Source organism: Rhizobium sp. AN5 (genome assembly GCF_900215255.1).
In the GTDB taxonomy this organism is placed as follows: Bacteria; Pseudomonadota; Alphaproteobacteria; order Rhizobiales; family Rhizobiaceae; genus Agrobacterium; species Agrobacterium tumefaciens.
In genome coordinates, this window is sequence record NZ_OCMJ01000004.1 from 399,229 (window position 1) to 455,823 (window position 56,595).

General features: G+C 59.6%; 53 protein-coding genes (1 of these 53 only partly in view). 29 read left to right on the top strand and 24 right to left on the bottom strand.

All coding sequences use genetic code 11. From position 1 onward, the window contains the following. Nucleotides 1-135: 135 nt before the first annotated feature. From CRP02_RS14225 to ubiA, 3 genes are all read left to right on the top strand, one after another. Complete coding sequence (locus tag CRP02_RS14225) at nucleotides 136-1,392, top strand: SAM-dependent methyltransferase (protein ID WP_097171535.1); 1,257 nt, start codon at nucleotides 136-138, stop codon at nucleotides 1,390-1,392. 279 nt (nucleotides 1,393-1,671) lie between these two features. Beyond that, complete coding sequence (locus CRP02_RS14230) at nucleotides 1,672-2,472, top strand: MipA/OmpV family protein (protein ID WP_097101598.1); 801 nt, start codon at nucleotides 1,672-1,674, stop codon at nucleotides 2,470-2,472. A gap of 120 nt (nucleotides 2,473-2,592) precedes the next feature. After that, nucleotides 2,593-3,546, top strand: a complete 954-nt coding sequence (ubiA, locus tag CRP02_RS14235) for a 4-hydroxybenzoate octaprenyltransferase (RefSeq protein ID WP_003515201.1) — start codon at nucleotides 2,593-2,595, stop codon at nucleotides 3,544-3,546. Between the two features lie 77 nt (nucleotides 3,547-3,623). On the opposite strand, the gene CRP02_RS14240 is transcribed toward ubiA, so the two are convergent. After that, nucleotides 3,624-4,190: a DUF6101 family protein gene (locus tag CRP02_RS14240; RefSeq protein ID WP_097101602.1), complete on the bottom strand. Its 567-nt coding sequence runs from the start codon at nucleotides 4,188-4,190 to the stop codon at nucleotides 3,624-3,626. Between the two features lie 368 nt (nucleotides 4,191-4,558). Between CRP02_RS14240 and CRP02_RS14245 the strand changes: the two genes are divergently transcribed. Next, nucleotides 4,559-6,997, top strand: a complete 2,439-nt coding sequence (locus tag CRP02_RS14245) for a DUF1217 domain-containing protein (protein WP_097172779.1) — start codon at nucleotides 4,559-4,561, stop codon at nucleotides 6,995-6,997. Between the two features lie 80 nt (nucleotides 6,998-7,077). On the opposite strand, the gene CRP02_RS14250 is transcribed toward CRP02_RS14245, so the two are convergent. Beyond that, on the bottom strand, nucleotides 7,078-8,028 hold the full coding sequence (locus CRP02_RS14250; protein ID WP_003515204.1) for a LysR substrate-binding domain-containing protein: 951 nt from the start codon (nucleotides 8,026-8,028) through the stop codon (nucleotides 7,078-7,080). A gap of 203 nt (nucleotides 8,029-8,231) precedes the next feature. Between CRP02_RS14250 and CRP02_RS14255 the strand changes: the two genes are divergently transcribed. Continuing rightward, a complete protein-coding gene (locus CRP02_RS14255) occupies nucleotides 8,232-8,525 on the top strand; it encodes a DUF1127 domain-containing protein (protein WP_097101604.1) in 294 nt (97 codons plus the stop codon). Between the two features lie 207 nt (nucleotides 8,526-8,732). Here the strand turns inward: CRP02_RS14255 and CRP02_RS14260 are convergent, their stop codons facing one another. From CRP02_RS14260 to CRP02_RS14295, 7 genes are all read right to left on the bottom strand, one after another. After that, nucleotides 8,733-10,106, bottom strand: a complete 1,374-nt coding sequence (locus tag CRP02_RS14260; protein ID WP_097171536.1) for a glutamate--cysteine ligase — start codon at nucleotides 10,104-10,106, stop codon at nucleotides 8,733-8,735. Nucleotides 10,107-10,279: 173 nt separating this feature from the next. After that, entirely contained in the window at nucleotides 10,280-11,017 is a 738-nt protein-coding gene (locus tag CRP02_RS14265) for a 16S rRNA (uracil(1498)-N(3))-methyltransferase (protein WP_179784025.1), read from the bottom strand. Between the two features lie 20 nt (nucleotides 11,018-11,037). After that, nucleotides 11,038-12,543, bottom strand: a complete 1,506-nt coding sequence (locus CRP02_RS14270; RefSeq protein WP_097171537.1) for an inorganic phosphate transporter — start codon at nucleotides 12,541-12,543, stop codon at nucleotides 11,038-11,040. A gap of 161 nt (nucleotides 12,544-12,704) precedes the next feature. Next, complete coding sequence (locus CRP02_RS14280; RefSeq protein WP_013635535.1) at nucleotides 12,705-13,145, bottom strand: NUDIX hydrolase; 441 nt, start codon at nucleotides 13,143-13,145, stop codon at nucleotides 12,705-12,707. A 274-nt stretch (nucleotides 13,146-13,419) separates the two neighbouring features. Further along, nucleotides 13,420-14,190 carry an HAD-IIB family hydrolase gene (locus CRP02_RS14285; protein WP_097171538.1) on the bottom strand — a complete coding sequence of 257 codons (771 nt, stop codon included), beginning with the start codon at nucleotides 14,188-14,190 and terminating at the stop codon, nucleotides 13,420-13,422. Then, nucleotides 14,187-15,533 (bottom strand): glycosyltransferase family 4 protein, encoded by a 1,347-nt coding sequence (locus CRP02_RS14290; protein ID WP_004432251.1) that lies wholly within the window; start codon nucleotides 15,531-15,533, stop codon nucleotides 14,187-14,189. Before CRP02_RS14290 ends, CRP02_RS14285 begins: the two co-directional genes overlap by 4 nt. A gap of 102 nt (nucleotides 15,534-15,635) precedes the next feature. Further along, a complete protein-coding gene (locus tag CRP02_RS14295) occupies nucleotides 15,636-16,409 on the bottom strand; it encodes a FadR/GntR family transcriptional regulator (RefSeq protein WP_097171539.1) in 774 nt (257 codons plus the stop codon). A gap of 294 nt (nucleotides 16,410-16,703) precedes the next feature. Here CRP02_RS14295 and CRP02_RS14300 point away from each other — a divergent pair, with 294 nt between their 5' ends. Continuing rightward, nucleotides 16,704-17,978 (top strand): DUF3422 family protein, encoded by a 1,275-nt coding sequence (locus CRP02_RS14300; protein ID WP_097171540.1) that lies wholly within the window; start codon nucleotides 16,704-16,706, stop codon nucleotides 17,976-17,978. 9 nt (nucleotides 17,979-17,987) lie between these two features. On the opposite strand, the gene CRP02_RS14305 is transcribed toward CRP02_RS14300, so the two are convergent. Continuing rightward, nucleotides 17,988-18,887, bottom strand: coding sequence for a LysR family transcriptional regulator (locus tag CRP02_RS14305; RefSeq protein ID WP_097171541.1), 900 nt, complete (start codon nucleotides 18,885-18,887; stop codon nucleotides 17,988-17,990). A gap of 113 nt (nucleotides 18,888-19,000) precedes the next feature. On the opposite strand from CRP02_RS14305, the gene CRP02_RS14310 reads away from it, so the two are divergent. From CRP02_RS14310 to glcF, 3 genes are all read left to right on the top strand, one after another. Beyond that, the gene (locus CRP02_RS14310; RefSeq protein WP_097172781.1) at nucleotides 19,001-20,434 is read left to right on the top strand and encodes an FAD-linked oxidase C-terminal domain-containing protein; all 1,434 of its coding nucleotides are present in this window, start codon (nucleotides 19,001-19,003) and stop codon (nucleotides 20,432-20,434) included. A gap of 91 nt (nucleotides 20,435-20,525) precedes the next feature. Then, nucleotides 20,526-21,728, top strand: a complete 1,203-nt coding sequence (glcE, locus tag CRP02_RS14315) for a glycolate oxidase subunit GlcE (RefSeq protein ID WP_097171542.1) — start codon at nucleotides 20,526-20,528, stop codon at nucleotides 21,726-21,728. A 3-nt stretch (nucleotides 21,729-21,731) separates the two neighbouring features. Then, entirely contained in the window at nucleotides 21,732-23,033 is a 1,302-nt protein-coding gene (glcF, locus tag CRP02_RS14320) for a glycolate oxidase subunit GlcF (protein ID WP_097171543.1), read from the top strand. Between the two features lie 236 nt (nucleotides 23,034-23,269). Here the strand turns inward: glcF and CRP02_RS14325 are convergent, their stop codons facing one another. Continuing rightward, a complete protein-coding gene (locus CRP02_RS14325; protein ID WP_097171544.1) occupies nucleotides 23,270-23,929 on the bottom strand; it encodes an outer membrane beta-barrel protein in 660 nt (219 codons plus the stop codon). A gap of 263 nt (nucleotides 23,930-24,192) precedes the next feature. Beyond that, complete coding sequence (locus CRP02_RS14330) at nucleotides 24,193-24,966, bottom strand: L,D-transpeptidase (protein ID WP_097171545.1); 774 nt, start codon at nucleotides 24,964-24,966, stop codon at nucleotides 24,193-24,195. Nucleotides 24,967-25,203: 237 nt separating this feature from the next. On the opposite strand from CRP02_RS14330, the gene CRP02_RS14335 reads away from it, so the two are divergent. After that, nucleotides 25,204-25,833, top strand: a complete 630-nt coding sequence (locus tag CRP02_RS14335) for a DNA-3-methyladenine glycosylase I (RefSeq protein WP_097171546.1) — start codon at nucleotides 25,204-25,206, stop codon at nucleotides 25,831-25,833. Continuing rightward, nucleotides 25,830-26,273, top strand: coding sequence for a hypothetical protein (locus tag CRP02_RS14340; RefSeq protein WP_097171547.1), 444 nt, complete (start codon nucleotides 25,830-25,832; stop codon nucleotides 26,271-26,273). Before CRP02_RS14335 ends, CRP02_RS14340 begins: the two co-directional genes overlap by 4 nt. Nucleotides 26,274-26,289: 16 nt before the next feature. Here the strand turns inward: CRP02_RS14340 and CRP02_RS14345 are convergent, their stop codons facing one another. Beyond that, nucleotides 26,290-27,333, bottom strand: coding sequence for a YeiH family protein (locus CRP02_RS14345; RefSeq protein ID WP_097171548.1), 1,044 nt, complete (start codon nucleotides 27,331-27,333; stop codon nucleotides 26,290-26,292). Nucleotides 27,334-27,415: 82 nt separating this feature from the next. On the opposite strand from CRP02_RS14345, the gene CRP02_RS14350 reads away from it, so the two are divergent. After that, a complete protein-coding gene (locus tag CRP02_RS14350) occupies nucleotides 27,416-28,333 on the top strand; it encodes a LysR substrate-binding domain-containing protein (RefSeq protein ID WP_004432220.1) in 918 nt (305 codons plus the stop codon). A 49-nt stretch (nucleotides 28,334-28,382) separates the two neighbouring features. Here CRP02_RS14350 and CRP02_RS14355 read toward each other — a convergent pair whose 3' ends face one another. The 3 genes from CRP02_RS14355 to CRP02_RS14365 are packed head-to-tail and all read right to left on the bottom strand — an operon-like array spanning nucleotide 28,383 to nucleotide 29,634. Then, nucleotides 28,383-29,147, bottom strand: coding sequence for a hypothetical protein (locus CRP02_RS14355; protein WP_097171549.1), 765 nt, complete (start codon nucleotides 29,145-29,147; stop codon nucleotides 28,383-28,385). 6 nt (nucleotides 29,148-29,153) lie between these two features. After that, the gene (locus CRP02_RS14360; RefSeq protein ID WP_097171550.1) at nucleotides 29,154-29,423 is read right to left on the bottom strand and encodes a type II toxin-antitoxin system RelE family toxin; all 270 of its coding nucleotides are present in this window, start codon (nucleotides 29,421-29,423) and stop codon (nucleotides 29,154-29,156) included. Beyond that, the gene (locus CRP02_RS14365; protein ID WP_013635548.1) at nucleotides 29,407-29,634 is read right to left on the bottom strand and encodes a DUF6290 family protein; all 228 of its coding nucleotides are present in this window, start codon (nucleotides 29,632-29,634) and stop codon (nucleotides 29,407-29,409) included. The genes CRP02_RS14360 and CRP02_RS14365 overlap by 17 nt, the downstream gene beginning before the upstream one ends. A gap of 156 nt (nucleotides 29,635-29,790) precedes the next feature. Here CRP02_RS14365 and hisS point away from each other — a divergent pair, with 156 nt between their 5' ends. From hisS to hisG, 4 genes are read left to right on the top strand one after another with little or no spacing between them, the layout of a single operon-like run. Then, a complete protein-coding gene (hisS, locus tag CRP02_RS14370) occupies nucleotides 29,791-31,314 on the top strand; it encodes a histidine--tRNA ligase (RefSeq protein WP_097171551.1) in 1,524 nt (507 codons plus the stop codon). Nucleotides 31,315-31,318: 4 nt separating this feature from the next. Next, entirely contained in the window at nucleotides 31,319-31,687 is a 369-nt protein-coding gene (locus CRP02_RS14375; protein WP_097172782.1) for a VOC family protein, read from the top strand. A 16-nt stretch (nucleotides 31,688-31,703) separates the two neighbouring features. Beyond that, nucleotides 31,704-32,831 (top strand): ATP phosphoribosyltransferase regulatory subunit, encoded by a 1,128-nt coding sequence (locus CRP02_RS14380; protein ID WP_097171552.1) that lies wholly within the window; start codon nucleotides 31,704-31,706, stop codon nucleotides 32,829-32,831. Continuing rightward, complete coding sequence (gene hisG / locus CRP02_RS14385; RefSeq protein WP_004432208.1) at nucleotides 32,828-33,520, top strand: ATP phosphoribosyltransferase; 693 nt, start codon at nucleotides 32,828-32,830, stop codon at nucleotides 33,518-33,520. Before CRP02_RS14380 ends, hisG begins: the two co-directional genes overlap by 4 nt. Nucleotides 33,521-33,583: 63 nt before the next feature. Here hisG and CRP02_RS14390 read toward each other — a convergent pair whose 3' ends face one another. The 4 genes from CRP02_RS14390 to groES all read right to left on the bottom strand — a co-directional run bounded on the left by CRP02_RS14390 (nucleotide 33,584) and on the right by groES (nucleotide 37,470). Next, nucleotides 33,584-34,030, bottom strand: a complete 447-nt coding sequence (locus tag CRP02_RS14390; protein WP_013635551.1) for a DoxX family protein — start codon at nucleotides 34,028-34,030, stop codon at nucleotides 33,584-33,586. 260 nt (nucleotides 34,031-34,290) lie between these two features. Beyond that, nucleotides 34,291-34,725: a hypothetical protein gene (locus tag CRP02_RS14395; protein ID WP_025592588.1), complete on the bottom strand. Its 435-nt coding sequence runs from the start codon at nucleotides 34,723-34,725 to the stop codon at nucleotides 34,291-34,293. A gap of 739 nt (nucleotides 34,726-35,464) precedes the next feature. After that, a complete protein-coding gene (gene groL / locus CRP02_RS14405; protein ID WP_004432205.1) occupies nucleotides 35,465-37,099 on the bottom strand; it encodes a chaperonin GroEL in 1,635 nt (544 codons plus the stop codon). Between the two features lie 74 nt (nucleotides 37,100-37,173). After that, nucleotides 37,174-37,470, bottom strand: coding sequence for a co-chaperone GroES (groES, locus tag CRP02_RS14410; protein ID WP_003494080.1), 297 nt, complete (start codon nucleotides 37,468-37,470; stop codon nucleotides 37,174-37,176). A gap of 369 nt (nucleotides 37,471-37,839) precedes the next feature. On the opposite strand from groES, the gene CRP02_RS14415 reads away from it, so the two are divergent. From CRP02_RS14415 to CRP02_RS14430, 4 genes are all read left to right on the top strand, one after another. After that, nucleotides 37,840-38,688 (top strand): TIGR01459 family HAD-type hydrolase, encoded by an 849-nt coding sequence (locus CRP02_RS14415; RefSeq protein WP_097101638.1) that lies wholly within the window; start codon nucleotides 37,840-37,842, stop codon nucleotides 38,686-38,688. Nucleotides 38,689-38,731: 43 nt separating this feature from the next. Then, complete coding sequence (locus tag CRP02_RS14420) at nucleotides 38,732-39,712, top strand: bifunctional riboflavin kinase/FAD synthetase (protein WP_004432194.1); 981 nt, start codon at nucleotides 38,732-38,734, stop codon at nucleotides 39,710-39,712. 268 nt (nucleotides 39,713-39,980) lie between these two features. Beyond that, nucleotides 39,981-42,884 (top strand): isoleucine--tRNA ligase, encoded by a 2,904-nt coding sequence (gene ileS / locus CRP02_RS14425; protein WP_097171553.1) that lies wholly within the window; start codon nucleotides 39,981-39,983, stop codon nucleotides 42,882-42,884. A 205-nt stretch (nucleotides 42,885-43,089) separates the two neighbouring features. Next, nucleotides 43,090-43,743: a hypothetical protein gene (locus CRP02_RS14430; RefSeq protein ID WP_097171554.1), complete on the top strand. Its 654-nt coding sequence runs from the start codon at nucleotides 43,090-43,092 to the stop codon at nucleotides 43,741-43,743. Nucleotides 43,744-43,795: 52 nt separating this feature from the next. Here CRP02_RS14430 and CRP02_RS14435 read toward each other — a convergent pair whose 3' ends face one another. Continuing rightward, entirely contained in the window at nucleotides 43,796-44,254 is a 459-nt protein-coding gene (locus CRP02_RS14435) for a nucleoside deaminase (RefSeq protein ID WP_097171555.1), read from the bottom strand. A gap of 71 nt (nucleotides 44,255-44,325) precedes the next feature. Here CRP02_RS14435 and CRP02_RS14440 point away from each other — a divergent pair, with 71 nt between their 5' ends. The 3 genes from CRP02_RS14440 (at nucleotide 44,326) to CRP02_RS14450 (ending at nucleotide 47,955) form a co-directional block, all read left to right on the top strand. Beyond that, entirely contained in the window at nucleotides 44,326-46,302 is a 1,977-nt protein-coding gene (locus tag CRP02_RS14440; protein WP_097171556.1) for a pseudouridine synthase, read from the top strand. Further along, nucleotides 46,283-46,840 carry a 16S rRNA (guanine(966)-N(2))-methyltransferase RsmD gene (gene rsmD, locus CRP02_RS14445; protein WP_004432183.1) on the top strand — a complete coding sequence of 186 codons (558 nt, stop codon included), beginning with the start codon at nucleotides 46,283-46,285 and terminating at the stop codon, nucleotides 46,838-46,840. Before CRP02_RS14440 ends, rsmD begins: the two co-directional genes overlap by 20 nt. 188 nt (nucleotides 46,841-47,028) lie before the next feature. After that, nucleotides 47,029-47,955, top strand: a complete 927-nt coding sequence (locus CRP02_RS14450; RefSeq protein WP_097171557.1) for a patatin-like phospholipase family protein — start codon at nucleotides 47,029-47,031, stop codon at nucleotides 47,953-47,955. Between the two features lie 41 nt (nucleotides 47,956-47,996). Here CRP02_RS14450 and CRP02_RS14455 read toward each other — a convergent pair whose 3' ends face one another. Continuing rightward, nucleotides 47,997-49,826, bottom strand: a complete 1,830-nt coding sequence (locus CRP02_RS14455) for a monovalent cation:proton antiporter-2 (CPA2) family protein (RefSeq protein WP_097101650.1) — start codon at nucleotides 49,824-49,826, stop codon at nucleotides 47,997-47,999. Between the two features lie 116 nt (nucleotides 49,827-49,942). On the opposite strand from CRP02_RS14455, the gene CRP02_RS14460 reads away from it, so the two are divergent. The 6 genes from CRP02_RS14460 (at nucleotide 49,943) to lpxK (ending at nucleotide 55,966) form a co-directional block, all read left to right on the top strand. Then, the gene (locus CRP02_RS14460; protein WP_097172783.1) at nucleotides 49,943-51,289 is read left to right on the top strand and encodes a TldD/PmbA family protein; all 1,347 of its coding nucleotides are present in this window, start codon (nucleotides 49,943-49,945) and stop codon (nucleotides 51,287-51,289) included. 92 nt (nucleotides 51,290-51,381) lie between these two features. Continuing rightward, a complete protein-coding gene (locus CRP02_RS14465) occupies nucleotides 51,382-52,188 on the top strand; it encodes a 3'(2'),5'-bisphosphate nucleotidase CysQ (RefSeq protein WP_004432172.1) in 807 nt (268 codons plus the stop codon). A gap of 58 nt (nucleotides 52,189-52,246) precedes the next feature. Further along, nucleotides 52,247-52,486, top strand: a complete 240-nt coding sequence (locus CRP02_RS14470; RefSeq protein WP_019564234.1) for a DUF4170 domain-containing protein — start codon at nucleotides 52,247-52,249, stop codon at nucleotides 52,484-52,486. 215 nt (nucleotides 52,487-52,701) lie between these two features. Then, entirely contained in the window at nucleotides 52,702-54,024 is a 1,323-nt protein-coding gene (gene waaA, locus CRP02_RS14475) for a lipid IV(A) 3-deoxy-D-manno-octulosonic acid transferase (protein ID WP_004432170.1), read from the top strand. Continuing rightward, a complete protein-coding gene (locus tag CRP02_RS14480; RefSeq protein WP_097101655.1) occupies nucleotides 54,018-54,755 on the top strand; it encodes an HAD family hydrolase in 738 nt (245 codons plus the stop codon). Before waaA ends, CRP02_RS14480 begins: the two co-directional genes overlap by 7 nt. Before the next feature lie 164 nt (nucleotides 54,756-54,919). Then, nucleotides 54,920-55,966: a tetraacyldisaccharide 4'-kinase gene (lpxK, locus tag CRP02_RS14485; protein WP_097171558.1), complete on the top strand. Its 1,047-nt coding sequence runs from the start codon at nucleotides 54,920-54,922 to the stop codon at nucleotides 55,964-55,966. A 230-nt stretch (nucleotides 55,967-56,196) separates the two neighbouring features. On the opposite strand, the gene CRP02_RS14495 is transcribed toward lpxK, so the two are convergent. Together CRP02_RS14495 and mutL are read right to left on the bottom strand one after the other, a co-directional pair. Beyond that, a complete protein-coding gene (locus CRP02_RS14495) occupies nucleotides 56,197-56,418 on the bottom strand; it encodes a DUF2093 domain-containing protein (protein ID WP_003519053.1) in 222 nt (73 codons plus the stop codon). Between the two features lie 149 nt (nucleotides 56,419-56,567). Next, nucleotides 56,568-56,595, bottom strand: partial view of a DNA mismatch repair endonuclease MutL gene (gene mutL, locus CRP02_RS14500; protein WP_097171560.1) — the 3' portion only. 1,793 nt of this gene lie beyond the right edge of the window; the window shows 28 of its 1,821 coding nt (coding positions 1,794-1,821); the start codon falls outside the window, past its right edge — the gene reads right to left on this strand; its stop codon occupies nucleotides 56,568-56,570.

Below are 56,595 nucleotides of genomic sequence, written 5' to 3' on the forward strand. Positions count from 1 at the left end.
CTGCCGGAAACCCCGGTGGGGCTTTTTGCTTGATGAAATCGTTCAATTTTTTTGAAATAAGACTATCTTGAAACTTGTGCCGAAAGGAATACGGTCAGAAAAATTGATAAGTGAGACTTAGCAATTGGGGGTGCCATGGCGTCGTCTCTGCATGTTCTTCTCGAAAAGATAATCAAGAACGGTAATCTTGTCGTCAATAGCCCGGGTGGTAGCCGTACATTTGGTGACGGTACCGGAACAAGGGTGGTTCTGAATTTCACCGACGAAGCTGCCATGCAGGAGATCGCTGCCGATCCTGCGCTGAAACTCGCCGAGATTTATATGGAAGGCCGTATGCAGCTCGTCGAGGGCGACATCTACGACTTTCTGGCACTGGTTAAAAGCAACACGCTTAGCGAGGCGCTGTCCTTCGGCATGGTGTGGCGTGGTATGGCCCGCATCATCGCCGCCCGCATCAGGATGCATCTGCCGGTCAACCACAACAAGAGCAACGTCGCACATCACTATGATCTGAGCGCCAAGCTGTTCGACATCTTCCTCGATGAGGACTGGCAATATTCCTGCGCCTATTTCAATCCGCCGGGCATCAGCCTTTATGAGGCGCAGGTCGCCAAGAAGCGGCACATCGCCGCCAAGCTGATGACGGAGCCGGGCCAGAGCGTACTGGAGATCGGATCCGGCTGGGGCGGTATGGCGATGTATATTGCCGAAAGTGCAGGTGCCGATGTGACCGGCATCACGCTCAGCGAGGAGCAACTGCGCGTTTCCCGCGACCGCGCAGCAAAACGTGGGCTTGCCGGCAATGTTCGTTTCGAATTGCAGGACTACCGTTACCTGCCTGCCTCGAAGAAATTCGACCGTATCGTCTCGGTCGGCATGTTCGAACATGTCGGGCCGACCCATTACCGCGATTATTTCGACAAGGTGGCGGAGGTTCTGGACGACAAGGGCGTGATGGTGCTGCATTCCATCGGCCAGCCCAGTCCGGCACTGGCGACCAATCCCTTCATCGAAAAATATATTTTCCCCGGTGGTTACATCCCCTCGCTTGCCGAGGTGCTGCCGGCCATCCAGAAGTCGGGGCTGCTGGTGAAGGATATCGAAATCCTGCCCATGCATTATGCGCATACGCTGCGGCACTGGCGCGAACGTTTCGTGGCGCGCAAGGCAGAGGCGGTAGCACTTTATGACGAACGTTTCTTCCGCATGTGGGAATTTTATCTGGCGGGGTCCGAAATGGCCTTCACCCACGAAAATTTCCATATTTTCCAGATCCAGCTCGCCAAGGATCGCGACGCCGTTCCGCATAATCGCGATTACATCAACCGCAACGAGGAGAGGCTTCTGGAGTTCGAAAAGACACGGCCGCCGCTTGAGAAGGTTATGTTCTGACGAGCGCGCGAACGGCGCTCGTACAGATTGCCGACAAATGTCTCCGCAGATTCGACGTCATCCTCGGGCTTGTCCCGAGGATCCACCCACGTTGCGTAAAATCGGGCGGTTGCAGATGCTCGGGACAAGCCCGAGCATGACGGAGGTGAGGTTTTGAGGCCTTGTCGCCACCCCCAACGCAGGAGGCGCATTTCTTCCCGCGCTGGTTAATGGAATGGAAACGGAATCCCTCTAATTCTACGCTTACCTGTTTGTATTGCGTTTCCTGGGGTTATTTTCATGTTCAAGCCATCAGCGGCCGTCGCCGCTTGTGTTTTATCGCTTTTTGCCGTCGGTAACGCCCATGCCGATGGCTGGTTCTCCGGCGACTGGTATCTGAAGCTCGGCGGTTCGGGTTTTTCTGCGCCGAAATATCAGGGTGACAACAAGAACGAATTCGGCTTTTCGCCCATCATTTCTCTCGGCCGTCAGGGTCAGGGCGCGCGTTTCACGTCGCGCAACGACAGCGCCTCGATCTCGCTGCTGGACAATGGCCCGATCAGCATGGGTCTTGCCGGAAAGCTGGTGTCTCCGCGTGACCAGAAGGATTCGGCCGATCTGAAAGGCATGACCCGCATCAAGCGCGGCGGCGAGCTTGGCGGTTTCGCCGAGGCTTATCCCACCGACTGGCTGCGTATTCGCGGCGAAGCCCGTCAGGGCATCCGCAGCCATAGCGGCGTGGTCGCCGACCTCTCGGCCGACGTCTTCACCGATATCGCCCCCGGCATCCAAATTTCTGCCGGTCCGCGCGCCACATGGGTCAGCAGCAAATACAATGAACGCTATTACGGCGTAAGCGCCGCGCAGACAGCGGCCGGCGCGCCATCGCCCTACAGCCCCGGCGGCGGCCTGCATTCCGCCGGCGTCGGCGCCGCCATCACCTGGAAGGTCACGGAAGCCGCTGAAGTCGGTTCCTTCGCCGAATATCGCCGCCTGACGGGCGACGCTGCCGACAGCTCGCTCGTGCGTGAACGCGGCTCCAAGAACCAGTTCGTCATCGGCGTTCAGGCAAGCTACAAATTCGGCTTTACGCTGCCCTGAGGCGAGGCGAATATGGCCACCCCAAGCCCCGCCGCGAAAGCGTTGCGGGGCTTTTTTGTGTCTACGGCCAAGTGCTGAAATCGATTCCGATTCGCCCGCCGATGCTGTAGAACCATCCCCATGGTTCACCACAGCGATTTGTCAGACCGCGTCTCCGACGCACCATCCAACAACTGGGTCTATCGGATTTTGCCGAGACCCCTCTGGCCCTATGCGCAGCTGGCAAGATGGGACCGCCCCATCGGCTGGCAATTGCTGATGTGGCCATGTTTCTGGTCCGCAGCACTCGCGGCCAATGCCGCGGTAGCAAGCGGCGGTTTTTCCTGGGGCACGCTGATCTGGCATCTGGCGCTGTTTTTCATCGGATCGGTGGCGATGCGCGGCGCGGGCTGCACCTATAACGATCTTGCGGACCACAAGATCGACATGGCCGTGGCGCGCACGCGCTCGCGGCCGCTGCCATCCGGTCGCGTGAGCAGGGCGCAGGCGAAGGTCTTCATCGTGTTGCAGGCGCTCGCCGGACTCGTGGTGCTGTTGCAGTTCAACGGATTTGCGATTGCCACCGGCATATTCTCGCTGGTCTTCGTGGCAATCTATCCCTTCGCCAAGCGCTTCACCAACTGGCCGCAATTTTTTCTCGGCCTTGCCTTTTCCTGGGGTGCGCTCATGGGCTGGGCCGGGCAGTTCGGGTCTATCGCCTGGCCTGCTGTCCTGCTTTATGTCGGCTCCATCGCCTGGACGATCGGTTATGATACAATCTACGCCCATCAGGACAAGGAAGACGACACGGCTGTGGGCATCGGTTCAACCGCGCTGCTGTTTGGAGACAACACACATCGCTGGCTGGTTTTTCTTTATGGCACAGCCCTCGTCATGATCGCCCTGTCCTTCTGGGGAGCGGGCGTTAACCTGATCGCCTATAGCGGCCTTGCCGCCGCCGCCATCATGCTTTTCCGGCAGGTCTGGGTGCTTGATATCGACGACGTGGCGCAATGCCTCGTGCTGTTTAAATCCAACAACCGTGTCGGCGTGCTGATTTTCGCCGGTCTCATTCTGCCGCTTCTGTTGGCGTGAGGTTGTTGAAAGGCAAGATGCAAAAAGCCCGGCCGCGATATCCGCGCCGGGCTTTTTATTGTTTTGACTGAAGATTATCAGCTGCGGGCGATGATTTCCTTGCCCTCGATCTTCATGCTCATGCCGAGAGAACCGGTGGAGCGGCGAACGAGAAAGCGCGGGCGGCGCTCCGCGAAATAGGAGTGGCGGCGGCGCGGGCGGGTGTTTTTCGTGCGCACCTTGCCGAGATGTTCTTCCAGCGGACGGGCGACGCCATCGGCCTCCACCATCAGCATCGGAATGCGGTAGGCTTCGGACCAGCTGCGCCAGTCGGCGGCGATGTCGCAAAGATCATGGGCGACGAGAAGCGGAACGCAAAGTTCCGGATCGTCGTGGTGAAGCTCCAGCGTCACCGTCACCTGTCCATCACCATGGTCGATGGCGCGGGCGGCAACGCCCTTGAAAGCGCGGGCTGGCAGGGCGAAGGACAAAGGCAGGCCGGAAGAGGACAGGACCTTTCGCAGAACGGCGCCCCGTTCATCGAGCGTGACGGCAACATCGGTTGCGCCATTGCCCCTGCCATAGGTGACCTGTTGCGGAAAACGTGCCGGGTCGAGTCTGAGTGTGGCGACGGCCCAGTCGGGCTTCAGAACGGTCTTGGTCATGTTTATTCTACCCTTGTTTTACCTGAGAGCCGGTTTCCGGTCTTCTCATCGGGACTTTTCGTCCTCTGATGTCAGGAGAATATCCGCCGCATGTTCGAGACTGCTTAAAAATCGCGGTTAAGAAAACTTTGCATTCCCAAATGGTTAGCAAAACCCACCGTGGCATGGTTTCGCTGAGGTAAAGCCGATTGAGACAATGCGATTTTTCTCAGTCCCGAAACTGTGCTCTTTCAAGCTCCGGGCAAGGCGCGTCATGCACAGTCGCGCCAAGGCCTGCCGTGCGTCCGGATGGAGGTGTGGTGGGCGAATTCAAAACCGGAGAGCGGGCCGCATCCAACGTGATGCGCGGCGCTCCAGGGGGCATTCGCATGGTATCGACTTTTCTGAGCTACGACCTCATCAACCGCGATATGAAGGCAAGCATTTCACGCGTGTCGCAGCAGGGGATCGTCGAGCGGCAGACGAAATATTACAAGGAAAACATCGGCAATGTAAAAAGCGTCGACGAGTTCCTCAATAACTACCAGCTCTATTCCTATGCCATGGATGCCTTCGGTCTCGGCGAGATGACCTATGCCAAGGCCTTCATGAAGAAGGTGCTGGAAAGCGACCTGAACGACCAGAACAGCTTTGCCAACAAGCTGACCGATGAACGTTACCGCGAATTTGCCGCATCCTTCAACTTCACGCAGTCCACCACCACGGTGCAGACGGAGGCGCAGCTCGACAAGATGATCGGGCTTTACGACACCTCGATCACCAACCTCGATGACAGCCTTTCCGAAGAAACCCGTTATTATAAGGCGATCATCGGAACGGTCACGAACGTGGACCAGCTGCTTCAGAACGATAGAACCCGCGCCTACATCTTCGAGGTCTTCAGCGTTGATGAGAAGACCTACAGCTATTCCCACATCAAGGGATTGATGACGAGCGATATCGATGACCCGAACAGCTATCTGAACCAGAAGTTCGGCGCGGCCTATTCCGCTGCCGTGGAGAAGCTTACGACCAAGGGCAATATCGAGTTGCATGGAGATGTGACGGATCGGATAACGGCCATCGATACCGCGCTGGCTGATACCACGCTGACCGCAGAGCAGCGAACCGCCCTTGAAACAGAGAAAACCACCCGGCAGGATCAGCTCACCCAGCTTGAGGGCGTACTGCCGCCGAAGGACCAGTGGGCGGCGACCCTTGCCTCCATCACGGCGGAGCAGACCCAGCTCTCGAATACCGTCTCGCAATATAATACGATGGCGCAGATGGCCCAGGCTTTCGAATTTGCCAATGACGGTACCGTTGCGGCCGGCCAGGCGCAGACCGCCGACAACGTCAAGATCCTGACCCAGGCCTATGTCGGCAGTGCCCCGCGTGTGACCCCGACCGTTGCCACCTTGAACAGGGATTATTTCGAATCGAAGATCGGTTCGATCAAGACCGTCGATGAGTTGATGGCAGACCCGCGTCTGGTAAATTACATCAAGGTCGCATTCGACCTGAATGACTTGACCATAGTCAATGCGACGATCGAGAACATTTTGACCAGCGATCTCAGCGATCCCAACAACTATATCGCCAAGTTCGGCAATGGCGATAAACGTTACATCGCATTGCGTGAAGCGTTCAATTTCAAGGCGGATGGAACGCTTCCGGACGGTACGTCTCCGCAGACGACGACCCAGACCGTTACCACGACCAATGGGTACATGAACCATTATAACGACAAGGACGAAGCCGCTGACGAAAACGCTTTGAAGCTGTTCAAGAGCGATATTGCCAACGTCAAATCCGTTGCGGACTTCCTGGAAAGCAGCGCGGTTTACACCTATGCGCTCAAGGCGGTCGGCCTCGATCCGACGAAGGTGAATATTGCGGACGTTCGTAGAGCCCTGACCAGCGACCTGCTGGACAAGAAGAGCTACGTTTATGCGCTGAAAGACGATCGTTACGTCAAACTCGCGGAACTCTTCAACTTCAAGTCTGACGGATCGCCAGGCTCTCCGGTACTTGCGCAGTCCGAACTTGAAATCCAGAGCATGTCGGTCGACTACATCAAGAAGAAATCAGCCTTCGGAACCGACCAGGAAAAGGAAGCCGCCAAGAAGGAGGCGGAGTTTTTCCGTTCGGAGCTACAGAAGGTCAAGACGCTCAAGGATTTTCTGGGGAATGATCGCCTGACGAAATTCGCGATGGAATCGCTTGGCATCGACCCGACGAAGGTCACCAAGGACCAGCTGCAAAAAATGTTCACGTCCAATCTGGATGACAAGGACAGCTATCTCAACAAGGAGATGGACCCGGCTTTTCGCCGTCTCGTCACCGCGTTCAATTTCGATACGGACGGTAATATCCTGCGCGAGGATCGCAGCTCCATCCAGACGCGTCGCGGCCTCTACGAGACGCTGGACAATTATCTGACACAGACGCTGGAGACGCAGGCGGGTGAAGAAAATGCGGGCGTGCGTCTGGCGCTCTATTTCAAGCGAATGGCGGCGGGAACAACGTCCTATTACTCCATTCTCGCCGACACCGCGATCCAGAACTTCATCACGACCACCTTCGGCATTCCCGATGAACTCGGCAATGCCGGGGTCGATACGCAGGTGGCGATGATGAAGAAATATTTCGACATCGAGGACTTTCAGGACCCCGATAAGGTCAAGAAGCTGATCGCCCGTTTTACCATCATGTACGACGACAAGCAGAACACCACCAACCCGATCATGATGCTGTTCAACGGCAGCGGCTCGGTGGGCATCAGCGGCGACACGCTGCTGGCTGTCGCATCGCTGCGTGCACGGTAGGCTGCAACGCGAAGACGGGCGATGGAAAGGCCGAGCTTACCTGGTTAAGGCGTCTCACACGCCCGCATTTGCGGACCCATTCACCAGCCCGGCAGCATGTGCCCGGCGCGCAGGCGCGGCATCTTCGGGTAGGTCTTCACATCGTTATCCAGCTCATCGGCGACGTTCATCGGAGAGATGTTGTCGAGGCAGGCGGTGATGTGGTCTGTAATGGCGTTCACCAGCGAGGGCGACAGGCCGGGCCGTTTCATCAGGCCGATCTGGACCGGCGGCAGCGGTGGGAAACCGTCCGAGGCGGTCAAAACCTTCATGCCGGTACGCAGCGCCGATTCCGGCAGCACGGAGACCGCCATGCCTGCCAGTACGGCGGCGGCAACCACGGTGGAAGACCAGCTGGTGAACAGCACCTGATAATCCCGCCCGTCGGCATCGAGCGCCGAGCAGGCAAGTTGGCGCCAGTGACAGTCGCGCCGGCCGACAGCCAGCGGCACTGGCGCATCATCCTTCAGCGGATGGTTCGCGGAGGTGACCCAGCAGAGCGGCTCGGTGCGCACGACATCGGAGGAGCGGGCGCGGGGATTGTGGGTGACGAGCGCTATATCCAGCTCGCCGCGTGCCATTTTTTCGGCAAGGCTCACCGAAGGTTCGCAGACGATGTAAAGCTCGACATTCGGATGCGTCTTGGCGAAACGCCCGATGATCTCTGGCATGTAGCGGTCGGCATAGTCATCCGGGGTGCCGATGCGCAACGTGCCCTCAAGCCTGTTGTCATCGAAGGCTGCAATCGCCTCGTTGTTGAGGCGAATGATGCGGCGGGCATAATTCATCAGTTTCTCGCCCTCGGCCGTCAGGCGGTTGCCGCGCCCGTCCTTTGCAAAGAGCTGTTTGCCGATCCGCTCCTCAAGCCGCCGCATCTGCATGGATACGGCGGATTGCGTCTTGAAAACGCGCTCAGCGGCCTTGGTAAAGCTGCCGGTATCGACAATGGCGATGAAGGTGTGCAGCTGGTCTATGTCGAGAGGTGCGGACATTGATACTCATCCATCAGAATGATTGATGTCTCACATTAGAAACATTCGTTGGACTGATCAATAGTCTTGCGACATTTTGACACCTAGCAAATCAATCTCAACCCCGGGGCGGACCATCGTCAGGCCCCCAACCCAAGGCAGCTTCCCGCGCACGGTGCGTCGGGAGCGGTGCCACATCGTGCCGTTACGGAAGGATCATTGTTATGCGCACGGCAGAACGGAAAATGGAACTGGAATTCGCAACCGGCCGGCAGAGCGACACCCTGCGTCGCATCGCTTTCGGTGTTGCTTCCACCGTGAAAACGTTTGTGCAGCGCATCTACAATCGTATCGTCGCAAATGGTCTCACGGAGCTTGACGATCGCCTGCTCGCCGATATCGGGCTGGCGCGCTCGGATGTGACCAACGCGCTCAATACCGGCTTGCTCGAAGATCCGACCGCCCATCTGACGCGCGCCGCACGCACGCGCTCAGTCACGCGGTTCAAGACGCTCTAGGCTTGTGTTCGTGCAATTCCGGTGTACCTCCAGACGCAGGGATTGCTCGCGAACCGATAAGGTTTTCCCCGCAGGGTGATTTGCCAATAACCCTGCCTTTGCCCGGTGTCAGGCCCCTCGGCCGCACCGGGTTTTTTTATGGCAACGCCTTGCCTGTCTTGCGCATTGTCCGGACATAAAGCCGCTGCGCAGTTTCAGCGAAATGCTTTAATACTGATATTCATCGAATACTGGCAGCACCGATCCACCCCAGCGACCGTTATAGAGCGCAAGCAGATCTTCGGCGAGCGTGGTCTTCTTGGCAAGAACCTCGTCCAGCGATGACAGGAACACGGTTTCGTCCTGGCCTTCGCTGTTCAGCCGGTTGCGGTTCTTGAGGCCGGTGCGGGAAATGTCGAGCACCTCGCGGGCGAAACCGAGAAGCGGCTTGCCGGCGATCTCCGCGGCCAGCCCCTTGGCTGGCACGGTATTGCGAAGGGCGATCACCTCGTCGAAACTCCAGCCGGCTGTCAGCGCATCGGCTGCGTCAAGCGCGTCCTGATTATAGAGAAGGCCGACCCAGAAAGCGGGCAGGGCGCAGATGCGTCTCCATGGGCCGCCATCGGCACCACGCATTTCCAGAAAGCGCTTCAGGCGCACATCGGGGAACAACGTGGAGAGATGGTTCGTCCAGTCACCCATGGTCGGTTCCCATTCGGCGATTTCACCCTTCAGCGCCCCATTCATGAACTGGCGGAAGGTGACATGGGTGCAATCGTGATACTTGCCGTCGCGCACGATGAAATACATCGGCACATCCAGCGCCCATTCGACATAATCCTTGAAGCCGAAATCGTCATTGAAGGTAAAGGGCAGCACGCCGGAGCGGCGATTGTCGGTATCGCGCCAGATATCGCCGCGCCAGGAAAGCAGGCCGTTCGGCTTGCCTTCGGTAAAGGGCGAGGAAGCAAACAGTGCGGTTGCCAGCGACTGGAGCTTCATGGAAACGCGCATCTTCTGGCGCATATCCGCTTCGGAAGAGAAGTCGAGGTTAACCTGAATGGTGCAGGTACGGTACATCATGTCGAGACCCTTGGTCCCGACCTTCGGCATGTAGCGCGTCATGATCGCGTAGCGCGATTTCGGCATGCGCGGTGTTTCGTCATAGCTCCACAGCGGGCTGCCGCCAATGCCGAGAAAACGGATGCCCATCGGCTCCGCCACTTCGCGCAGGGTCGCCAGATGCTGGTTGGATTCCTTGCAGGTCTGATGCAGGTTCTCGAGCGGGGCACCTGACAGTTCGAACTGGCCGCCCGGCTCGATGGAGATGGCGCCCATACCGTGCTGTTCGCCAAGTCCGATGATGTTTTCACCATCCATGATCGGCTCCCAGCCGAGCTTTTCCTGCATGCCCTTCAGCAGAGCGGAAATGCTGGCCTCGCCGAAATAGGGAACCGGCCGGTTGCCCTCGCGGAAAAAGGCGAATTTCTCGTGCTCGGTGCCGATGCGGAAGTCGGCTTCAGCTCTGCAACCGCCGGCCAGATAATCTGTAAGCTCCGTGACGGAGGAGAGGGGTGTCTGGTCGGTCGTATCGCGTGCCATGGCTTACCTTGTTATGACGTCTCTGTTGCGGCGAGGCATATGTGTGGCAAATAGAGCCGGATCGTATCCGGAGGCAAATGAATTTCTTTTAAAGATGCATGAAGCGCAATGGTTCAGCGCATGTCGCGTAAAACTGTGCAGCGGTTTTGCGATAACGACATGTGCCAGATAGGTCAATTCCAGTCGCCGATCGATGCCTGAATGACCGCAAGGGCTGCGACCGCAGCCGTGTCGGCCCTGAGGATACGCGGCCCCAGCGGGATGGGGGTGACGAAGGCAAGGCTGCGCAGCAGCTCTCTTTCCTCTTCGGAAAACCCGCCTTCCGGGCCGACCAGAAGAGCGATTTTGCGTTCCTTGATGGATTGCAGGACAGGCAGCGGATTTTGCCCCGCGTCGCCCTCGTCGCAATAGATGATCCGTCGATCCTGGGGCCAGGTCTCGAGCATGTCTTTCAGTTTCACCGGCTCGGCCACGTCAGGCAACGACAGGATGCCGCATTGCTCGGCAGCCTCGATGGCATTGGCGCGCAGCTTTTCGGTATTGTGGATCTTGCCCTGCACATGCTGCGTCATTACCGGCTGCAAAAGACCGGCCCCCATCTCGACCGCCTTCTGCACCAGATAATCCATTCGTCCGACTTTCAGCGGCGCAAACAGGTAGTGCAGATCCGATGCCGGCGGCTGGGGCCGCGTCTGTTCCAGAGGGGTGAGGGTGATCTTCTTGCGGCTCGGAAAGGAGAGTCTCGCCTTCCATTCCCCGTCGCGGCCGTTAAACAGCAGGATTTCCGCGCCGTCGGTCATGCGCAGCACATTGGCGAGATAATTGAACTGTTCGGTCGTCGCTTCCTGCGCCGCGCCCGCAACAAGCGGGGTTTCGACGAACAGGCGTTGCATCCGGAAATTTGCGCGCATGGGACTTTTCGGTTTCAGCGTCAGAGAAAGAGGAAGGACATAAGCCAATATAACAGTGCTGCAAGCGTAGCACTGGCGGGAACGGTCACCAGCCATGCGGCGATGATGGTCATGAAGTGGGATCGCCGGACGAGATAACGGCGGCGTATCTCGGAAGGATTGTCCAGATATCGATCGGCCCGGCGGATTTGACTGGTGCCGGCCTGGACGAGTTCCTGCCGCCGTCGAGACGCCTGCGTGTACCATTCGCGGAAGAAGCCGACGCCGAACACGGCGCCGATCGCCGTATGGGTGGTGCTGACCGGCAGGCCGAAGCGTGAGGCGACGAGAACCGTCAGAGCCGTAGCCACGGAAACGCAGAAAGCGCGCATCGGGTTGAGCTTGGTGATCTGTTCACCGACAAGGCGGATGAGGCGCGGGCCATAGAGAAGAATACCGCAGGAAAGCCCGAATGCGCCGACCAGCATCACCCAGAGCGGCGCGCCGGCGGACGTCTCCACCGCCTCGTCGTGCAGCGCCCGTACGATTGCCACCACCGGGCCGATGGCGTTCGAAACGTCATTTGCCCCATGTGCGAAGGACATGAGGCCAGCCGCAAGAACGAGCGGCCACTGGAACAGCGTTCGAAGCGACTGGTTGCGGTTTTCCAATCCCACCGATTGTTTGCGGATGATCGGCACGCACAGCCGCCAGGCGACGAGGCCGGTCAAAAGCCCGATGCCGCTTGCATGGCCAAGCGAGACATGGACGATCTGCCTCCGCCCCACCCAGATGAGATATGCGGTGAAGACCCCGGTCATGATGCCGATCAGAACAGGAACCCAACGCTTCGCGGCGTCGATCTTGTCCTCGCGGTAGATGATGAATTCCTTGATGAAAGCAAGGAGGGCGATGGCGATGGCCGCGCTTATAAAGGGCGCAAGAACCCAGGCAAAGGCAATGCTGCCAAGCGACAGCCAGTCGACTGCCCGGATGCCATAGGCCGCCATTCCAGCCCCCGCAACGCCGCCAACCACCGTGTGGGTGGTGGAAATCGGCGCTTTCGTCCAGGTCGAGATATTGACGAGAAAGCCGGCGGCGAGAAGGGCCGACAACATCGCCCAGGAAAACACGGTGCGGTCGGGAATGGTCTGGATGTTGACGATGCCGCTGGAAATGGTCTCGACGACGTTGCCGCCGGTGATCAAGGCACCCGCGATCTCGCAGATGGCGGCGATGATGAGTGCCGCTGCAAGCGGCATCGCCTTGGCGCCGACCGCCGGGCCGACATTGTTCGTCACGTCGTTCGCGCCGATGTTGATTGCCATATAGGCGCCGATGGCAACGGCTGCGATGATGATGACGGCGCCCGCCGTGCCCGTGACGAAGGCGCCGGCAAATATCGCTGCCAGAACAACGAACATCACCCCCGCACCAAGGCCGGCAAGCTGCTGCGTGACGTGCAGCGTCGCCTCTTCGACACGGGTGATCTTTTCGAGATCCTTGTCGAGCGTCGGCTTCATGTTCGGTGGCGGCTTTATTGCCATTCAGACCTCGTTCGCCAGCATTCCCATTCGTCCGGCAATGTCGCGGGCTGAAGGCAATTTACAGAAAGACTGTTACATCTCGCACATCTTTCCAAAATGAAAGACAGTAAAAGCCATGTTGGAAAAACAAACTGCAGATTGCCACTATTCAGGCGTGGACGCTATTTCGAAAGCGCCATCCGCTTGTCGAAAGTGAGCATGAGCGCTTTCAGTTCCGGCTCGTTGACCCGTTTGGCGGCCTCTTCGGGAGTGACCCATTCAAGCCGTCTGGAATCCTTTTCGGGAAAGCTGTCCTGCAGCTCCGCCACTTCGAGCAGATGTACCTGAACCTTGCACAGCACATTGATGCCGCTGTTCAGCTTTTTCTCATACTCATAAAAGCCGAAGGGGGCCTTATCCACCCTGCCTTTGACACCGGCTTCCTCGTAGGCTTCCTGTTCGGCAACGGCATGCGCCTTCTTGTTGGCCATGGGCCAGCCTTTGGGAATGACCCAGCGCCCTGTATCCCTGCTTGTCAGCAAAAGGACTTCCGGCTCATGATGTTTTTTGGACGATCGATAGCACAGCGCTGCATATTGCTGTCGCGGCGGTCTGCGCAACATCAAGCCTACATCTGTCGCCAATCGATTCAAAATCTTCAATCCGTGTGGATCCTTCTTCGCCTGTTAGTCGTAACTGCTAATATAGATATCCTTTATGTCCCGCCAATCCCCTCTCACGCATACCCCACGATTGTCTTCATGCCGTTGAAGATCGTAGGCAGCAGGGGATGTGGCAGGGGTGCGAACGAAGGCTTTGCCCGGTACGTAACCGTCAGCGACCGATCGCGGGAATACTGCATTTTTTCTGTTTTACGCTATTCAGAACGCAAAACCGCTATGAATTATTGCCGGAACTGCGTTGGCCAGTGTGCAATCCCCAATTCTGGAGACCTTCGATCACACCGTCAGCTTCGGTCGCGCGCGAGAGGAAAAAACGGCTGTCATGGTTCGCCAGCGAAAGAAGCTCCGGCAAGGCATTGCCAACGATCACACCGCGAATACCGTTCAACTCGAACATCGCCCGATCATTGCCAGTATCGCCTGCAACCACTGATTCGTCGAGACCAATGTGCAGTTGTCCACATAACCACGCCAATGCCGCACCCTTGTCTGCGGCCTTGGGCAATATGTCGAGGTCGCGGTTGCTGGAATAGACGATCCGGGCATCGATATCCGCCGCAACGAGCGTGGCTTCGATATCACTGAGCGTCTTCTCATCCGCACCATGCAGGAACCAGCTGGATTTGAGGCCATGCTGATAGCGTTCCGCCTGCATGGTCACACCCGGCAGGCCGGCCATGACATCGGCGATCTTTTGCCGGTCGAAACCCGTACCGAGCGAATGCGTATAGGCGCTTTCAAGCTCGCCCCGCTCTCTTGCGTGCAGCATGGTGCCGACCCCGCCGATAATGTAGTCGGGCCTCGGCAAGGGAACGCCTTCCAAGAGGGCGAGCTGGTCATCGACCAGCCTGCCGCTGTTGAAGACCAGAACCGGGCGAAGATCGTCCGGCAGCGAATGCCAGAAATCGCGGAACCGGCGCGTAGCGGCGTTATCGCCGACGACGGTTCCGTCGAGATCGGTGGAAAACAGGCGAAGCGGTTTCAATCGCCGTCGTTCCATGGTTCTGCCCAATCGGATTCTTCCAGAACAGGCATCAGCGGCCTGCCTTCCACCAGCGCCAGCAATTGCTGCGCGATTCCCGTCCAGGTGAAAAGGCTGCGCGCCTTGTGCGCCCCCATGCGGGAAAGCCGCCCATACAGCCGCTCGTGCTTGAACGGCTTCATCATGGTGATGCCAAGGTCTTCCTTATCGAAAGGATCGGCAAACAGCGCGTGGCGGCCGTAGCTGACGGCGCGGAACAGCCCGCCGTGGATGGTTACCACGGTCGGAGTTCCGCTCGCCATCGCCTCGATTGCGGTCATGCCGAAGGGCTCGTAACGGCTCGACAGAACGAAGAGATCGGCTGCCCGGTAGATATCAGGCAAATCCTCGTCCTCGACATAGCCGGAAAAGGCCACCTTGTCCTCCAGCCCGAGCGATTTGACCCGCTCTTTCAGCTGATTGAGAATGGTGGTTTCCTGCTCGTCCATATTCTCGCCACCGACGGCCAGATGAAGGCGGGCTTCCGGTTCGCGCGCCGCAAGGACCGAGAAGCCGTCGATCAAAAGGTCGTAACCCTTGTTGGTGGCAAGGCGTCCAAGCGCCAGCACCACCTTGCCCTCGAAACCGAAACGCTGCCGGATCATCTGCCTCGTCGCATCCGAGACGGGGAAGAAGCGGTTGTCGTCATAACCCGGCGGGATCATGTGGATGTGCTTGCGCTTCAGACCGTAATCTTCGATCAGGACGTCGAGCTGCACCGGCGTCGTTGCAATCACCATGTCGCAACTGCGATAGATGATGAGTTCGTGCTGGATACGTTCCTTGAAATTGAACTCCAGTTCGAAGGTATCGGCCTTTTCCGGGTAATCGGTTTCCATCTGGCGTTTTTTCCAGAGGCCGAGCGAATGCGGCGTGTGCAGATGCGGGACTTTCAGCGCCTCGGAAAGCCGCTGCCCGGCAACGCCCGCATCCCAGTAGTGACTGTTGATGAAAGAGTAGTTGAGGTTGTTTTTCTTGATGAAGCGCAAGGCGTTTTCGCACCATTCCATCAGGTGGCGGTGCAGATATTCCTTGGGAATGAAATCGCGCCCGCCGCAGGGAATGCGCACCACACGGACGCGCTCGTCAACCTCGTCAAATTCCGGCTGGTCTTCGAAGCGGCGGGTATAGAGATCAACGGTGTAACCGAGCTGGCCGAGTTTGCGTGCAAGCTCAAGCACATAAACCACTTGTCCCCCGGTGTCCGCTGCGCCGAGTGGCGGGTGCGCGGCGACATAGCCATGCGTCGATATGAGAGCTATCCTTGGATAGCGTTCAGTTTCGCTCGTGGTCGTCATGGGTCCCATCTTGGTAAATTTTTCCAATTAACCCCAGAAAAAGACCAAAGAGGACAAAAGGTTCCATAAAATCTGAAGAAAAGCGATGCCGCATTTCGTCTGAAGCTGTTTTCAGGCGTTGCGCTGCTGTTGCCGCAGGCGCGAAATCCGGTCCCATTCCCTTGCCTGATGCGCCTTGGATGTGGTGTCCACGATGAAATCGATATGGGTTTCCGCCGCGGCCCTTGCCGCTGCCGCATCACCGCCCGCAATGGCCTCGTGGATGGCGATATGCTGTCTCAGCACCTCGTCATGCGCACCTGCGACACTGAATATGAGATGGCGGTTATAGAAGATGTCGTCGGTCAGGAGCCGGTAGCAGGACCGCAATGTGTGCATCAGCACGATATTATGTGCCGCCTCGCCGATGGCGTTGTGAAATTCCACATCGCTTGCGAGTTCTTCTTCGAAGCGGCCAGCCTCATGGGCCTCCCGCATTTTTTCGACGATAGCTGCAAGGTTGCGCCTGTCCGGCTCCGTCGCCCGCTGTGCCGCAAGTTCGGCGGTCATGCCTTCGATATATCGGCGATATTCCAGAAAATCCCGCGTTGCCCGGCTGTGGCGTGTGATCAGCGCGCTCAAGGGATCGGAAAAGACCGGGCCGACAATATCGGCCACATAAGTCCCACCGCCGTGCCGGCTGGTGAGAAGGCCGCGCGTTTCGAGTTCCTTCAGCGCTTCCCGCAGGATCGGTCGCGAGACATCGAGCTTCTGCGCCAGCTCACGCTCGCCGGGCAGCCGGTCGCCATCCCGCAATATGCCGTCGAGGATCAGCTCCTCGAAACGTAAGATCACCTCCTGCGATGTGCGGCTGTGCTCTATTCGGGCGAACAGTGTTTCGTCCATCGCAACATTCTCCGGCGAAATCCCGCCCCGTATTCGATGAGGCAAATTATCAGCGAAGTATCGCACTGGTCAAATATTCTGTCCAATTCTGCCGCAAGCTCTGCGCCGTGCCTGCGGCAACACGGCACCTGCCTTTTTAAACTGGCTTTTGTTAAAGCTGCACCCTGACAGGGTGGTGATGGCGGGTTTTCTCCGTCAGGTGCATCAAAACAATTACATCTACTTCGATTGGCGGTGTCGTCATCGCGATGGATGCTCTAGAAAACCGGCGAAACAGGCGGGGACGATATCGCTATGGCCAAGGGTAGATTTGCTTTCGCAAGCGCGCCGGAAAGATCGCTGGCTCTCGGCGAGGTTCATGCGCGGCCGACCGTGCTTCTTGCGCCGTCGCGCATCATCGTCCAGCTTGCCTTCATGATGGATGGCGGTTCTGCCGTGCATCACTCGGTCATTGCGGAAATGTCGCGCAGCCGGGGTGTCGCGCCGCCGGAACGCGATGCCCGCCACCATGCCATGCCCTGGGGGCAGGGCACGCTGCGCTGGGAGCGGCATACCGAATTCTCGACATGGTTCTGGGATGGCCCCGCGCCGGAAAAATTCGGCGGCGATATTGTCGGCGACCCGTTCGGCGACGGTTTTTCACCACCCGGCTCCCTGATATCAGGCATACGGCTGGAAATCCGTCCAGAAGGCGCAACGGCTCCCAATGCGGAGAGCATGTTCGAGCCGACGAGCCTCTGTTACAGCGATGTGCGTGACGGGCAGGCGGCGATCCTCACCGATTTCCGTCAGGATCGTGACGGGTTGACGCAGATACTGGTGATCGACCGGGGTTTGAGCGATTACAGCCGCGGTGCGCTGGTGCAGCGGCTGCTGGATATCGAGACCTATCGCACGCTCGCCATGCTCGGCCTGCCGATGGCGCAGACGCTGTCGCCGGAAATCCGTCGCATCGAAGATGGCCTGACGGGAATCACCCAGCGCATGAAAAATGGCGCGCGCGACGAGGCCGATGCGCTGCTGGCGGAGATGACCCGGCTTGCGGCGGAACTGGAAGCCAATGCCGCGCTCAGCCTCTATCGTTTCGGCGCCAGCCGCGCCTATGACGGCATCGTGCGTGAGCGTATTCGCGCGCTTGCGGAAACGCCGGTTCAGGGACACGAGACCATGGGCAGCTTTCTGGAAAGGCGTCTGGCGCCCGCCATGCGCACCTGCCAGTCGGTCGAGGAGCGGCAGGCCAACCTGTCGCGCAAGCTCTATCGCGCCACGGCACTCGTCAGAAGCTGGATCGACGTGGAACTGGAGCGGCAGAACACGGTGCTCCTGAACACCATGAACAAGCGCGCCGCCATGCAGCTTCGCCTGCAGCAGACGGTGGAAGGCCTGTCGGTCGCCGCCATCTCCTATTACGTCGTCGGATTGATCGGTTATCTCACCAAGGCGATCAGCCACGACGTGCTGCCGGTTGATCCCGCCGTGGTCACCGGCCTTTCCGTTCCCTTCGCCGTCTTTGGCGTCTGGTGGGTGGTGCGCCGCATTCGCCGCTCCCATGTCGAGGGCGGGCACTGAATACCGGCGTTAATCATGCTCCCAATAGGGTGAAGGGCCGTAAAGCCCGGCAAGATAATCGATGAACAGCCGCACCTTCGCGGGCAGGAACTGCCGGCTCGGATAGACCGCCGAGAGCGTGACGTTTCGCGATCCCTCATAACTGGGTAGAACCTGCACCAGACGGCCGGCCCGCAATTCGTGGCCGATATCCCAGGTGGAGCGCAACGCAATTCCCAGTCCCGATATCACCGCCTCGCGGATCACCTCGCTGGAATTGGTGACCAGCATGCCTTCCGGGCGGATGCTGAGCGCGCCGCCCGGTCCTTCCAGTCGCCAGATATCGTTGTTGTGGGCCGGCAGGCAGCGGTGCTTCTTAAGGTCCTCGATCGTCGCCGGCATGCCGTGGGCAGCGACATAATCCGCCGAGGCGCACAGCACGCGGCGCACCGGCGCCAGCCGGCGGGCGACGAGGCTGGAGGAATTGAGATCGGCGATGCGGATCGCCAGATCATAACCGCCTTCGATGATATCGATGAATTCGTCGCTGAGCACCAGATTGACCGACAGGTCCGGGTGGCGCTCCATGAACGTCTTCAGATGCGGCGCAATATGCATGCGACCGAAGGAGGTGGGAGCTGAGATTTTCAGCGTGCCGTTGACGGTGTTGGCGCGCCCGGACACGAAATCCTCGGCATCCTCCAGCCCTTCCAGCACGGCAAGGACCCGTTCGTAAAAGCCCTGGCCCGCTTCGGTAAGCGAGATCTGCCTTGTCGTGCGCTGGAACAGCCGTGCGCCGAGCTTTTCTTCCAGCCGCTTGATGCGCTTGGAAATAACAGCGGGCGAATAACCAAGCTCCTTGGCGGCAAGCGACATGCTGCCGGAGGCGGCAACGGTTGCGAAGACCTCCAGATCGCCCAGATTTGTCACAGTTGCCTCCCGATTATTTCCAGAACGGAAAAAATCCTTAGCATTTGATTGCGCTCCTTCAAAGTGGTAAAGAAACAATACCACTTGGCAAGACGTGCATGGAGGAGGGGGCGGTGACGCAGCCGATCAAGTTTCTGGAGCCGCGTGCGGCGGTTTTATCGAGCCGTGACCGCATCATATCCGATCTGAAGGATATCCTGGCCGAGGACTGTCTCGTGCACGAGCCGCGTGAGCTCGTGCCTTTCGAGACCGACGCTTTCGTCTCCTACCGCCGCCTGCCGCTGGCCGTCACCTTGCCAAAGACCACCGAGCAGGTCGCAGCGGTGCTGAAATATTGTCACCGTTACGGCATTCCTGTCGTGCCGCGCGGCGCGGGCACCTCGCTTTCCGGCGGCGCCATTCCGCAGGAAGATGCGGTGGTGATCGGCCTTTCGAAGATGTCCGCGATCCTCGAACTCGATTTTTACAATCGCACGGCAAGGGTACAGGCGGGCGTCACCAATCTCTCCATTTCCGATGCGGCCGGTGCGGAAGGCTTCTTTTATGCGCCGGACCCAAGCTCGCAGCTTGCCTGCACCATCGGCGGCAATGTCGGCATGAATTCCGGCGGTGCGCACTGCCTGAAATACGGTGTCACCACCAATAATCTGCTCGGCGTAAAAATGGTGCTTGTCGATGGCACGGTGCTGCAGCTGGGCGGCAAGCATCTTGACGCTGCCGGTTACGATCTTCTCGCCCTCGTTTGCGGTTCGGAAGGCCAGCTCGGCATCGTCACGGAGGCGACGGTGCGGCTGATTGCCAAGCCGGAGGGCGCGCGCCCGGTGCTGTTCGGTTTCGAAACTTCCGAAGAAGCTGGCTCCTGCGTGGCCGATATCATCGGCGCGGGCATCATTCCTGTTGCCATCGAATTCATGGACAAGCCGGCAATCGAGATTTGCGAGGCCTTCGCCAAGGCCGGATATCCGCTGGATGTCGGCGCGCTGCTGATCGTCGAGGTCGAAGGCTCGGAGGCGGAAATGGACGCCATGCTGGCCGATATCGTCGCCATTGCGAAAAAACACGGCGTGAAGACGGTGAGGGAATGCCAGTCGGCCATGGAGGCCGCGGCGATCTGGAAGGGCCGGAAATCCGCTTTCGGCGCAACGGGCCGCATCGCGGACTATATCTGCATGGATGGCACGGTGCCGCTTTCCCAGCTTTCCTATGTGCTGAAAAAGACAAGCGAAATCACCGACCGCCTCGGCCTTCGCGTCGCCAATGTCTTTCATGCGGGCGATGGCAACATGCATCCGCTGATCCTGTTCAACGCCAACGATCCGGAAGACGCCGCCCGTGCCGAAGAGGCGGGCAATGAAATCCTGAAGCTCTGCGTCGATGCGGGCGGTTGCCTCACCGGCGAACACGGTGTCGGCATCGAAAAACGCGACCTGATGCGGCACCAATATGCCGTGGCTGATCTTGCCCAGCAGATGGCGGTTCGCGCTGCTTTTGACGAGGGTTGGTTGATGAACCCTTCCAAGGTGTTTCCGCTGGAGGGGAGGGGATGATGTACTTTAGCTTTGTAGCCTTGGTGGGTGCGGCTCACCCCTCTTTGCCCGGCAGGGCAGAGGGGGATATCTCTTGCTCGGAGCGCACCCCATGCTGACCCCCTATGCAGAAACCCAGGTCGCCGACATCATCCGCGACCACACAACCCGAAAAACCCCGCTGAAAATCATCGGCGGCAACACCCGCTCCGGTTTCGGCAATGCGGTCGAGGCAGATGAAACGCTTTCCTCCCGGGCAATGGCTGGCATCGTCTCCTACAACCCCGCTGAAATGGTCATGACGGTCAAGGCAGGCACACCGCTCGCCACCGTCGAGGCCGCTCTTGCCGAAAACCGGCAGATGATGGCCTTCGAGCCGATGGACCATCGCCCGATCATGGGAACCACGGGCGAGCCGACCATCGGCGGCGTCTTTGCTGCCAATGTTTCCGGCCCGCGCCGTTATGTGGCTGGTGCGGCGCGTGACAGCCTGCTCGGCATCCGTTTCGTCAATGGAAAGGCGGAAGTCATCAAAGCCGGTGGCCGGGTAATGAAGAATGTCACCGGGCTAGATCTCTCGAAGCTTCTGGCGGGTTCACATGGCACGCTCGGTTTTCTCACGGAAGTAACCTACCGCGTGTTGCCGAAGCCGCCAGCGGAAAAAACCGTGGTTGTCTCCGGTCTGGACGACGAGGCCGCGACGCGGATCATGGCGGCGGCGATGGCGATGAGCGTCGAGGTTTCCGGTGCGGCCCATCTGCCGGAAAGCGTTCGCTCCCATTTCATCGCAGGCGCGCTGCCGGAAGGTCCGGCGACAATCCTGCGACTGGAAGGGCTCGGGGCTTCCGTCGAGGCGCGCGCGGCGAAACTCCTTTCCGTCATGGATCGGGTTGGCCCATGGGCGCTGCTGGAAGGCGAGGAGAGTGCTGTTTTATGGCGGCAGGTGCGGAATGTCGCGCCCTATGCCGGGCAAGATGCCAAACCGCTCTGGAAAGTCTCGGTCGCGCCGAGCGAAGGCCACAGGCTGGTTGCTGCCTTGCGCATGGAAGCGGGCATCGATGCCTTTTATGACTGGCAGGGTGGTCTCATCTGGATGCAGATGGAGGCGGACCCCGAAGCGGAATTGCTGCGCGGTGCCATCCGCGCGCTCGGCGGCGGGCACGCCACCTTGATGCGGGCGAGCGACGCGGTGCGCGCTACCGTGCCGGCATTCGAACCGCGCCCGGCGGCGGAGGCTATATTGTCTGCGCGCATCAGGGAAAAGCTCGATCCGGCGGGCATCTTCAATCCTGGCAAGATGGGAAGGGCCGTCTGAACCATGCAAACATCCTTCACGCCCGAGCAGCTGGCTGATCCGCATGTGGCGGAATCGGAAAAGATACTGCGCAAATGTGTGCATTGCGGCTTCTGCACCGCCACCTGTCCCACCTATGTCACGCTTGGCAATGAGCTGGACAGTCCGCGCGGCCGCATCTACCTCATCAAGGACATGCTGGAAAATAGCCGCCCGGCGGACCGCGAAGTCGTCACCCATATCGACCGCTGCCTGTCCTGCCTTGCCTGCACCACCACCTGTCCGTCCGGCGTGGATTACATGCATCTGGTCGATCACGCCCGCGCCCATATCGAACAAACCTATAAGCGTCCTTTCATGGACCGCCTGACCCGCAATCTTCTGGCTGCGGTTCTGCCTTATCCCGGTCGCTTCCGGCTGGCCTTGCATCTGGCACGGATCGCGCGACCCTTCGCCGGTGTGCTCGCGAAGTTTCCCGCGCTGAAACCGCTGCAATCCATGCTCGCTCTCGCCCCGGCTTCCGTGCCCGCCGTTTCAACTTCTGCCCGTCCGGGTGAACGCGCGGCCGAAGGCGAAAAGCGTGGACGTGTCGCCATTCTTACCGGCTGCGCCCAGCCGGTGCTCGATCCTGGTATCAACGAGGCGACGCTGCGTCTTCTGGCACGGCTTGGCGTGGAGGTTGTCGTGCCGAAGGGGGAAGGCTGCTGCGGATCGCTGGTGCATCATATGGGGCGCGAGGCTGAGGCGCTCGCCGCCGCGCGCCGCAATGTCGATGTATGGACACGTGAAATGGAAGATGGCGGCCTTGATGCCGTCATCATCACCGCATCCGGCTGCGGCACGACCATCAAGGACTACGGCCATATGCTGCGGCTTGATCCGGCCTATGCGGACAAAGCCGCACGGGTATCGGCACTCGCGAAGGACATCACCGAATATCTTGCCACGCTCGACCTGCCGCAAAAGGAAAGCCAGGGCCTGACGGTTGCCTATCATTCGGCCTGCTCAATGCAGCATGGCCAGAAGATCACCATGGCACCGAAGCAATTGCTGAAAGCGGCTGGTTTTACCGTCCGCGATCCGGCGGAAGGGCATCTCTGCTGCGGCTCGGCCGGAACCTACAACATCATGCAGCCGGAGATCTCAGGAAAGCTGAAGGCGCGCAAGGTGAGGAACATCGAGGCCACACACGCGGATGTCATCGCCACCGGCAATATCGGCTGCATCACGCAGATCGCGACTGGCACGGAAATGCCGATCCTGCACACGGTCGAGCTGTTGGACTGGGCTTATGGCGGACCGAAACCCGCGAGGCTTTTGGCTTAGAGCGCCGTTCGCGTGTACCGGCCATGGGACCCGACACAAGGTTCGGGCCGGTGCGTCGTTCGCTCTCCTCATCCCTGTGCCTGTCACAGGGATCCAGTCAGCCCGAGTCCTTGGGCTTGAAGGCCTCTTCTCGCCGCGCAGACGCGTGTCGGATGTATTCCCGTGACTGGCACAGGAATGAGGTTTGGGGGTAGCTTGGCACCTGTCGGAAAGCACCCTCTATTTCCATCCCAGCTTTAGAACTTGTAGGCCACGCCGAAGTTCACCGCATTGGTCATGATATCGGTTTTCAGCTTGCCGCCATTGTCGATATCCACGTCGATAAAGGAGTAGGTGCCTTTATATTCCACGAAGGTCGACCAGTTGTCGGTTATGCGATAGCTGAGGCCGGCCTGCGCCTGCAGGGTTGCGCCACCGAACTGGTATTCGAAGGTTTTGCCGGAAGCCCGGGTAACCTCCACATGCGGCACGTTGATGCCAACGCCCGCGCCCACGTAAGGCTTCAGGCGCCAAGTCTCCAGCGGGAAACGATAGAGCGCGTTCAGCGTCAAAAGGTTCAGGCCGTCGGTGAACTCGAAATGCGACCAGCCGGAACGCGCCAGCGTCTGGTCGTCGGCATAGACCTTGTCATGCGTGTAATCGAGCGAGATACCGAGATTGTTGAGCTGGCCTTCCTCGAACCAGTAGGTGCCGCGCACCCCCCAATAGGCCGGGCTCGAAAATGACTTGCCTTCCCACCCGGCCCGGAAGTCCGGTCCGTCCGAAACCGTGACATCGCTGTGCGGGGCGCTTTGCCAGCCGCCGTAACCGGAAAATTCAAATTCCCCCGCGATTGCGGAAGAGAAGGAAACGCCGCTGAGCAGCAGGGCGCAAAGAATGGAAACGTGGCGCAGCATGGGGAGAATCCAGTTTAGTGTTGAGGACACACCAAACCGCTTTTTAGTAACATTCAAATGACAGAAACGAAAAACGGGCGGTCAGTTGACCACCCGTTTCAAGGCCGTTCCATCATCCCCCTGAGAGAGGTCCGGCGCCTGGCGTCCCCCGCCAAGTCTCCTTCAATCAATCTAGTAGCGATTGTACCGCTGCGGGACATCAATTCAAGCGCGATCTGCCGTGGTGTCGGCTGCAAGTCCGCGTATTAGCGGCACCGTTGCCGTCATATCACAATGACCGTCGTTCCAACGTTCACACGCTCGTAAAGATCGGTGACATCCTCGTTGCGCATGCGGATGCAGCCTGAGGAATTGTTGCTGCCGATCGTCCAGGGCTGGTTGGTACCGTGGATGCGGTAAAGCGTGGAGCCGAGATACATGGCGCGCGCGCCCATCGGATTGGCAGGGCCGCCTTCCATGAAGGCCGGAAGGTAGTGTCCCTTCGTCGCTTCGCGGCTGATCATTTCTTTCGGGGGCGTCCAGCTCGGCCATTCCGCCTTGCGGGTTACCTTGTGCGTTCCGGCCCATTCGAAACCGGGCTTGCCGACGCCGACGCCATACCGGCGGGCCTTGCCATCCGCCATGACGAGATAGAGGAAGCGGTTCGGCGTATCGATGACGATGGTGCCGGGCTTCTGAGTGGTCTGGTAGTTCACGATCTGAGGCAGGAATTGCGGGGCGATCTGCGTGCGCACCGGCGCATTCGGGCGAACGGCGGCGTTCTGTACCCGGGCCGGGCGCTGCGAGGTGACGCCGGAGCTTGGGCGCTGCGGCATGGCGGCTTGGCGCTGCTGGAAGAAAGGCTGGCGGGCTGCTGGCGCGCGCGGGTAAACCACGGGCCGCACGTTGCCGCCACCAAGCTGCGTTACCCAGGGGGCGGAAAGGTCTGGACTGACGACGACAGGCGGGCGCTCGCGGTAACGCTCACCAGCGGCGGCAGCCGGGGCGGCGAAGGTGGAAACGAGGCTCAGCGCCAGAAAAACGGACTTCATCGTCATCGGGTGGACTCTCTCTGCGGGATGTCGCAACAATAGAAATTGCGGGATCATTCACCCGCCTTGCCGGCTACGTTCGCACCTTGACGCCAGCGAATCGTAAATGGCTGTTCATTAAAAAGCGCTTGATTAGAAAAAGCTGGATTTAAGGTTAGCGACCCGTTTTGAAACGTGGTGAATGAGTGGTAAGTGCGCGCATCACGCCGGTCACGGGCGGGAGCGAAAAAGGGTGGTTGCGGTATGAACGAGGCGGGACTTGAGACGGGCGCAGATGGCCGCGTGCGCTGTTTCTGGCAGCAGGGACTTGAGGATTACAGCCGCTACCATGACGGAGAATGGGGTTATCCCGTCACCGACGATCGCCGCCTGTTCGAGAAGATATGTCTCGAGGGCTTCCAGTCCGGCCTCTCTTGGCTGACGGTGTTGCGCAAGCGCGAGGCTTTCCGTCTTGCCTTTGCCAATTTCGAATTCGAAAAAGTGGCGGAGTTCGGTGAAGCCGACATTGAACGCTGTGTTGCGGACAAGGGCATCATCCGCCATCGCGGCAAGATCGTGTCGACCATCAACAATGCCCGTCGCGCCATAGCGCTCCGGGACGAATTCGGTTCGCTTGCCCGTTATTTCTGGGGGTTCGAGCCTTCCGCCGCAGAAAGGCCGCAAAGGCTGGACTATGCGACGTTAAGGGCCAACCCCACCAGCGACGCGTCCATTCGTCTTTCCAGGGATTTGAAAAAGCGCGGCTGGACCTTCGTCGGCCCGACGACCGTCTATGCATTCATGCAGGCCATGGGTATGGTCAACGATCATATCGAAGGCTGTCATTGCCGTGAGCCGATCGAGGCCATGCGGCGGGAGTTTGTACGTCCATGAAGGTAAAGTCCCTTCTTCTGGCTTTTGCCATGGCCGTGGCGGCCGTGCCGCATCCATCCCTTGCGGAAAGCCGCAACGTCGACGGCATCTGGCTGGACGACGGCGAAAGGCTCAAGGAAGTTGCCCTGCCGCCCACCGGGCCGCTGAAACTCGATGGCTGGACACGGCGCGGCCGTGGCGATGTCTACCGCCTGAAGGTCAAGGCCGGGCAGACGATGAAGGTCGAGCTTACCTCTTCCAGCGAATTCGTCCTGATGGCGATCTTTGATTTTTCGACGCCGGATCAGGACGCGATCTTTTTCAGCTACTCCGAAGGTAAAATCGCCACGTTGACGCCAAAGGCGGATACCGAATGGCTGATCCGCCCGACGCTTATCCTGGGATCACCGCGCCGCGGGCTCGGCGCGCATTATATCCTGACGGTCAGCACTCAGAAATAACGGCCTGCCGCAACCTTCAGGCCGTTTGCGTCAGCGCGATCAGGCCGAAGCTCAAGATTCCAAGCAGCACGAGTGAGAGGCTGGCGGCGACGATGACCTTGCCGCCGGCATGGCTAAGGCTGCGAATATCGACCGACAGACCAAGTGCCGCCATCGACATGATGGTGAGAATGTTGGAGAGCGAGGCGAGGGGGCCTAGCAGAACCTCGGGAATGAGGCCGAAGGAACGGGCCATGATCATCAGCACGAAGCAGATGATGAACCACGGAACCATCTGCTGCAACTTCAGCCGTCCCTTGCCGGACTGGCCGTGGATAACGGAGAGGGCAGCAATGACCGGCCCCAGCATCAGGACGCGTATGAGCTTGACGATTGTCCCGGTCTGCACCGCAACGGCACCGAGCGGGGCGGTGGCAGCTAGCACCTGCGGTACGGCATAGACCGTCAGGCCCGCGAAGATGCCATATTGGGTGGCATCAAGACCAAGAAGTTGCGGCAGAAACGGCATCAGCAGAACGGCGGCGACACCGAGAACGGCTGTAAAAGCAATCGAGGCGGCGACATCTTCTGGCTTGGCGCCAATGGCGGGCGCTGCCGCCGCGATAGCCGAATTGCCGCAGATGGAATTGCCGCAGGCGATAAGGGTTGCGAGTTTGGGTGGCAGCCCCAGCATCCGCCCGGCGGCATAGCTGAAGATCAGCGACAGGGCGACGATGACAGCGATGCCGCCGATCAGCAAACCGCCGGCGCCTTTGAGAATGGCAAGGCTCAAGGATGCGCCAAGAAGCGCCACCGCAATTTCGAGCAAAGTCTTGGCACTGAACTTGATGCCGGCCGAAGCAACCGCCGGCAGCGACACCAGCGAACGCAAAAGCGTACCGATCAGAATAGCCAGCACCAGATCGCCGAGCCATGCATGCCCGGCAAGCCGCACCTGAAAGCGTTCCGCCAAAATGGCAGCGCAACTGACCGCCGCGCAAAGCAGAATGCCCGGCAGAAGCGGGGTCAGCGAGCGAAGAGAAGACTGGAAGGGATGAGTGAGGGTGCGATGCTGTGCCATGGTCAGAGAATGCCGCAGCTGCCTGTTTTATTCTATCAAATAATATGGCATATATTATTCGTTAAAATCGAATGAAAAAGCCATGACCTTCGAACAACTGCGTATTTTCATCGCCGTCGCGGAACGCGAGCACCTGACAAGGGCCGCGCAGGCGATCGGTTTGACCGCCTCGGCCGTCAGTTCCGCTATCAAGAACCTCGAGGCATTTTACAATGTCGAGCTGTTCCATCGCGTCGGCCGCAATATCGAATTAACCGAAAGCGGACGGGTGTTTCTGGGGGAGGCCAGGGCGACCCTTGCGCGTGTGCGCAGCGCGGAACTGATTCTTTCCGAAATGGGCGGCCTGACGCGCGGCGAAATCACCGTCTGCGCCAGCCAGACCATTGCCAGCTACTGGCTGCCGCCGATCCTGATGCAATTCAAGAAGCTATATCCGGGCGTGACGCTGAAACTCGATATCGGCAATACGAAAACGGTAACGCAGGCCGTGCTCGATGGGCTTGCGGAGGTCGGCTTCATCGAAGGCAAGATCGACGAGCCAGCGCTTATGGTCCAGCCGGTGGTATCCGACAAGCTTCTGGTCGTCACCGGCTCCGCCCACCCCTTCGCCGACGGCCGTTATCTCACCGCCCTCGATATTCTGTACGGAACGTCCTGGGTGTTGCGCGAACAGGGCTCCGGCACCCGCTCCGCCTTCGAGGCGGCGGTGCGGCAGATGGGTGTCGACCCGGCAGATCTTTCCGTGATGCTGGAACTGCCCTCCAACGAGGCCGTGGTGATGGCGGCACGCTCCGGCGGCGCGGCGACGGCGGTTTCCGCTTCCGTCGCTTCCCTGTTCTTACGCCAGGGATTGTTGGTCCGCGCTGGCATCGATCTGCCCGCCCGCAATTTTGCTCTGCTGCGCCACAAGGAACGTCACACCAGCCGTGCCGCCATGGAACTGGAACGCCTCAGCCGCGCCGCCTCGGAGGACTACAAGGCCGGTCTTGCTGGTTTGTAGGTCGAAAGGCTGCGCGGCATTATCTGGATCGCGGCGCGGGCGAAGCCTATCACGTCAGTTCACGCGCAACGACGTGATGAACGATTCGATAGTCCCTGCTTTCCTCTCCCAACGGAGCGAGTGGCCATTCCCATGCGGCGGCCGGCGCGGACAGATCGATGCCATGCAGCAAGTCCTCGTGCTGGTGCACGCTGCCGTTTTTGCCGATAACGTCAAAGGATGTGTCCGTTACCAGACACACCTTGCAGGGAAGTGCGGCCAGCGCATCCAGATGCGTCTGAATGAGTATCGGCAAAAGGTCATCAGGCCCGCCGGAAATCTTCTCCCGCTCCAGCCGATGCCGCGCGCCGGTGCCGATCTGTGACAGGAGGTTGGCCGAGACGACGAAATCCAGATAGGGCACCCGCCGCAGGAACTCGAGCGGTTCCGGTTCTTTACCGGCAACGATATCGTCAAAACCGGAAAGATCGCGGTTGACGATGCGCACATTCTTTTTGGAATTGAAGCGCAGCTTCGCCTGCACGCTGGCAATATGCACCAGATCGACCAGAACCACGGTATCGAACATCGCCACCAGGGCATCGTATGGCACGTCGCGCAGCAGACCCGACCCGAGCACCACCGCCGTCCGTCTCTGTTTGAGTTTTCTCACCGATTGCAGCACAAATTGCTGGCTGTTGCTTTCATGCTCCGCCCATGCTGTGGCGCAGCGGTTGGCGCGCGCCCATAGATTGACGGAATAGCGGATATGCGGCCGAAAAGGTTTCGGCGTGGCCGCCCGTGTGGCGGCATATTGCAGGGCTTCGAGGATCATGGATGCCTAACGGTAAATTTCGCGGCGATGGCCGATTTCCACCACCAGCACGACAAGCTTGTGGTCCTGTATATCGCAGATGATACGGTAATCGCCTACCCGGTAACGCCAGAAGCTGCCGAGTTCTGAGCCTTGCAGGGCGGCACCTGTCTGGCGGGGATTGTCGAGCGCCGCTACTCTCTCTTGAAGGAAAGCGCGGATACGCTGACGGGTCTGCGGATCGATTTTCCGCATCTCTTTCTGGACAAGAACATCGTATTCAGTTGTCCAGATCACGCCAGAACTCCTCGGCGCTTACCACCTTTGATTCACCGCGCTGGATGCGCCGCGTCGCCTCTTCAGCAAGATAGAGATCTTCCATATCCTCGATATGTTTCTCAATCGCCTCGCGGATATAGTAAGCGGACGTACGGCCCGTGCGCTCGGAAAGCGCTTTCAGCCGTTCATAGGTCTCGTCCGGCAGGCGGATGGCCGTCTGTTTGCTCATTGCTTGCGCCCTTTTCGACTAAAATGGGATACATGCATCCCATATAGCATTGTTTGCCCCGTGCGGCCAGTAGAACCAGAGGCTTTGCGGCTTGCCGCACCGGGCTTCATCATCTAATACACCGGCATAATTTCAGGAAAATATCGGATCGGCATCATGAGCGAAAAAGCAAAAAAGCCTCAGAAACTGAAAGCCCGCCTGCCGCGTGGCTTCGTGGATCGTTCTGCTGCCGATATCCATGCCACCAATGAAATGATCGACAAGATCCGCAAGGTCTACGAGCTTTACGGCTTCGATCCGGTGGAAACCCCGCTGTTTGAATATACCGATGCGCTCGGCAAATTCCTGCCTGATAGCGACCGTCCGAACGAGGGCGTATTTTCGCTGCAGGACGATGACGACCAGTGGATGAGCCTGCGTTACGATCTCACTGCACCGCTTGCCCGCCATGTCGCGGAAAATTTCAACGAAATCCAGCTGCCCTACCGTACCTATCGCGCCGGTTATGTGTTTCGCAATGAAAAGCCCGGCCCCGGTCGCTTCCGCCAGTTCATGCAGTTCGATGCCGATACGGTCGGTGCTGCCGGCGTGCAGGCCGATGCCGAAATGTGCATGATGATGGCCGATACGCTGGAAGCGCTTGGTATTGCGCGCGGTGATTATGTCATCCGCGTCAACAACCGCAAGGTGCTGGACGGCGTCATGGAGGCCATCGGCCTTGGTGGCGAGGAAAATGCCGGTCGTCGCCTGAACGTGCTGCGCGCCATCGACAAGCTCGACAAGTTCGGCCCTGATGGCGTGAAGCTGCTGCTCGGTCCCGGCCGTAAGGATGAGTCCGGCGATTTCACCAAGGGTGCGGGTCTCGGTGAAGAGCAGATCGAAAAGGTTCTGTTTTTCGTCGGCATCAAGGATTATGCGGAAAGCGCCGATGATCTCGCAAAACTGGTTGCGGGCACATCCAAAGGCGCGGAAGGCGTCGATGAACTGAACATCATCGGCTCTCTGGTTTCCGGTGCCGGTTACGATGCGACGCGTATCAAGATCGATCCCTCCGTCGTTCGCGGCCTCGAATATTACACCGGCCCTGTCTATGAGGCTGAACTGACCTTCGACGTCACCAACGAAAAGGGCGAAAAGGTCGTGTTCGGCTCGGTCGGCGGTGGCGGCCGTTATGATGGTCTCGTCTCTCGCTTCATGGGTCAGCCGGTTCCGGCCACGGGCTTTTCCATAGGCGTCTCGCGCCTGATGACTGCGCTCAAGAACCTCGGCAAACTCGGTCAGGTCAAGCCGCTCGCCCCGGTTCTCATCACCGTCATGGATGGCGATGTGGAGAGCATGGGCCGTTACCAGCGCTTCACGCAGGCGTTGCGTGCCGAGGGCATCCGCGCCGAAATGTACCAGGGCAACTGGAAGAAATTCGGCAATCAGCTGAAATATGCCGACCGTCTCGGCTCCCCCATCGCCATCATCCAGGGCGGTGACGAACGTGCCGAAGGCGTGGTGCAGATCAAGGATCTGATCGAAGGCAAGCGCCTGTCGGGTGAAATCGAGGACAATGCCAGCTGGCGCGAAGCGCGCGTGGCACAGATTACCGCGCCGGAGACGGAACTGGTGGCGAAGGTTCGCGAGATTCTGGAACATCATGCAGAGGACGTTCGCCGCGCCGCTGAAGGGCGCTGAGGCGATGGCGATCCTCGCGCTCGATCACCTTCAACTGGCGATGCCCGTCGGCCGGGAAGACGAGGCGCGCGCCTTTTATGGCGACCTGCTCGGCTTTGCGGAGCAGGCAAAACCCGTCAATCTGGCGGCGCGCGGCGGATGCTGGTTCTCATCTGGACCGATAAAACTCCACCTCGGCATCGAGCAGGATTTCAGACCCTCCAGGAAAGCCCATCCTGCCTTTCTGGTAGACGATCTCAGTATCCTGCGAAAAACACTTGAAACTGCAGGCTACCATGTGGTTGAGGATGAGCCGCTCGAAGGATATCACCGGTTTTATGTCCTTGATCCCTTCGGAAACCGCATCGAAATGATGCAGCCGCTCGAACCGTGACGAAAAGTACTGTTCCATGCCCCTGATCGACATGCCGGAATTTGCCGGAGAGCTACTGGAAGAATTCGCCGCGCGGCGCACAAGTCGTGTGAACACGCCTGTCATCCAGCCTGCCGAACCGTTTCTGGATATGGCGGGCGAGGATTTGCGCCGGCGTATTTTCATGACGGAGAGCGAGACAGGTGAAAGCCTTTGTCTGCGCCCGGAATTCACTATTCCCGTTTGCCTGCGCCATATCGAGACGGCGACCGGTACGCCGAAGCGTTACTCCTATCTGGGCGAGGTCTTCCGCCAGCGCCGGGAGGGTGCGAACGAGTTTTATCAGGCTGGCATCGAGGATCTCGGTGATACCGATATCGCCGCTGCCGATGCCCGCGCCGTGATTGATGCAACCGCCATCCTGAAACGCCTGCTGCCTGGCCGTTCGCTCGCCGTCACGCTGGGCGACCAGCAGGTGTTCGAGGCAGTAGTTGCAGCGCTCGGCCTGCCGCTTGGTTGGCAGAAACGGCTGGTGCAGGCTTTCGGCGATATGGCGCAGCTGGACGCGCTGCTGGAAAGCCTTGTCCACCCCAAGCCCATGACCGGCCTTGACGCGCGGGTCGCCGGACTTCTGGCAACGGGCGAAGAGGCGGTGCTGGTCGATTATCTCGACACGGTAATGCAGGAAACCGGCTATTCCACCAATGCCAGCCGCTCGCCGCAGGAAATCGCCCGCCGTCTGCGGGAAAAGCTGGCGCTTGCCGCCACGCGTCTGCCGGATGAGAGTTTCGAACTGCTCAAGCAGTTTCTGGCCCTGCAGGCGCCCTTGCCGCAGGCCTCGCAAGTTCTGGCCGATTTTGCCGCAAAGGCGAAGCTGAAACTGGACGGCGCGCTTTCCGCTTTCGATAAGCGTGTCGCGGCCCTTGGGAATGCCGGTGTCGATCTCGAAACAGTCAGCTACGGCGCGGCCTTCGGCCGTCCGCTCGATTATTATACTGGCCTCGTTTTCGAGGTGATGGAAGAAGGTAGCGATAGCGTTCTGGCCGGCGGCGGCCGTTTTGACCGGCTGCTGACGCTGCTTGGCGCGCAGGAAAAAATACCGGCCGTGGGCTTTTCCCTCTGGCTGGATCGCATCGAAACGGTGCGTGGGAGCGATAAGCCATGATCACCATTGCCTTGCCCTCAAAGGGTCGGATGAAGGAAGACGCCTCCGCCGTTCTGGAACGCGCCGGGCTGAAGGTTGCGGCTGTCGGTAACGACCGGTCCTATCGCGGCCGCATCGAAGGGCGCGACGATATCGAGATTGCCTATCTCTCAGCCTCCGAGATCGCCCGCGAAATTGGTGCTGGCAGCGTGGATTTCGGCGTGACGGGTGAAGACCTGGTGCGAGAGGGGCTGACCAACGCCGATGCGCAGGTGGAATTCTGTGCCCGCCTCGGTTTCGGCCATGCCGATGTCGTTGTCGCCGTGCCGGAAATCTGGCTCGATGTGGACAGCATGGCCGATCTCGGCGATGTGGCCTCGGAATTCCGTGCCCGTCATGGTCGCCGTTTGGCAATCGCGACCAAATACTGGCGGCTGACGCAGCAGTTCTTTTCGCGCCAGCACGGCATTCAGCTTTACCGTATTGTCGAAAGCCTTGGCGCCACCGAAGGTGCGCCGGCGGCAGGGCAGGCGGATATCATCGTCGATATCACCTCCACCGGCTCGACGCTGAAAGCTAACCACCTGAAAATCCTCTCCGATGGCATCATCGTCCGCTCGGAGGCCTGTTTCGTGCGCGCCCGCAAGCCGGAGCACGAAGGTGATCCGGCGGTTCAGGAGATCGCGGCGCGCATAAAAGCGGCTGTCTGAAAGCATAAAAGAAAAAAGCCGCCGGATCGCTCCGGCGGCTTTTTTCTTGCTCAGCCTGTTGGCTCAGGCGCGGGCGGTAACGAAGCCGCGCTTTGCGTCGACGGAGTAGGCGCCTGCACCGAACGTTGCGAGCAGGATATAGGCGCCGGCAAGGGTAATGTTCTTCATCAGCATGATGCCGTTCAGCGTGTTGATCCAGCCGAGAGCAGGCTCAGGCCAGCCGGGAACGGCAACGGTGCCGCTGTGGAATACGAGACCGGTGAACACGCAGAATGCTGCAAGCGCCCATGCGGCGATCTTCGTCTGGAAACCGGCGAGAATGGCAAGACCGGCAACGAGTTCGAACAGGCCAGCAAGATAGGCAAGCGCGGTTGCGGCAGGCATGCCGGCGCCCGAGATCATGCCGGCAGTGCCAGCCGGATCGGTGAGTTTGCCGAAGCCGGAATAGATGAAGATGAAGGAAAGCAGAATGCGGGCGATGAGAACGAGAGCGTTCTGGCTGCTGGACATGGAGTATCTCCGGTAAGTGATCGGCGTGTCGCCGGTTAAACTGCAAGGTGATGTCTGGAGATATCAATGACCGAAAATCATGCATCTATAAAGATGAACAATAGAAGACAAATTGTCTTCATTTTGTGAACGACCAATAATGTCGTTCAATGACATTGAGCGCGCATCCTGCTTGAACGGGACCATCCGACTCGATCTATCTAATTGTTTTAACAAATTTTCCTGACATAAAGCCGCTGCGCAGTTTTACTGGAAACACGCTAGGCGGCGAAGCGCATATCCTCGAAACGCGGAAACAGGAAGAGCCCCGAAATGCGCCCTTGCTGGCCGATCTCAAAACCCGAGGATTCGCCCATGCAAATGAGCGGCTGCCGCATTGCCGGCAGGGTGAACAGGCCGGTGGAAAAGCAGAAGCGTGAGGGTGCGGCGGAAGCCTGTTCGAAAATTTCGAGCACGCGGTCGTGGTGACCCCGATCATAACAGCGGATCAGGCTGAGCAGGCCACACTCGCCCTGCGGCAGGCCATGCATGAAAGATGCATGTTCGCCAAGCTTGATGACGCCGCTCGAAAGATCGCCGCTCCATTCCTCCGAAATAAAGAAATGCGACAGGGTCTGAGTATCCGGCATGGTTGTCGCGGCCGCAGGCAGAGCATCGTTGCGTCTTGATATTTCGAACAAATCGCGCCCCCGCATGAACATCGTACCAGCGCTGCAATCTCAAGCGTCGCTGCCAAGTTGATTTTTCATCGCCATCCGCATTCGAGCGTGCTTGCCAAGCATCGAACCCCTTCAATGCTTGCATCCCGCCGCGGCACCCTCACGGGCGCTGACTTATAGTTTATTTTCTTCTACCCACAACAACCTGCCAGAGAGAAAATCAAAAATAATATGTATTCCTTCATCGTAATCGCCAAATATATGAAAAAAGACAACTAAATGTCGTGCTTATAAACTGGAGAGGGCGAAAATCCGCCCCATCGGCAATTGTGATTCGCCTCTATCGGCATCCGATTATTGCACGCGCTGCCAAAAACAAGCCGGCTAAAGTTACCGCTGTTTCAAAAAGAGACAATATTTTTTTAAGCCCGTTCCCGGCAAGTGAAGATATCGCGCCAGCCTTCACAAGGGGCATGGGCGGGACCAAAAAAAGGCGACCCGAAGACCGCCCTTCGCAATTCCAGTGACAGGACTGATTAGAAGTCCATGCCGCCCGTCTGGCGCGCTTGCGACGCCAGACCGCTAAAAGGGCATGGGCGGCAACGAAAAAAGGGCGATCCGAAGACCGCCCTTTCGTATTCCAGTGACAGGACTGATTGGAAGTCCAAGCCGCCCGTCTGGCGCGCTTGCGACGCCAGACCGCTAGAAGGGCATGGGCGGTAACGAAAAAGGGCGATCCGAAGACCGCCCTTTCGTATTCCAGTGACAGGACTGATTAGAAGTCCATGCCGCCCATACCGCCGCCAGGCATCTGGGGCATTGCCGATTCCTTCTTAGGAAGTTCGGCGATCATGGCTTCGGTGGTGATCAGCAGCGAAGCAACCGAAGCTGCGTTCTGCAGAGCGGTGCGAACAACCTTGACCGGGTCGACGATGCCGAGCTGGATCAGGTCGCCATATTCGCCGGTCTGGGCGTTGTAGCCGTAGTTGTCTTCGTTCCGGTCGAGGATCTTGCCAACAACGATGGAAGCTTCGTCACCTGCGTTTTCTGCAATCTGGCGAACCAGAGACTGCAGAGCCTTGCGGACGATGTTGATGCCGGCTTCCTGGTCGTCGTTCTCACCCTTGACGGTGATCTTCGTGGAAGAACGCAGCAGGGCAACGCCGCCGCCCGGTACGATGCCTTCCTGAACAGCAGCGCGCGTCGCGTTGAGAGCGTCGTCGATGCGGTCCTTCTTTTCCTTCACTTCAACTTCCGTCGAACCGCCAACGCGGATTACGGCAACGCCGCCAGCGAGCTTGGCAAGACGTTCCTGCAGCTTTTCGCGGTCGTAGTCGGAAGTGGTTTCTTCGATCTGCGCCTTGATCTGGGCAACACGGCCTTCGATGTCGGACTTCTGGCCAGCACCATCAACGATCGTGGTGTTTTCCTTGGAGATCGAAACCTTCTTCGACTTGCCGAGCATGTCGAGGGTAACGCTTTCGAGCTTGATGCCGAGATCTTCGGAAATGACGGTACCACCGGTCAGGATGGCGATGTCTTCCAGCATGGCCTTGCGGCGGTCGCCGAAGCCAGGAGCCTTGACGGCAGCGATCTTGAGGCCGCCACGCAGCTTGTTGACGACGAGCGTTGCAAGGGCTTCGCCTTCTACGTCTTCAGCGATGATGACGAGCGGCTTGCCGGTCTGAACGACAGCTTCGAGAACCGGCAGCATGGCCTGGAGGTTCGAAAGCTTCTTTTCGTGCAGCAGGATGTATGCGTCTTCGAGGTCCGCAACCATCTTTTCCGGGTTGGTCACGAAGTAAGGCGACAGGTAGCCGCGGTCGAACTGCATGCCTTCGACGACTTCGAGTTCGGTTTCAGCGGTCTTGGCTTCTTCAACGGTGATGACGCCTTCGTTGCCGACGCGCTGCATTGCTTCAGCAATGTCGAGACCGATCTGACGCTCGCCGTTTGCAGAGATCGTGCCGACCTGTGCAACTTCTTCCGAAGTGTTGATCTTCTTGGCCTTGGCCTGAAGGTCCTTGACGACTTCAGCAACGGCCAGATCGATACCGCGCTTGAGGTCCATCGGGTTCATGCCGGCAGCAACTGCCTTTGCACCTTCGCGAACGATGGCCTGGGCCAGAACCGTTGCGGTGGTGGTGCCGTCACCGGCGATGTCGTTGGTCTTGGAGGCAACTTCGCGAACGAGCTGTGCGCCCATGTTCTCGAACTTGTCTTCCAGTTCGATTTCCTTGGCGACCGAAACGCCGTCCTTGGTGATGCGCGGTGCGCCGAAGGACTTGTCGATAACGACGTTACGACCCTTCGGGCCGAGGGTGACCTTCACTGCATCAGCGAGAATGTCGACGCCCTTGAGCATCTTTTCGCGCGCTGTGCGGCCGAATTTGACTTCTTTGGCTGCCATTTTCAAAACTCCTGGTTTCGAATGGCCGGACGGGGTCCGGCTTGAAATTTAAGGAAACGATGGGTTCGGCGAAATCAGCCGATGATACCCATGATGTCGGCTTCCTTCATGATCAGAAGGTCTTCGCCGTCGAGCTTGACTTCGGTGCCCGACCACTTGCCGAACAGGACGCGATCGCCAACCTTGACGTCGAGAGCGACGACCTTGCCGGCCTCATCGCGAGCGCCGGAACCGACGGCGACGATTTCGCCTTCCTGCGGCTTTTCCTTGGCGGTATCGGGAATGATGATGCCGCCCTTGGTCTTTGCTTCGGACTCAACGCGACGAACGACGACGCGATCATGAAGCGGGCGGAAATTGGTGCTTGTCATTGCCTAATCCCTCGATCAAATGACTTCAGGAACCTTTTGAAGGTTCACGTGATGGGTGTTAGCACTCCTCTTGTTAGAGTGCCAGCAAAGCCGAGATAAGGAGGCGTCCCCCCGGAGTCAAGAACGCACTGCCGGAAAAATTTCACGGCCTATGGTTACCAGCGTTCCATGACAGAAAATTTCCACGCTCTGACGGGCGCGGACAAATCGCTCTTTTTCAGGCAACCTTCGTTTTCGGCGTAGAGGGGTTTTATGTTCGGATGGTGGCCGGTGGGCCGGAGGCAGGCCTGGCACCGCTTTTTTCCTTGCCATCGGCGTCCTGCTTTGCCATGTGACGCACACCCTTTTTTCGCACCCGGAAAGCATATCATGGCCCATCGCATTCTCACCCTCGGCGAAATCACTGATGGGTTCGACGTTGTTCTTTCGGATGTCTGGGGCGTGCTGCATAATGGCGTCAGCGCTTTCCCGGATGCGGCGGTTGCGCTGCACGACGCGCGCAAGGCCGGCAAGACCGTGGTGCTCATCACCAATTCGCCGCGTCCGGCCCCCGGTGTCATCGCCCAGCTTCGCGTTCTCGGCGTGCCGGATGAGGCCTATGACCGCATCATCACATCGGGCGACGTCACCCGCGGCCTGATCGCGGAAGGCCCGAGAAAAGTCTTCCTGCTCGGCCCCGAGCGGGACATGCCGCTGCTGGAAGGTCTCGATGTCGAACGGGTCGGCGAGGCGGAAGCGGAATCCGTCGTCTGCACCGGTTTCTTCGATGACGAGACGGAAACGCCGGAAGACTATACGGAAATGCTGAAAGGCTTCATCGCCCGCAAGGCGCCGATGATCTGCGCCAACCCCGATCTGGTGGTGGAGCGCGGCGAGCGCATCATTCCCTGCGCCGGCGCCATGGCCGCATATTACGAACAGCTTGGCGGCGAAGTCCGTATTGCCGGCAAACCGCACGCGCCGATCTATGAAGCCTGCCTTGCGGCGGCGAAAGAAGTGCGCGGCGATTTCCCTAGGGATCGCGTGCTCGCCATTGGCGATGGCATGCCGACGGATGTGAAGGGCGCAATTGCGAGCGGCCTAAACCTTCTTTATATCAGCGGCGGCATTCACGCCGCCGAATATACGCTGAATGGCCAGACGGACGAGGCGCTTCTGAACGCCTATCTGAAGGGGCAGGGTGCGGCTCCCGGCTGGTGGATGCCCCGCCTTGCCTAGGAAACGTCTGGCGTAAGCCGGCGTAAAAAATGGATCGACTGCAATGACCGTCTTTCATCGCAATGAAAAAAAGGAGCCGCTGCCTGAAGGCTTGCGCGGCGGCGTCATCGCGATCGGCAATTTCGATGGTGTGCATCGCGGCCACCGCGCCGTTCTGGACCGTGCGCTGGAACTGGCCGAGGCGCGCGGCGTACCGGCACTGGTGCTGACCTTCGAACCGCATCCCCGTTCCGTCTTCCGCCCTGAAACGCCGGTCTTCCGCCTGACGCCTGCGCCGTTGAAGGCACGTATTCTCGAGGCCATCGGCTTCCGCTCCGTCATCGAATACCCCTTCGACCGCGAGTTTTCGCAGCGCTCGGCGGAAGAGTTCGTCAATTCCATTCTGGTCGACTGGCTGGGCGCCAGCGCCGTCGTCACCGGCTTTGATTTCCATTTCGGCAAGGGCCGCGAAGGTGGCCCGGCATTTCTGATGGCGGCCGGCAAGCGCAACGGCTTCGACGTGACGCTCGTGGATGCCTTTCGCGACGAGGGCGCGGATGTCGTCTCCTCGAGCCGTATCCGCTCGCTTCTGTGCGAAGGGGATGTGGCAGGTGCAGCCGGACAACTCGGGTATCGTTTCACTGTGGAGAGTGAAGTCATCGGCGGCCAGAAGCTGGGGCGGACGCTGGGTTACCCGACGGCCAACATGGCGCTTTCACCCGAAACGGAGCTGAAAGCCGGCATCTATGCCGTGCGGTTCCGCCGCCCCGACGGGGCGATTTACGATGGCGTTGCAAGCTTCGGTTACCGCCCGACGGTCACCGATAACGGTGCGGCACTTCTGGAAACCTACGTCTTCGATTTTTCCGGTGATCTCTATGGTGAGGTCTGTTCGGTATCCTTCTTCGGGCACCTGCGTGACGAGCTGAAATTTGACGGCTTGGACCCTCTGGTCGCGCAGATCAGGCGGGACGAGGAAGAGGCGCGGGCGATGCTGTCAGGCGTACGGCCGCTCAGTGAATTGGATGCGAAGATAGCATTTTGAGCGGGCAGATAATCCTGTCCCGGATTGTCGTCGCTTTTCACTTCCTTTTTGCCGGAAAACCGCATAAACAACCGGCCATGTCCCAATACCGGTTGCTGTTTAAAGTTCAGATAGGCCGAATTATTGGCCCGGCCTTCCGCCCGCTCTGAAGAGCCGGAAGGTCCGGGATTTTGGCGCTCGCCATGGCATTTGACATGGCGCTTTCCGTATTTGCCCTCTTTGAAATTGAGACGGCGCGACCGACACGGCGCGCAACAACGGTACAATTATGAGCGACACCGCAGAAAAATTCGACTATTCCTCGACCCTCTATTTGCCGCAGACGGATTTCCCGATGCGTGCCGGCCTGCCGCAGAAAGAACCGGAAACGGTGAAGCGCTGGCAGGAAATGGGCCTGTATAAAAAGCTCCGCGCCTCCGCCGCCGGTCGCGAGAAATTCGTGCTGCATGATGGCCCGCCCTATGCCAACGGCAACATCCACATCGGCCATGCGCTGAACAAGATCCTGAAAGACGTCATCACCCGCTCGTTCCAGATGCGCGGTTTCGACGCCAATTACGTGCCCGGCTGGGATTGCCACGGCCTGCCGATCGAATGGAAGATCGAGGAAGCCTACCGCGCCAAGGGCAAGAACAAGGACGAGGTTCCGGTCAACGAGTTCCGCAGGGAATGCCGTGACTTTGCGGCTGGCTGGATCAAGGTTCAGTCGGAAGAGTTCAAGCGTCTTGGCATCGAGGGTGACTTCGACAATCCCTACACGACAATGAACTTCCACGCCGAAGCCCGCATCGCCGGTGAACTCCTGAAGATCGCCAGAAGCGGCCAGCTCTATCGCGGTTCCAAGCCGATCATGTGGTCGGTTGTCGAGCGCACGGCGCTGGCGGAAGCCGAGGTCGAGTATCACGACGTTGAGAGCGACATGATCTGGGTGAAGTTCCCGGTGAAGGATGCTGCGCCCGCTCTTTCCGGCGTCTCTGTCGTCATCTGGACGACCACGCCGTGGACCATCCCCGGCAACCGCGCCATCGCCTTCTCCTCGCGGGTCGAATATGGCCTGTTCGAAGTCGAAAGCGCGCAGAACGATTTCGGTCCGCAGCCGGGTGAAAAGCTGATCTTCGCCAGAAAGCTTGCCGATGAGGCTGCTGCCAAGGCGAAGGTGACCTTCAAGTTCGTGCGCGATGTGAAAGCTGAAGAACTGGCCGCCATCACCTGCGCCCATCCTTTGGCGTCGCTTGGCTACGATTTCCCGGTTCCGCTTCTCGATGGCGACCACGTCACCGACGATGCAGGCACGGGCTTCGTGCACACCGCGCCAAGCCATGGCCGCGAGGACTTTGACGTCTGGACCGCGCATCAGCGTGAGCTGGAAGCGCGCGGCGTTTCGCCGGCCATCCCGTTCCCCGTTGGCGATGACGGTTTCTACACCGAGGACGCCCCCGGTTTCGGCCCGTCTGCCGAAGGCGGTGCGGCCCGCGTCATGGATGATAACGGCAAGAAGGGCGATGCCAACGAGCGCGTCATCAAGGCGCTGATCGCGGCCAACAACCTGTTCGCGCGCGGCCGTCTGAAGCACAGCTATCCGCATAGCTGGCGCTCCAAGAAGCCGGTGATCTTCCGCAACACGCCGCAGTGGTTTGTCTACATGGACAAGGAACTCGGCGACGGCACCACGCTGCGCTCGCGTTCGCTTGATGCCATCGACCAGACCCGTTTCGTTCCGGCATCCGGCCAGAACCGCCTGCGCGCCATGATCGAAGGTCGGCCCGACTGGGTTCTGTCGCGCCAGCGCAGCTGGGGCGTGCCGATCGCGGTCTTCGCCGACGAGCAGGGTGAGGTTTTGGTCGACGAGGCTGTCAACGCCCGCATCCTCGAAGCCTTCGAGGCTGAAGGTGCGGATGCCTGGTTTGCCGAAGGCGCCAAGGAACGTTTCCTCGGCAATGACCATGACCACGCCAAATGGCAGCAGGTCATGGATATCCTCGACGTGTGGTTCGATAGCGGCTGCACCCATACCTTCACGCTGGAAGATCGCCCGGACATGAAGTGGCCGGCGGATGTCTATCTCGAAGGCTCGGACCAGCATCGCGGCTGGTTCCATTCGTCGCTGCTGGAAAGCTGCGCGACGCGTGGCCGCGCGCCCTATAACGCCGTCGTCACCCATGGCTTCACCATGGACGAGCAGGGCCGCAAGCAGTCCAAGTCTCTCGGCAACGTTGTTGCACCACAGGACGTGATGAAAGAGTCCGGCGCGGATATCCTGCGCCTGTGGGTCATGACGACCGATTACTGGGAAGACCAGCGTCTGGGCAAGGCCATCATCCAGACCAATATCGATGCGTATCGCAAGCTGCGCAACACCGTGCGCTGGATGCTCGGCACGCTTGCCCACGACAAGGGCGAGGAGATCGCCTATGCCGATCTGCCGGAACTGGAAAAGCTGGTGCTGCACCGCCTGTCCGAGCTGGATAAGGTCGTGCGCGATGGCTACGACGCCTTCGACTTCAAGAAGATCGCCCGCGCCCTGATCGATTTCGCAAATGTTGAGCTGTCGGCTTTCTACTTCGACATCCGCAAGGACACGCTTTATTGCGACGCGCCGTCGTCGCTGAAGCGCCGTGCATCGCTGTCGGTCATCGCCAAGCTGTTCGATTGCCTCGTCACATGGCTCGCGCCCATGCTGCCCTTCACCACTGAAGAAGCATGGCTTTCGCGCTATCCGGATGCGGAATCGGTACATCTCGCCCAGTTCCCGGAAATCCCGGCGGCGTGGAACAACGACGCGCTGGAAGCGAAGTGGGAGAAAATCCGCAAGGTCCGCACGGTCGTCACCGGTGCGCTCGAAGTGGAACGCCGTGAAAAGCGTATCGGCTCCTCGCTTGAGGCAGCCCCGGTCGTCCACATTGCCGACGCCGATCTTCTGGCGGCTCTCTCCGGGCAGGATTTTGCCGAAATCTGCATCACCTCCGCCATTTCGGTGGTCGGCGATGAAGGCCCTGCCGATGGCTTCCGCTTGCCGGAGGTCGCAAAGGTCGTCGTCGAGCAGAAGCTGGCGGAAGGCGCAAAATGCGCACGCTCCTGGCGTATCACCACCGATGTCGGTTCCGATCCGGACTATCCGGAGGTTTCGGCCCGTGATGCGGCGGCACTGCGCGAGCTTGCCGCGCTGGGATGATTTAGAGCTGCTGCGCATCGTTCCTGTCGAAAAATCGATTTCGAGTTTCGGGCCGATGCGCGAGGAAAATGGCCGGATGAATTGCGCTTTAGCTCTTCATCCGGTACACCTGCCTGAAAATGGCCGGATTTGCACGGCAATGCGGGCTACCGCCTGCCGAAAGACGATGTCTGGCGCAATGGGACGGACGGCTGGAAGGGTTTTTATGAAGACGATGAAGGCTTTTGGGCAGGATAACGCGCAGGGTTTGAGCATGGTTCGCACGGTTGCAGGTATCACGGCGATAGGCGTGCTGCTCAGCGCCTGCACGAGCCCGACCTATGGCACGGGCAAGACTGCGGCAGAACAGCTTGTAGACGACCTCGGCAACGCGACCTCGATCACCGGCAACGACCAGGAAAAACGCAACCTGAAATACAGCCCGCGTCCCGGTCTCGTTGTCCCCGCCCAGTCCCGCGCCGAGCAATTGACGACGCCCCAGCAGAACATGGCGAGCCGCGAAAACAACCCGCAATGGGTCGAATCGCCGGAAGAGACCCGTGAACGCCTGCGTGACGAGGCGGATGCCAACAAGAACAATCCGCATTACCGCTCACCGCTGCTTGCGGGCAACGGCACGGCCGGCCAGATGACCGAAAGCCAGAAATGGGAAGCCTTCCGCAAGGCCAAGGCAGATGCCCAGGGTGGCTCTGTCGTCAACGCCCAGCGCAAGTTCCTGACCGATCCGCCGCAGGAATATCGTAGCGTTCCGCAGGATCAGCTGACTGACCTCGGTGAGCCGGAGCAGAAGAAGGAAAAGCGCCGTAAGAAAGAAGCGGCGATGGCAAACACCGGCAAACCCTGGTGGAACCCCTTCTGATAAAATGAAGGGCTTATGGCCTGCGGGAAAGATTGCATCTCCCGCCGGCTGCTTATTCGTCGAGACGTTTCTCGCGAAAGAATTTCCGCAGAATTTCAGCACTTTCGCTTTCCGCCAGCCCCGAATAGACATCAGGCGCGTGGTGGCATGTCGGCTGGCTGAAGAAACGCACGCCACTATGCACCGCGCCGCCCTTCGGGTCTTCCGCACCGTAATAGAGACGACGGATGCGGGCAAACGAGATCGCCGCCGCGCACATGGTGCAGGGTTCCAGCGTTACATAGAGATCGGCACCGGGCAGGCGTTCCTGTTCCAGCGCCTCGCAGGCCATGCGGATCACGGCGATTTCGGCATGCGCCGTCACATCGTTCAATTCACGTGTGCGATTGCCGGAACGGGCGATGACGCGACCGTCCAGAACCAGGACTGCGCCGATCGGAACCTCCTGCCGCTCACCGGCGGCACGGGCTTCCGCCAGCGCCAGTTCCATGAAATGCATCCTTTCGGCCATTGCGTTTCAATTTCCTCTTAACCCTTGTGCTTGGACCTGATAGGACAGCCCAAACAACAGGCAAACAGCAAATGACTTTTAAAGACAAGCCGAAGCGTGACGGTGGCAAGACTTTTAGCCGCGACAAGAAGCCGAAAGGCACCGGCAAGCCCGCCGCAGAGCGTGAAAAGAAACCGGTAGAAGCCAAGGCGGCTCCGGTGCAGGAAGCCGTTATCGGCACCAAGCCAGAGCGCATTTCCAAGATCATGGCGCGCGCCGGCGTTGCCTCGCGCCGCGATATCGAGCGCATGATCATGGAAGGCCGCGTGTCGCTGAACGGCGTCAAGCTGGACACTCCGGTGATGAACGCGACGCTTTCCGACAAGATCGAAGTGGATGGCATGCCCATCCGCGGGGCTGAGCGCACGCGCCTGTGGCTTTACCACAAGCCCGCCGGCCTGGTGACGACCAATTCCGACCCGGAAGGCCGCCCGACCGTTTTCGACAATCTGCCGGGTGAATTGCCGCGTGTGCTCTCCATCGGCCGCCTCGACATCAATACCGAAGGCCTGCTGCTGTTGACCAACGATGGCGGTCTCTCGCGCGTGCTCGAACTGCCGACGACCGGCTGGCTGCGCCGCTACCGCGTGCGCGCCCATGGCGAGGTCGATCAGGCCGCCCTCGACAAGCTGAAGGAAGGCATTGCCGTCGACGGCGTGCTTTATGGCGCTATCGACGCGACGCTCGACCGCACCCAGGGTCACAACGTCTGGATCACCATGGGTCTGCGCGAAGGCAAGAACCGCGAGATCAAGAACGTGCTCGGCGCGCTCGGCCTTGAGGTCAACCGCCTGATCCGTATCTCCTACGGCCCGTTCCAGCTCGGTGATCTGCCTGAAGGCAAGGTGCTTGAAGTGCGTGGCCGCATGCTGCGTGACCAGCTTGGTCCGCGCCTCATCGAACAATCCGGCGCCAATTTCGATGCGCCGATCTACGATGCGCCTGTCGCCGACGATGAAGAAGAAAACACGCCCAAGCGCGCGCCCCGGTCCGAATGGGCAAAGAGCGACGCGCCGGAAGGCAAGCCGCGTTTCGACAGGGCTGCCGGCAAACCGGAAGATCGCCGCGAAAAGGCGCTCGGCCGTCTCGACACCAAGCGCGGTGACAAGCCAGCCGGCAAGTTCGGTGGCAAACCTGCCGGGAAATTCGGCGCGAAAACCCGTGGCGAAGAGGATGGCGAAGAACGCCGCCCCGCCCGCCCGCCCGCGGGCACCAGCCGCACGGCCAATGTCTGGATGGCGCCCGGCGCAAAGCCCACCCGTGATGGCAAGGAGCGGAAGTCTTCTGCCCGCGCGGAAGCGGAAAGCCTGTTCAAGAAGCCTTCCGCCCAGGCGGAAGCGCGCCGCAACGTCGTCAGGCATGCCGATTCCGAGGGCGAGTGGATCCGTTCGGATTCCCCGCGCGAAGAAGAAGGCGGTCGTGGACGTGGCGACGGCCCGCGCGGCGGAAAGAGCTTTGGAGATCGCGCCGGGAAATCCTTCGGCGACCGCCCGTTCCGTGACAAGCCGCGTGAAGCGGGAGATCGCCCGCGTGGCGACGGTCCTCGCGGCGAGAAGAGCTTCGGAGATCGCACCGCACGCGGTGGAAAACCGTTTGGCGACCGTCCGTTCCGTGACAAGCCGCGTGAGGAGGGTGATCGCCCGCGCAGCGACCGCCCACGCGGTGAGAAGAGCTTCGGAGATCGCACAGCGCGTGGTGAGAAACCTTTCGGTGAGCGTCCGTTCCGCGACAAGCCCCGCGAAGACGGTGATCGCCCACGTGGCGACCGGCCTTTCGGTGACAAGCCGAGAGGCGCAAAACCGGGTGGAAAACCCGGCGGCAGGCCCGCATCGGGCAAGCCGTCCTTTGGTAAACCGGGTGAACGTGGCGAACGTTCGGGTTTTTCAGGCAAGGGCAAAGGCCCCGGTGGCGGTAGCGGCCCCGGCGGCGGCAAGCCGGGCGGCAAAGGCCCGGGTGGCAAACCTTCTGGTGGCAGGGGAATGACACGTAATGCGGATCGTAGGCGGTGAGTTCCGCGGCCGAAATCTGGCCGCGCCGAAAACAAATTCCATTCGTCCGACAATCGACAGGACACGGGAAAGCCTCTTCAATATTCTGAGCCACGCCTATCCGGAAAGTCTTGACGGTACGCGCGTTCTGGACGTTTTTGCCGGAACGGGCGCGGTCGGGCTGGAGGCGCTTTCGCGTGGCTGTCGTGTGGCGCTCTTCGTCGAAAACGGCGTTGAGGGCAGGGGGCTGTTGTGGGAAAATATCGATGCGCTGGGGCTGCATGGGCGTGCCCGCATCCTGCGGCGTGACGCAACCAAGCTTGGCGGCGTCAACAATATCGAGCCCTTCGATCTCCTGTTCGCCGATCCGCCCTATGGCCAGGGCCACGGGGAGAAGGCATTTGCCGCTGCCCATGCTGGCGGCTGGCTGGCACCCGGTGCGCTCGCCATTCTGGAAGAGCGCGGCGATGTTGTGGTCAATGTCGAGCCGGTGTTCAAACCGCTCGAGAGCCGCATCTTCGGCGACTCGAAAATGCACTTCTACCGCTACGAGCCCTAGAGCATTTCCAGGAAGACGGCCCCCGGTTTCCGTGCGGAAATGCCGCAAAACAAAGAGTTAGAGTGTTTTCGCGATTTGAAGAAAAGCGAAAACACTCTGACGGCAGCACTTTCCCGTCACGTCACGGTCTTGTCTTGTTTGCCGAATAGGCAGAGGCTTTGCCGTGGAAAGGGTCTTGGGTATTTGGCATGGAGCAGGGTGTAAACGACAGCGTCACAATGGTTCACGCCGGGCAAGAGGCAATCGATGTCAGCCGCGAGAGCGGTCATGAGCCGACATTCGGCCTGGCGCTCGGCGGCGGTGGCGCACGCGGCATCTGCCACATCAACGTCATCGAGGCATTCGACGAACTAGGCATTCGCCCGGTCGCGCTTTCCGGCTCCTCCATCGGCTCCATCATCGCAGCAGGCATGGCGGCCGGCATGAGCGGCAAGGAAATCCGCGAATATACGCTTGAACTCATGGGGCGGAAGGGTTCGGTCGCCAACCGTCTCTGGAGCCTCGGCCCCGCATCCATGCGCCATGCGGTCGATGGTTTTCGTCTTGGCCAGTTCAATCTCGAACTCATTCTGCACGCCTTGATGCCGCAGGCCCTGCCGAAGGATTTTTCCGAACTTGCCATTCCCCTGAAAGTGGTGACCACGGATTATTATGCGCAGACCGAAGTGGTGGTGGAAACCGGCGAGATCATTCAGGCGCTGGCGGCTTCTGCGGCTATTCCGGCTCTATTCATGCCGGTGCGCGTCAACGGCCGCATCATGATCGATGGCGGCATCTTCAATCCTGTGCCCTATGAGCATCTGATGGATCAGGCCGATATCATCGTCGGCATCGATGTGGTTGGCGGCCCTGAAGGTGACGGCACCACCATGCCGAACCGGCTGGACAGCCTGTTCGGCGCCAGTCAGCTGATGATGCAGGCGGCCATTGCCCTGAAACTCAGATTGCGCCCGCCGCATATTTTTCTGCGCCCACCGGTGCACCGTTTTGGTGTGCTGGATTTTCTCAAATCGGAAGAAGTGCTGAACGCTTCCGCCGGGATCAAGGATGATCTGAAACGGCAGATCGAAATGCAGGTGGAACTTTTCCATCGCGGGCAGGGCGTGGAGGCTTGAGCGGTACTCCTTGAGTATTCGCTGGGGCGAGCGCGTGCCGCTTAGTGGGAGACTGCTATTTCACCCTCGTCTTCGTCCTCTTCTTCCTCGCGCTTTTCCACCTTGTTCTTCGGCTTCATCAGTGGCTCGGGCTTCACTTCGCGCACCGGCTTGTTGTGCAGCATCTGCCTGCCGGCGGCGAGCCCTTCCACGGCCTGTAGCTGCAATCTCTCCTCGTCGCGCTCGCGTATGTCGTCGGAAATGGCAAGCGCCCTTTCGCCGTCCATGTCCAGCCCTTCCAGAATGCGGCGGCCAAACAGCAGGCCGGATTCCAGCGTCTCGCGGATTTCGTATTCCACGCCCTTTTTCCTGAGGTCGAGGGAATGAATGCGGTCATAGGAGCGGGCATAGATGCGCACGCTTGGAAATTCCGACTGGATCATGTCGATGATGTGGTCGGTGACTTCCTTTTTATGGGTGCAGACCGCCACGAGATCGGCGCGCTCTATGCCAGCCGCGATCAGCACGTCCTTGCGTGTACCATCGCCGAAAAAGATGCGGAAACCGAAGCGGGAAGCCTGACGCACACGATCGGCCGAACTGTCGATGACAGTCACGTCGCGCCCACCGGCAAGCAGGATTTGCGAGGCGATCTGGCCGAAGCGCGAAAAGCCGATCATCAGCACATCGGCGCCAGCCCCGTCAAAATCCTCGTCCAGCGTGTCCTCATCGGCATCCTCTGCCGTCAGCCGGCGAGAAACCACTGCCAGTAGCGGCGTCAGCGCCATGGAAAGCGTCACGATGGCGACAAGGATGGAAGCCGTCGCCTGCGGAAACAGGCGGGAGGCGGCAGCAGTGGAAAACAGCACGAAACCGAATTCGCCGCCCTGCGCCAGCAGCAGCGCGATACGGCTCGATGCATAACGGGACGAACCGGCGATGCGGCACAGCCCATAGATTACGGCCGCCTTCACAGCCATCATCGCCGGCACGGCGATCAGGATGAGAAGAATGTGCTCGTAGACGATGTTGATGTGCAGCGACATGCCGACGGCCATGAAGAACAGCGCCAGAAACAGCCCGCGAAACGGCTCGATATCGGCTTCCAGCTCGTGCCGATAGGAGGATTCCGACAGCATCAGCCCGGCCAGCAGCGCACCCATGCCCATCGAAAGCCCAACCGCCTCCATGATGGCGGCCGCACCGATGACGACGAAGAGGGCGGCGGCGATCATCACCTCCCGCGCACCCGTGCGGGCGATGATCTGGAACATCGGCGTCAGCAGATAACGCCCGGCCAACACCATGCCCGCCACCGCGACAACGGAGGCGACGAGATCGTAGGCCATCGAATCCGTCGGCACGTCCGGGCGGTTGGAAAGAATGGTGACAAGGGCGAGAAGCGGTACGATGGCGAGATCCTGAAACAGCAGGATCGAGAAGGAGCGGTTGCCATGCCGCGTATTCATGTCGCCATCGTCTTCAAGAATTTGCAGTGCAAAGGCGGTGGAGGAGAGTGCAAGGCCGAAACCCGCAACGAGGCTGCCGCGCGCGTCGATCAGCCCGGCCCACCAGGCAATCAATGCCAGCACGCTGCCCGTCACCAGCACCTGCGCCAGCCCTAGCCCTAAAATATCGCGCCGCATCTGCCAAATGCGCGATGGCTTGAGTTCAAGGCCGATGATGAAGAGCAGGAAAACCACGCCCAGTTCCGAGACGTTGAAGATATCTTTCGCGTCTGTCACCAGATGCAGGAACGGCCCGATGACGATGCCCGCCACCAGATAACCGAGCACGGTGCCAAGGCCGAGTTTGCGGAAAATCGACGCCGCGATGACCGCGCCGGCCAGAAGCAGCAAGGGTTCGGAAAAGAGAGCGTCGTGCTCGGTCATGCTGGCTGACTTTCGAATATGGTGGCGACAAAGCCTTGTCGATGGAGAAAGCGACGTTTCGCCCTTGATGCGGGGTTGATGGCACAATAAATGGAACAGGAATGAAAGGCCAACTCATGTCCTCAGAAATAGATTCTTCCAAACTTCTCGATCGCGCCAGCGAGCTTGTCGATCTTGCCCGCGCTGCAGGCGCGGATGAGGCGGATGCCGTCGTCGTCCGCTCCCGCTCGCAATCGGTCGGCGTGCGGCTTGGCAAGGTGGAAAGTACTGAATCCTCCGAAAGCGATGATTTTTCGCTTCGCGTTTTCGTCGGGCGGCGGGTGGCGAGCGTTTCGGCCAATCCCGGCTTCGACCTGAAGACCCTGGCGGAACGGGCGGTGGCCATGGCGAAGGTTTCGCCGGAAGACCCCTTTGCCTGCCTGGCAGACAGGGAACGGCTCGCGACCTCCTACGACGATCTCGAGCTTTTCGATGCGACCGAGGTCTCTACAGATCAATTGCGTGAGGCAGCGCTCGCCTCGGAAGAGGCGGCGCTTGCCGTCAAGGGCGTCAGCAATTCTTCCGGTGCTGGCGCATCGAGCGGCATGGGCGGCCTCGTCCTTGCCACCTCGCACGGTTTTTCCGGCAGCTACATGGGCAGCCGTTTCAGCCGTTCCGTCAGCGTCATCGCCGGCGAGGGCACGAAGATGGAGCGCGACTACGATTTCGACAGCCGCCTTTATTACGCCGATCTGGATGCAGCCGAAGAAATCGGCCGCCGCGCCGGCGAAAAAGTCGTGCGGCGGGTCGGCCCGCGTCAGGTCGATACCGGCAGCAATATGACCGTGGTTTTTGATCCGCGCATCGCGCGCGGTTTCGTCGGCGCCATTGCCGGCGCGATCAATGGCGCTTCCGTTGCCCGCAAGACCAGCTTCCTGCGCGACAGGATGGGGCAGCAGGTTCTGAAAAAGGGCCTTTATCTGACGGACGATCCGCAGATCGTTCGTGGCCCCTCGTCGCGGCCCTTCGATGGCGAGGGTGTCCGGGGCGAGAAGATGACGATGATCGAGGACGGGGTGCTGAAGCATTGGTTCCTCTCCACCTCGGCAGCGCGTGAACTCGGCCTTGAAACCAACGGTCGCGGCGTGCGCGGTGGCACTTCGGTATCGCCGTCCTCAACCAATCTCGCGCTGGAGCCAGGCGATATTTCGCCGGAAGATCTGCTGAGGAACGTCGGAACCGGCTTTTACGTCACCGAACTGATTGGCCACGGCGCCAATATGCTCACCGGTGAATATAGCTGCGGTGCGAGCGGCTTCTGGATCGAGAATGGTGAAAAATCCTTCGCGGTTTCCGAGGTCACCATCGCTTCGAACCTGAAGGACATGTTCATGCGTGTCACGCCTGCTAACGATATCGACCGTAAATATGGTGTCGCAGCACCGACGCTTGCTATCGAAGGCATGACGATCGCGGGCAAGTGAGGCGACCTGCGGGTTGTTTTCGCCAGCACTTTGTGTGCAAGTGCGAAGGGAAAACAGGCGCGCCGTATGAGGCGCGCGGAAAAGACGGCAAAATGAACGATATGGCTGAGGCCCGCTGGGCTTCCGATTTGAGGCTGGTCCTCGAAGCCGCACGCAAGGCGGGCGAGACGGCCCTCGGTTTCTTCCGCAAGGACCCCGAGGTCTGGTGGAAGAATGGCGGGCTTTCACCGGTCAGCGCGGCCGATTACGCGGCAAACGAAATTCTCGAAACCATCCTGCGTACCGCCCGGCCGGAATATGGCTGGCTGTCGGAAGAGACGGATGACGATACGACAAGACTTGCCCGCTCCACCGTCTTCGTCATCGATCCCATCGACGGAACGCGCGCCTTCATCGGTGGGAGGGATACCTGGTGCGTCAGCGTCGCGGTGGTGCATGAGGGGCGACCGGTCGTTGCCGCCCTTGTTGCGCCTGCACTCGCAGAGGAATTCACCGCACTTGAAGGCGGCGAAGCGCTGAAGAACGGCAAGCCGATTTCAGCCGCCCGCGAAAACACCGGCGTCTTCCATCTGGCCGCACCGGAAGACGTGATTACGCATCTGCCGGAAGAGGTGCGCAGCACCGTCAAGCGCATTCCGCATGTGCCCTCGCTCGCCTACAGGCTGGCGATGGTGGCGGATGGCCGCATCGATGGAACGCTGGTCAAGGCGAACTCGCACGAGTGGGATCTGGCCGCCGCAGACCTTATCCTCGAAAGGGCAGGCGGCAGTTTGGTCGGACTTGATGGAAAACCCCTGATGTATAATCGCCGCGAGGTAAACCACCCCGCATTGTGCGCTGCAGCAGAATATGCGCTTCCCGCGCTTTTGAAAGCGTTTTCACATCTGTCCGATGGTTGACGTTTGCCGGGAAATCCCGCAGATGAGGGGCTCTCAGAGCTTAAGAAAGAGACAAGACATGACGGAATCTGGCAAACAGAAACAGCTGCTGCACCTTGTGTTCGGCGGCGAACTGGAAAATCTTCAGGATGTTCAGTTCCGGGATTTGAATGCGCTCGATATCGTCGGCATCTATCCTGACTACGCTTCAGCGCTGACCGCGTGGAGATCCAAGGCGCAGATGACTGTTGATAACGCCCATATGCGTTATTTTATCGTGCATATGCACCGTCTTCTCAATCCCGACGATAAAAATTGAGTCCTTTTGCCCTTGCGTTGTAATACTATTGGGTGAAGGCGAGTTTTCCCGTGATTCCTGCCCGGAATGGCAGGCAGGAAATTCGGTTGCGAGAAAACGTGATCGCGCTTTTGTTTCCGATGATAAAAAATGACGCAATTTGAGAAGAAGTAGGCGGCGATAACAACAAAGAACAGGGGCAGGGCATTGCGCGGAATGATCAAGGGCAGAATGTCATGAGCAGCCGTATCGCACGTTTCGCTCTTTCCGGTTACAGGATTGCCGGTATCGCCGCTTATCCGTTTGCACGGCCTTATCTTTCCTATCGGGCCGCAAAGGGCAAGGAAGACAAGCGCCGCCGTCTAGAACGTTTCGGTTACGCCAGCGCGGAGCGCCCCCGTGGCCCGCTCGTCTGGTTCCATGCCGCAAGTGTCGGCGAAACGCTCGCCCTCATTCCGCTGATCCGCGAAATACGCAAGCGCGATATCTTCGTGCTTCTGACCACCGGCACCGTCACCTCGGCCGAGCTGACCCGTACCCGGCTTGGCGATGATGTGATCCACCAATATGTGCCGCTCGACATCAAGATCGCGGTCAACCGTTTCCTCGCCTATTGGGCACCGGATGCCGCCATCACCGCTGAATCGGAAATCTGGCCGGTGACGATGATGGAGCTGGAGCGCCGGCACATTCCGCAGATCCGGGTCAATGCGCGGCTCTCGGACCGTTCCTTTGACCGCTGGAACAACCGGCACGACATTGCGGAATCGCTGTTCTCCAAGCTGGCGCTGGTGGTTGCGCAATCCGATGTCGATGCCGAACGCTTCCGTGATCTCGGCTCCTGGCCGGTGGTGATATCCGGCAACCTCAAGGGCGATACGGATCCGCCGCCTTGCGACGAAGCTCTGCTCGAGCACTATCGCAGGCAGATCGGCACCCGCAAGACATGGGCGGCGATCTCCACCTTCGACGGTGAAGAGAAGGCAGCAGCCACCGTGCATGCGGCGATCAAGTCGCGCAACGGTCAATTGACCATCATCGTGCCGCGCCACCCTGAGCGCGGCGACGATGTGGAAGCCATGCTGAAGGGCATGGGGCTGACCGTGGCGCGCAGAAGCCGCAACGACGTGATCACGCCGGAAACCGATATCTTCCTCGGGGATTCCATTGGCGAAATGGGGCTTTACCTCAGGCTCACCGAACTTGCCTTCGTCGGCCGTTCGCTGACGGCGGAGGGTGGGCAGAACCCGCTGGAGCCGGCAATGCTGGGCTGCGCCGTACTGTCAGGCGCGCATGTACAGAATTTCCGTGAGGCCTATCAGAAGCTGATCCGCGCCGGCGGCGGGCGCATCGTCCGCGATGTCGAGATGCTGGCCAAGGCGGTGCATTACCTCCTGGTCAACGACAATGAACGCTACAAGATGATCGATGCCGGCAACCGGGTCATTCAGGACATGCGCGGCGCGCTTTCCGCTACCGTCAAGGCGCTGGAGCCCTACATCAACCCGCTCACAGTCACCGCCAAGCTGCAACCGCGGAGTGCCATCGGCTCATGGTAGCGGATATGGAAATTGATGCGACCCAATCGATTGCCGCTGTCCTTTTCGACAAGGACGGCACGCTGTTGGGTTATGACGCAAGCTGGGGGCCGGTGAACCGCGAACTTGCGGCGATTGCGGCAAAGGGCGATCCCGGTCTTGCGGACCAGCTTCTTGCCGCCTGCGGCATGGATCCGGTTACCGGGCATGTGGTGCCCGACAGTCTTTTGGCAGCCGGCAATACGGCGGAGATAGCTGCCGGTCTCGTCGCCGCCGGTTCGCCCTGCGATGTCGTGGAGCTGACTGCGCGGCTCGACCGGCTATTCACCGAGGCAGCGGATAAATCCGTGCCGGTGACCGATCTCAAGGCATTTTTCGCGAGGCTCAAGGCACGCGGCTACAAGCTCGGCATCGCGTCCAGCGACAACGAAAAATCCATCCGCCAGACGGCGATCCGTTTCGGTTTCGAAAGCGATGTCGATTTCGTCGCGGGTTATGACAGCGGTTACGGCACAAAGCCGCAACCCGGCATGGTTCTCGGTTTCTGCGAAGCGATCGGCCTTGCGCCCGCGCGCGTGGCAGTGGTCGGCGACAATAATCACGATCTGCACATGGCGAGAAATGCCGGCGCGGGATTGCGCATTGCCGTTCTCACCGGAACCGGCTCGCGCGAAAGCCTTGGCGCCGACGCCCATTATTGTTTCGATGACATTACCGCGCTGGAAACCCTGCTGCCGGAACGCGTTGTTTAGGTTATGTCCCCGCAGTGCGCGCCACTTGTCGCACAAGATGGGAAGAGACAAGCTGCGCATGTATAACCGGGTTTTGCAATTCAGGGTTTTTTCTGGCAAATACCCATGTGACTTGTCGAATTTAAGCGCAATGCCGTGGGCGATGCAGCCGGGAGCAGGCATATATGGTTTCTGAAGCGCCGCCTTTCTGGTGGCAGAAAGCAGGCTGGCAAGCCTGGCTGTTATCACCGTTTTCCCTTCTCTACGGCAATATTGCCGGCCGGCGGATGCGCACGGCAAAACGGGCGAGCGTTCCCGTTCCGGTCATCTGCATCGGCAACTTCACCGTTGGTGGTGCCGGAAAGACGCCGACCGCAATGGCAATCGCCCGAGCCGCCACCGCAAAGGGCCTGAAACCCGGCTTCCTGAGCCGTGGTTATGGCGGCACACTTGATGTCACCACCCTCGTCGATCCCGCGCAGCACCGCTCCGCTGATGTCGGCGATGAACCCCTGCTGCTTGCCCGCGAGGCGGTGACGGTCATCTCCCGCAAGCGGGTGGAAGGCGCACATCGGCTGGTGAAGGAGGGCGTGGATCTCATCATCATGGATGACGGCTTCCAGAGCGCACGCCTGACGCTGGATTATGCGTTGGTCGTTATCGATACGGTGCGCGGCATCGGCAACGGTCATCTTGTGCCGGGCGGCCCGGTCCGGGCGCCGCTTGCCGAACAGATGCGGCATATGACCGGACTCTTGAAGGTCGGTAACGGCCATGCGGCCGATCCGCTGGTCAGAACCGCGGCAAAGGCCGCCAAACCGGTTTTCGTCGCGGCGATCAAGCCGCAGGAACCGCAGGATTTCAAGGCAAGGCGCGTGCTGGCCTATGCGGGCATCGCCGATCCCGCCAAGTTTTTCCGAACCGTCGAGGGGCTTGGCGGCGAAATCGTGCTGCAGCGCTCCTTTCCTGATCATCACCATTTCAGCGATGACGAGATCGCCGATCTTCTGCAGGACGCGGATAAGGAAAACTTGCAGCTGGTGACGACTGCCAAGGACGCCGTGCGTCTTAACGGACACCATGGCCGTGCGGAAGAATTGCTGTGGAACAGCTTGGTGATCGAGGTCGACATGGTGTTCGACGATCCCAATGCGGCTGGGACGATCATCGATACGGCGGTGGTGAACTGCCGCGCCCGTTTGCTGCGGGAAAATGCGCGGACGTCAATTTAGAGCATCTCGGAACGTAAGCCGCCGGGTATTTACCCCCTTCATTCCTGTGCTTGTCACAGGAATCCAGCCGACGCGCGTCTGCGCGGCGAAAAAACTCCTATCAGCTCAAGGACTTGGGCTGGCTGGATCCCTGTGACAGGCACAGGGATGAGGTTGGAGAGGTAAGCAACCCTCAGCGCGAAAAGAAGCGTTCTCACACGCGGCCATTTCGGGCGTGCTTCCGCGCCTGATCAGGCGGGCAAATTACCAGCCTTGCGCTCTGCCTCCAGTGAGGCGCTGGCATCCACATAGGCTTCCTGCCGGGCGACGCTCCAGTAGCGCAGCTCGTCGACCGGAATGGTCTTGCCAGTGATGGCGCATATGACATGCGAGCCGGTCTGCACGATCCGGAAGTCACCGTCGAGATATTCGATGACGGCGATGCGGTTTCCGCCTCCCTCAAATCTGTTCATCCGTTTTCGTCTCCTGCTATGTCCTGTCAGTGCATCCAGCCCGAAACGGCGTAGCGTTCTCCTGAACAATCCGGATGCTCCAGTCCCCTGAATTTATATCGCTGAGCTACGCCCAAGGCCAGCCCTGCCTGCTGCCCCCGGGTTAAGGCTCAGCTTCGGCCGAAGAGACGTTCTATA

Bases quoted from the DNA above. Each gene is read 5' to 3' on its own strand.
- CRP02_RS14225 (WP_097171535.1), top strand. From the start codon at position 136: ATGGCGTCGTCTCTGCATGTTCTTCTCGAAAAGATAATCAAGAACGGT.
- CRP02_RS14230 (WP_097101598.1), top strand. From the start codon at position 1,672: ATGTTCAAGCCATCAGCGGCCGTCGCCGCTTGTGTTTTATCGCTTTTT.
- ubiA (WP_003515201.1), top strand. From the start codon at position 2,593: ATGGTTCACCACAGCGATTTGTCAGACCGCGTCTCCGACGCACCATCC.
- CRP02_RS14240 (WP_097101602.1), bottom strand. From the start codon at position 4,190: ATGACCAAGACCGTTCTGAAGCCCGACTGGGCCGTCGCCACACTCAGA.
- CRP02_RS14245 (WP_097172779.1), top strand. From the start codon at position 4,559: ATGGTATCGACTTTTCTGAGCTACGACCTCATCAACCGCGATATGAAG.
- CRP02_RS14250 (WP_003515204.1), bottom strand. From the start codon at position 8,028: ATGTCCGCACCTCTCGACATAGACCAGCTGCACACCTTCATCGCCATT.
- CRP02_RS14255 (WP_097101604.1), top strand. From the start codon at position 8,232: ATGCGCACGGCAGAACGGAAAATGGAACTGGAATTCGCAACCGGCCGG.
- CRP02_RS14260 (WP_097171536.1), bottom strand. From the start codon at position 10,106: ATGGCACGCGATACGACCGACCAGACACCCCTCTCCTCCGTCACGGAG.
- CRP02_RS14265 (WP_179784025.1), bottom strand. From the start codon at position 11,017: ATGCGCGCAAATTTCCGGATGCAACGCCTGTTCGTCGAAACCCCGCTT.
- CRP02_RS14270 (WP_097171537.1), bottom strand. From the start codon at position 12,543: ATGGCAATAAAGCCGCCACCGAACATGAAGCCGACGCTCGACAAGGAT.
- CRP02_RS14280 (WP_013635535.1), bottom strand. From the start codon at position 13,145: ATGTTGCGCAGACCGCCGCGACAGCAATATGCAGCGCTGTGCTATCGA.
- CRP02_RS14290 (WP_004432251.1), bottom strand. From the start codon at position 15,533: ATGGGACCCATGACGACCACGAGCGAAACTGAACGCTATCCAAGGATA.
- CRP02_RS14295 (WP_097171539.1), bottom strand. From the start codon at position 16,409: ATGGACGAAACACTGTTCGCCCGAATAGAGCACAGCCGCACATCGCAG.
- CRP02_RS14300 (WP_097171540.1), top strand. From the start codon at position 16,704: ATGGCCAAGGGTAGATTTGCTTTCGCAAGCGCGCCGGAAAGATCGCTG.
- glcE (WP_097171542.1), top strand. From the start codon at position 20,526: ATGCTGACCCCCTATGCAGAAACCCAGGTCGCCGACATCATCCGCGAC.
- glcF (WP_097171543.1), top strand. From the start codon at position 21,732: ATGCAAACATCCTTCACGCCCGAGCAGCTGGCTGATCCGCATGTGGCG.
- CRP02_RS14325 (WP_097171544.1), bottom strand. From the start codon at position 23,929: ATGCTGCGCCACGTTTCCATTCTTTGCGCCCTGCTGCTCAGCGGCGTT.
- CRP02_RS14330 (WP_097171545.1), bottom strand. From the start codon at position 24,966: ATGACGATGAAGTCCGTTTTTCTGGCGCTGAGCCTCGTTTCCACCTTC.
- CRP02_RS14335 (WP_097171546.1), top strand. From the start codon at position 25,204: ATGAACGAGGCGGGACTTGAGACGGGCGCAGATGGCCGCGTGCGCTGT.
- CRP02_RS14340 (WP_097171547.1), top strand. From the start codon at position 25,830: ATGAAGGTAAAGTCCCTTCTTCTGGCTTTTGCCATGGCCGTGGCGGCC.
- CRP02_RS14345 (WP_097171548.1), bottom strand. From the start codon at position 27,333: ATGGCACAGCATCGCACCCTCACTCATCCCTTCCAGTCTTCTCTTCGC.
- CRP02_RS14350 (WP_004432220.1), top strand. From the start codon at position 27,416: ATGACCTTCGAACAACTGCGTATTTTCATCGCCGTCGCGGAACGCGAG.
- CRP02_RS14355 (WP_097171549.1), bottom strand. From the start codon at position 29,147: ATGATCCTCGAAGCCCTGCAATATGCCGCCACACGGGCGGCCACGCCG.
- CRP02_RS14365 (WP_013635548.1), bottom strand. From the start codon at position 29,634: ATGAGCAAACAGACGGCCATCCGCCTGCCGGACGAGACCTATGAACGG.
- hisS (WP_097171551.1), top strand. From the start codon at position 29,791: ATGAGCGAAAAAGCAAAAAAGCCTCAGAAACTGAAAGCCCGCCTGCCG.
- CRP02_RS14375 (WP_097172782.1), top strand. From the start codon at position 31,319: ATGGCGATCCTCGCGCTCGATCACCTTCAACTGGCGATGCCCGTCGGC.
- CRP02_RS14380 (WP_097171552.1), top strand. From the start codon at position 31,704: ATGCCCCTGATCGACATGCCGGAATTTGCCGGAGAGCTACTGGAAGAA.
- hisG (WP_004432208.1), top strand. From the start codon at position 32,828: ATGATCACCATTGCCTTGCCCTCAAAGGGTCGGATGAAGGAAGACGCC.
- CRP02_RS14390 (WP_013635551.1), bottom strand. From the start codon at position 34,030: ATGTCCAGCAGCCAGAACGCTCTCGTTCTCATCGCCCGCATTCTGCTT.
- CRP02_RS14395 (WP_025592588.1), bottom strand. From the start codon at position 34,725: ATGCGGGGGCGCGATTTGTTCGAAATATCAAGACGCAACGATGCTCTG.
- groL (WP_004432205.1), bottom strand. From the start codon at position 37,099: ATGGCAGCCAAAGAAGTCAAATTCGGCCGCACAGCGCGCGAAAAGATG.
- groES (WP_003494080.1), bottom strand. From the start codon at position 37,470: ATGACAAGCACCAATTTCCGCCCGCTTCATGATCGCGTCGTCGTTCGT.
- CRP02_RS14415 (WP_097101638.1), top strand. From the start codon at position 37,840: ATGGCCCATCGCATTCTCACCCTCGGCGAAATCACTGATGGGTTCGAC.
- CRP02_RS14420 (WP_004432194.1), top strand. From the start codon at position 38,732: ATGACCGTCTTTCATCGCAATGAAAAAAAGGAGCCGCTGCCTGAAGGC.
- ileS (WP_097171553.1), top strand. From the start codon at position 39,981: ATGAGCGACACCGCAGAAAAATTCGACTATTCCTCGACCCTCTATTTG.
- CRP02_RS14430 (WP_097171554.1), top strand. From the start codon at position 43,090: ATGAAGACGATGAAGGCTTTTGGGCAGGATAACGCGCAGGGTTTGAGC.
- CRP02_RS14435 (WP_097171555.1), bottom strand. From the start codon at position 44,254: ATGGCCGAAAGGATGCATTTCATGGAACTGGCGCTGGCGGAAGCCCGT.
- CRP02_RS14440 (WP_097171556.1), top strand. From the start codon at position 44,326: ATGACTTTTAAAGACAAGCCGAAGCGTGACGGTGGCAAGACTTTTAGC.
- rsmD (WP_004432183.1), top strand. From the start codon at position 46,283: ATGCGGATCGTAGGCGGTGAGTTCCGCGGCCGAAATCTGGCCGCGCCG.
- CRP02_RS14450 (WP_097171557.1), top strand. From the start codon at position 47,029: ATGGAGCAGGGTGTAAACGACAGCGTCACAATGGTTCACGCCGGGCAA.
- CRP02_RS14455 (WP_097101650.1), bottom strand. From the start codon at position 49,826: ATGACCGAGCACGACGCTCTCTTTTCCGAACCCTTGCTGCTTCTGGCC.
- CRP02_RS14460 (WP_097172783.1), top strand. From the start codon at position 49,943: ATGTCCTCAGAAATAGATTCTTCCAAACTTCTCGATCGCGCCAGCGAG.
- CRP02_RS14465 (WP_004432172.1), top strand. From the start codon at position 51,382: ATGAACGATATGGCTGAGGCCCGCTGGGCTTCCGATTTGAGGCTGGTC.
- CRP02_RS14470 (WP_019564234.1), top strand. From the start codon at position 52,247: ATGACGGAATCTGGCAAACAGAAACAGCTGCTGCACCTTGTGTTCGGC.
- waaA (WP_004432170.1), top strand. From the start codon at position 52,702: ATGAGCAGCCGTATCGCACGTTTCGCTCTTTCCGGTTACAGGATTGCC.
- CRP02_RS14480 (WP_097101655.1), top strand. From the start codon at position 54,018: ATGGTAGCGGATATGGAAATTGATGCGACCCAATCGATTGCCGCTGTC.
- lpxK (WP_097171558.1), top strand. From the start codon at position 54,920: ATGGTTTCTGAAGCGCCGCCTTTCTGGTGGCAGAAAGCAGGCTGGCAA.
- CRP02_RS14495 (WP_003519053.1), bottom strand. From the start codon at position 56,418: ATGAACAGATTTGAGGGAGGCGGAAACCGCATCGCCGTCATCGAATAT.